Below are 44,730 nucleotides of genomic sequence, written 5' to 3'. Positions count from 1 at the left end.
TCCAGCTTCTGCCGAGGCGGTGGGTGGTTGAACGCACATTCGCTTGGTTCGGCAGATGCCGCCGCCTCGCCAAGGACTTCGAGGCGACGGTGGCAACCGAAGCTGCCTGGCTGCTGATTGCACACATGAGGCTCCTGACCCGCAGACTCGCGGCTGCAGCTAAGGTTGGGTGATTTATGAGTCAGACTCTGAGGTGCGAGCTCTTGCGAGCCTCGAAGGATGCACGGCCACCAGCCGGGCCGTCGCCCTTCGAGGCTCGCTCTGCTCGCACCTCAGGGTGACGGGAATGGCAGCTTTGGGTCTAGCTCACATAGACAAGCTAGTAGACAAGCGACCTGCCCCCCGCCGCGGCTCAAATCTCCCCGGTTTTGCGGGTCCGCCATGAGTTCCTCCTTTGTAGACTCGCGTTATGTTATAATATAACAGTCGTTCCATGGCGCATACGCACACCCACGAGGACCACCATCACGGCCACGCCCCCCACGGGCACAGCCACGCCCCGCACGCGCATCCGGCGCAGGCCGCGTACTGGTCGATCCTGCGCATGCCCGTGCCGGGCCGACTGCTCGCGGCGCTCGCGGTCAGTGCCTGCCTGTGGGCTGTCGTCTGGCTGGCGATGAGGTGAGACCGGTGGCTGCTCTTGTTACCTTCCGTGACGTCACGCTCGGTTATGACCGCCACCCGGCGGTGCATCATCTCAATGGCGCCGTCGAGGCGGGTGCGCTGCTCGCCGTGATCGGCCCGAACGGCGCCGGCAAGTCGACCCTGCTGCGCGGCATCGCCGGCGTGCTCAAGCCGCTGTCGGGCGTGATCGATCTCGACGGGCTGGATCATCGCGACATCGCCTATCTGCCGCAATCTGCCGACATCGACCGCAGCTTCCCGATCTCGGTGTTCGATTTCGTCGGCACCGGGTTGTGGCGCTCCACCGGCTTCTTCGGCGGCATCGGCAAGGCCGCGCGCGAGAAGATCTTGGCGGCGCTCGCCGCGGTCGGCCTCAACGGCTTCGAGAACCGCCCGATCGGCACGCTGTCCGGCGGCCAGACCCAGCGCATGCTGTTCGCGCGCGTGCTGTTGCAGGACGCCCGGCTGATCGTGCTCGACGAGCCGTTCAACGCCATCGACGCCAAGACCACCGCCGACCTGCTGGCGCTGGTGAAGCGCTGGAACGGCGAGGGGCGCACCGTGCTGGCGGCGCTGCACGACCTCGACATGGTGCGCAACAATTTCCCGGAGACGCTGCTGCTGGCGCGCGGCCCGGTCGAATGGGGACCGACCGCCGAGGCGCTGACGGCCGACAATCTGATGGTCGCGATGCGGATGTGCGAGGCGTTCGACGACAGCGCCGCGGCCTGCGCCGCCGATCCACGCTCGCGGGCCGCCTGACGCCGATGCTATCCGACGCGCTGGTCACGCCCTTCACCGAATTCGAGTTCATGCGCCGCGCGCTGGCGGCGGTGATCGCGCTGTCGCTCGGCGGTGCGCCGATCGGCGTGTTCCTGATGCTGCGGCGGATGAGCCTGGTCGGCGACGCCATGGCGCATGCGATCCTGCCGGGGGCGGCGATCGGCTTCCTGCTGTCCGGGCTCAACCTGTTCGCGATGACGACCGGCGGCCTGATCGCGGGCTTTGCCGTGGCGCTGCTCGCCGGCCTCGTCGCCCGCACCACCGAATTGAAGGAGGACGCCTCGCTTGCGACCTTCTATCTGGTCTCGCTCGCGCTCGGCGTCACGATTGTTTCGATCAAGGGCACCAATATCGACCTGCTGCACGTGCTGTTCGGCAACATCCTGGCGATGGACGACCAGACCCTGCTGGTGATCGCGTTCAACGCCACCCTCACGCTCCTGGTGCTCGCGGTGATCTATCGCCCGCTGGTGATCGAATGCGTCGATCCGGTATTCCTGCGCACCGTGAGCCGGGCCGGCGCGCCGGCGCATCTCGCCTTCCTCGCGCTGGTCGTGGTCAACCTCGTCAACGGCTTCCACGCGCTCGGCACGCTGCTCGGCGTCGGACTGATGATCCTGCCCGCGGGCATTGCGCGGTTCTGGTCGCGCGACATCACCACCATGATCTGCATCGCGGTGGCGAGCGCGATGCTGTCGGGCTATGCCGGACTGGTGCTGTCGTACCAGACCCGGATTCCCTCCGGCCCGGCGATCATCCTGGTCGCGGCGGGGCTCTATATTGTGTCGCTGCTGTTCGGCAATGTCAGCGGCTTGGTGCGGCAGCTGTTTCCCGGCCGCCATCTCGAGGCGTGAGTACGATGCGGCGATTGTTCGGTTTGATTGGTCTGGCGCTGCTGCTGGCGAGTGGACCGGCGCGCGCCGCCGAGCGCATCAATGTCGTCGCGAGCTTCTCGATCCTCGCCGACATGGTGCGCAATGTCGGCGGCAATAATGTCGACGTGACGGCGCTGGTCGGGCCCGACGGCGACGCGCATGTCTACGCGCCGACGCCGGCGGATGCCAAGAAGGTCGCCGACGCCAAGCTCGTGGTGATCAACGGTCTCGGCTTCGAGGGCTGGATGCCGCGGCTGCTGCAGGCCTCGGGCAGCAAGGCGCCGGTCGCGGTGGCGACCAAGGGGATCATGCCACGGAAGATGGGCGGCCATGACGATCCGCATGCCTGGCAATCCGTGGCCAATGCGAAGATCTACGTCGTCAATATTCGCGACGGGCTGATCGCCGCGGCCCCCGACCACACAGCCATCTTCAAGGCCAATGCCGACGCCTATCTGGCCAAGCTCGAGGCGCTCGACCGCGAGGTGCATGAGGCGGTGGCGAAAGTGCCGGAGGCGCGGCGCAAGGTGATCTCGACCCATGGCGCCTTCGGCTATTTCGCCGACGCCTACGGCGTCACGTTCTTCTCGCCGCTCAGCGTGTCCACGGATTCCGAGCCCAGCGCGCGCGATATCGCCGCCATCATCGCCCAGATCAAGGTTGCGAAAATTCCGGCAGTTTTTCTCGAAAATATCAGCGATCCCCGCCTGATCGAGCGGATCGCGGCCGAGACCGGCGCCCGGGTCGGCGGCACCCTGTATTCGGACGGTTTGACGGCCGAAAAGGGCGATGCACCCACTTACATTGATATGGTCAGGCACAATATAAAGGCCCTGACCAGCGCGCTCGCCGAGTAGGGCAGGGGCCTCCCTGTCTGGATTGAGCGCGGCCCCAAGTTCCTTCGGAGTTGTTATGGCTGAAGCTTCGCAAAAAATTCCTGTGACCGTGCTGACGGGCTATCTCGGCGCCGGCAAGACCACGCTGTTGAACCGCATCCTGTCGGAAAACCACGGCAAGAAATACGCCGTCATCGTCAACGAATTCGGCGAGATCGGCATCGACAACGACCTCATCATCGGCGCCGATGAGGAAGTGTTCGAGATGAACAATGGCTGCGTCTGCTGCACGGTGCGCGGCGACCTCGTCCGCATCATGGACGGCCTGATGAAGCGCAAGGGCAAGTTCGACGCCATCATCGTCGAGACCACCGGCCTTGCCGATCCCGCGCCGGTCGCGCAGACCTTCTTCGTCGACGAGGACGTGCAGAAGAACGCCCGGCTCGACGCGGTCGTGACCGTCGCCGATGCCAAATGGCTGAGTGACCGCCTCAAGGACGCGCCGGAAGCCAAGAACCAGATCGCGTTCGCCGACGTCATCGTGCTGAACAAGACCGACCTGGTCTCCAAGCCCGAGCTCGCCGAGGTCGAAGCCCGCATCCGTGGCATCAATCCCTATGCCAAGCTGCACCGCACCGAGCGTTGCCAGGTCGGGCTGACCGACGTGCTGGAGCGCGGCGCGTTCGATCTCGACCGCATCCTGGAGATCGAGCCGGATTTCCTCGAGGCCGGCGACGATCACGACCATGATCACGATCATCATCACCATGATCATAATCACCACCACCATGATCACGAGCACGGCCATGCCGGGTTGAAGCATTATCACGACGAGGACATGCAATCGCTGTCGCTGCGTTCGGAGAAGCCGCTCGACCCGACCAAGTTCATGCCCTGGCTGCAGCAGCTCGTCGCCACCGAGGGCCAGAAGATCCTGCGCTCGAAGGGCATCCTCGCCTTCACCGGCGATGACGACCGCTACGTGTTCCAGGGCGTCCACATGATGCTGGAGGGCGACCATCAGCGGAAATGGAAGGACGGCGAGAAGCGCGAGAGCCGCGTCGTGTTCATCGGTCGCGAACTGCCCGAGCAGGCGATCCGCGACGGCTTCGAGCAGTGCATCACCACGTGATGAAAGAGTTCGATCCGGGCGGGGCCCCTTCTTCCATCGTTTCGATCACCGACCGCGTCAAGCCGCTGCCGCTCGGCGCGGCGGTGAGCTCGGTGCATTTCCTCGGCGACCGCGCGTTCTTCGTCGGCTCCGAGGAGGGCGTTGCGATCGCGACCGCCGACGGCGAGATCACGCGGACGCAGACGCATTTCGGCGCCATCCTGTGCGCCGCCTCCGACGGTAAGCGGCTCGTCACCGGCGGTGACGACGGCAAGCTGATCGCGATCGACGCCAAGGGCGAGACCTCTGTCATTGCGACCGACGCCAAGCGGCGCTGGATCGACAACGTCGCCCTGCACAGCGACGGCACGCTGGCGTGGTCGGCGGGCAAGACCGCGTTCGTGCGCAATCCCAAGGGCGAGGAGAAAACCTTCGAGGTACCGTCGACCGTCGGCGGGCTTGCTTTTGCGCCGAAGGGCCTGCGGCTTGCGATCGCGCATTACAACGGCGTGACCTTGTGGTTTCCCAACATGGCGGCCAATCCGGAGTTTCTGGAATGGGCCGGCTCGCATCTCGCCGTCATGTTCAGCCCGGACAACAAATTCCTCGTCACTGCGATGCACGAGCCCGCGATGCATGGCTGGCGGCTCGCCGACAACCGGCATATGCGGATGAGCGGCTATCCCGGCCGCGTCCGCTCGATGTCTTGGAGCGTCGGCGGCAAGGGGCTCGCGACCTCGGGCGCCGATACCGTGATCGTCTGGCCGTTCACCAGCAAGGACGGCCCGATGGGCAAGGAGCCGGCGATGCTGGCGCCGATGCCGGCGCGGGTCGCCGTGGTCGCCTGCCATCCGAAGAACGACATCATGGCGGTCGGCTATGCCGACGGCACCGTGCTGATGGTCCGGCTCGAGGACGGCGCCGAGATCCTGGTGCGCCGGAACGCCGGCACGGCGGTGTCGGCGCTCGGATGGAATGCCAAGGGCACGCTGCTCGCCTTCGGCACGGAAGATGGTGACGCGGGCATCGTGGAAATGTAAGAGATCGCGGCAGACGAAGCGTTTTCGAGCGAAGTGGGTACCGGTTCGCGTGAAGAAAACGCGTCAAAAGACGAAGCTCGCGCCGGAGCCGCAGCGTCATGCGATTTCTCACCACGTTCCAGCTCGCCGACTTCATCGACACGCTGGTCAGCCTGACCACGGCCTTTGTATTCGGCACCCTGATCGGCGCTGAGCGGCAGTACCGACAGCGCACCGCGGGTCTGCGCACCAATGTGCTGGTCGCGGTCGGCGCTGCCGCCTTCGTCGACCTCGCGATGCATCTGGCCGGCGCCGACGGAGCGGTGCGGGTGATCGCCTATGTGGTGTCGGGGATCGGCTTCCTCGGCGCCGGCGTCATCATGAAGCAGGGCATGGATGTGCGCGGCCTCAACACCGCGGCCACGCTGTGGGCCTCGGCCGCGGTCGGCTCCTGCGCCGGTGCCGACCTCGTGGCGCAGGCGGCGGCGCTGACCGTGTTCGTGATCGCCGGCAACACGCTGCTGCGTCCGCCATCAACCGCATCCCGCTGAACGAGAAGGCCTCGGAGGCGACCTACTACTTCAAGCTCGCGGTTACCCCGGAAGCGCTGCCGGACATGCGCGATCGCCTGGTCGAGAAGCTGGAGGCAGCGAACTACCCTGTTGCCGATGTCGACGTGGTCGAGGCCGGCGACGACTTCCTCGAGATCGTGGCGACGCTGGTCTCGACCGCGGTCGAACCCAACGAGTTGAATTCCGTGGTGGTGGACCTGCAGCATCAGCCCGGCGTGCGGCACGCGACCTGGGAGGTCAGCACCACGGATTGAGCCGAGGTTCCCGCAAGCACCGCTTCGGAACCATGCCGTGGCGGGATCGTTGACCCCGCGGACAAGGCGCAGGTGAACGAGATGGCTGTGGATCGGACCAGGTTGCGAATCGACATGCTGATCGCCTCGACGCTGGTGGCAGCGGGCGTTGCGATCGCGGTGCTTTCGCTGCACGCGATCAATGCCGCTCCGCCGCAGGAGATCGCGCAGGCGACCCAGCCGCTGCAACCGACGCCGACGCCCGAGCCGCAGCAGACGGCGCCGCCGGCCGAGTCGAAGCCGGGCGGTGAGCGGCCGACCACGCCGGCGCCGCAGCCCGCGCGTCCCGACGATGAGGCACGGAAGGCCGGCGCCAAGCCGGTGCTGCCGCCCGCGCCCGCGGAGAAGACCGCGCCGCCGATCGAGAAAAAGTAAGCGCGCCGCGGCCCGCATTGTGACGCGGATTTGACGGACGCTGCCGATTATACGGTCTCGCCTCCGCCGCGGGCGCCCTCCATAATCTGTCCTCTCGCCAACGACAGATGGGGCCTGCCATGAAGATCGAGGACGTCCGGCGCACCGCCTATTCGATGCCGCTTACCAACCCGTCGTTTCCGCCGGGGCCCTACCGGTTCTTCGACCGCGAATATTTCATCATCACCTACAAGACCGACCCGGAAGCGCTCGCCGCCGTGGTGCCGGAGCCGCTCGAGGTCGCCGAGCCGGTGGTGAAGTACGAGTTCATCCGCATGCCGGACTCGACCGGTTTCGGCGACTACACCGAGACCGGGCAGGTGATCCCGGTTCGCTTCAGGGGCGAGGAGGGCGCCTACACCCACGCGATGTACTTAGACGACGAAGGCCCGATCGCCGGCGGCCGCGAGCTGTGGGGATTTCCGAAGAAGCTGGCAAAGCCCAGGATCGAGGTCGAGAGCGATGTGCTGGTCGGCTCGCTGCATTACGGCTCGGTGCTCTGCGCCTCCGCCACCATGGGCTACAAGCACCGCAAGGTCGACCTCGACACCGTGCTGAAATCGATGACGGCGCCGAACTTCATTCTGAAGATCATCCCGCATGTCGACGGCAGCCCGCGGATCTGCGAGTTGGTGCGGTTTCATCTGGAAGACATCACGCTGAAGGAGGCCTGGACCGGCCCCGCCGCGCTCGGCCTGTTTCCGCACGCGCTGTGCGACGTCGCCCGCCTGCCGGTGCGCGAGGTGGTCTCGGCGCTGCATTTCAAGGCAGACCTGACCCTCGGCCTCGGCTCGGTCGCGTTCGACTACATGGCGAGATGACGAAGTCATTCCGGGGCAGCGATGAACCATGGTGCGCACTCGCGCACCCGAGAATCTCGCGCAACGATTTCGAGGCCCCGGGTCTGCGCGCCTAAGCGCGCATCCCGGGATGACCCTTCGGGTCAGCGCACCAGAATATTCTTGAACTGCCAGGGATCGCTGGTGTCGATATCTTCCGGGAACAGTCCCGGACGATCCGTCAGCGGGGTCCAGTCGGTGTAGAAACCCTTCACCGGGCCGAGATAGGGTAGCTGGATTTCCAGGAGACGATCGAAGTCCATCTCGTCGGCCTCGACGATGCCTTCGTTCGGGTTTTCCAGCGCCCACACCATGCCGCCGAGCACGGCGGACGTCACTTGCAGGCCGGTGGCGTTCTGATAGGGCGCGAGCTTGCGAGTCTCCTCGATGGAGAGCTGCGAGCCGTACCAGTAGGCATTGTTGTCATGGCCGAACAGCAGCACGCCGAGCTCGTCGATGCCGTCGACGATTTCGTTCTCATCGAGGATGTGGTGCTTTTCCTGCATCTTCGCTGCGCGGCCGAACATTTCATGCAGCGACAGCACGGCGTCGTCGGCCGGGTGATAGGCATAGTGGCAGGTCGGCCGATAGATCGCCGTGCCAGATGCGTCACGCACCGTGAAGTAATCGGCGATCGAGATCGACTCGTTGTGGGTGACGAGGAAGCCGTACTGCGCGCCGCGGGTCGGGCACCAGGTGCGTACGCGCGTGTTGGCGCCGGGCTGCATCAGATAGATGGCTGCGCCGCAGCCGGCTTCGTGGGTATGCGCATTCTCGGGCATCCATTTCTCATGGGTGCCCCAGCCGAGTTCGGACGGCTGCACGCCTTCCGACAGGAAACCTTCTACCGACCAGGTGTTGACGAAGACGTCAGGCTCTTTCGGCGACTTGGAGCGCTGGGTGTCGCGTTCGGCGATGTGGATGCCCTTCACGCCGGCCTGCCGCATCAAGTCCGCCCATTCGGCCTTAGTCTTCGGCTTCGGGGCATTGAGCTTCAGATCGGCGGCGACATTGAGCAGCGCCTGCTTGACGAAGAACGAGACCATGCCGGGATTGGCGCCACAGCAGGAGACGGCCGTCGTCGAGCCCGCGGGACGCGCCTTCTTGGCGGCCAGCGTCACTTCGCGAAGCGCGTAGTTGGAGCGCGCTTCCGGGCCCTTCGAGGAATCGAAATAGAAGCCGAGCCAGGGCTCGTTGACGGTGTCGATGTAGAGAGCGCCGAGTTCGTTGCACAGCTCCATGATGTCGGTCGAGCCGGTATCGACCGACAGATTGACGCAAAAGCCCTGGCCGCCGCCTTCAGTGAGCAGCGGGCTCAGCAGGTCGCGATAATTGTCCTTGGTCACGGCCTTCTGGATGAATTTGACGTTGTGCTTCTCGCAATGCGCCTTGCGGCCCTCGTCCTTGGGGTCGATCACGGTGACGCGCGACTTGTCGTAGTCGAGATGCCGCTCGATCAAAGGCAGCGTGCCTTTGCCGATCGAGCCGAAGCCGATCATGACAATGGGACCTGTGATCTTCGCGTAGATCTGCGAGGCGGGGCTCATCATTTTCTCCAGGAGAGTGCCTAGCGGCGGACAGAGTGGATCAGGGGTTGCGACGCTTCGCGGTGACTTCGATCTCGACCTTCATCTCGGGCTTGTAGAGCCCCGCGACGATCAGCATCGTTGCGGCCGGGCGGATGTCGCCGAGGACCTCGCCGCAGACCGCGAAATGGGCATCCACGTCACGGGCGTCGGTGAGGTAGTAGGTCGCGCGGACGATGTCGGCCATCGCAAAGCCTCCCTCCTTGAGGGCGGCCTCGATGGTCTTGAAGCAGTTCCGTGACTGGCTCGTGACATCTGATGGCATGGTCATCGTGGCGTAGTCATAGCCGGTGGTTCCCGCGACGAAGGCGAAGTCGCCGTCAATCACGGCACGGCTGTAGCCGGCGGTCTTCTCAAAGGGCGAGCCGGTGGAAATCAGGCGGCGGGACATGTTGGACCTCGACTGAAAATGGCTTTGCGCGGGGTTTACGGGCATTTTTGGCGCCTGCGCAACCCCTTGGTTCAGGCTGGGTGCGGCCGGCACTAATGGGACTGCAGCGTGGTGTCCGGCGGCGATGGCGGCGTGCCGGTCCAGCGCCGGCCCAGGATATCCCTGACGATCATCATCGAGATCAGGATCAACATGACCGTGGTGACGAGGCCGCGCCAACGCGGGCGCGCGCCATCGGTGATGGGAAGGTGCTCCGACATGGCGGCCCGCCTTACGCCGCGTGCGGCACGGCGAGCGGTGCCTTCCGGGTCCGGGATCGCGTCCGCGGTGCCTTGGCCTCGGGCAGCGGCGCGCCGGTCGGCGTGATCATGCCCCAGGCGCCATCCAGCGCGCCCGCGACAAGCTCGACGCCGAGCAGCCGCTCGCGCTCGAATGTGCCCGGCAGCGACAGCTCGCCGGTCTTGGCCGCGGTGAAGCCGAAGCGGGCGTAGTAAGGCGCATCGCCAAGCAGGATCACGGCGCCGTGGCCGCGCGCCTTGGCCACCGCCAGCGCACGCTGCATCAGCGCGGCGCCGACGCCGAGGCCGCGGCAGTCGTCGTCGACTGCCAGCGGCCCCAGCATCAGCGCGCTGCGGCCCCCCGCGCTGACGTGCCACAACCGCACGGTTCCAACCAGCCGGCCGTCCTGGCGCACGGCCGCAAGGCTCAGGCCTTCGGCGGGCACGCGTCCGTCGCGCAGGCGCTGGCAGGTGCGCGTATGGCGATTACAGCCAAAGCAGGCATCCAGCAGCGCTTCGCGTGCGACGACGTCCGAGCCACGCTCCGCACGGATCGCGAACGGGGCGGCATCTCGGATGAGGGCAACGGGGGTGTTCCGTTTTGCAGTCATGGCACGTCAGTCCCCGCTTGCAACGGCATGTCGTACGCCGCGGCAAGCGTCGTTCAGGAAAATCAAAAATGATCGGGGAGGAGCCGGCGGGGCCGGCTCCCGGTTTATCGGGCCTCGAAAAGGAGGCGGGTCAGATGTGGTAGGTCTTCAGCGGCGGAATGCCGTTGAACGCCACCGACGAGTAGGTCGACGTATAGGCGCCGGTGCCTTCGATCAGCAGCTTGTCGCCGATCTCGAGTGTCACCGGGAGCGGATACGGCAGCTTCTCGTACAGTACGTCGGCGCTGTCGCAGGTCGGGCCCGCGAGCACGCACGGCGTCATGTCCGCCCCGTCATGCGGGGTGCGGATGGCGTAGCGGATCGACTCGTCCATCGTCTCGGCGAGACCACCGAACTTGCCGATGTCGAGATAGACCCAGCGCACCTCGTCCTCGTCGCTCTTCTTCGAGATCAGAACGACTTCGGTCTCGATGATTCCAGCATTGCCGACCATGCCGCGGCCCGGCTCGATGATCGTCTCCGGGATCTGGTTGCCGAAATGCTTGCGCAGCGCGCGGAAGATCGACCGGCCATATTGCAGGACCGGCGGAACGTCCTTGAGGTACTTGGTCGGGAAGCCGCCGCCCATGTTGACCATGGTGAGGTTGATCCCGCGCTCGGCGCAGTCACGGAACACGGTCGACGCCATCGCGAGCGCGCGGTCCCACGCCTTCACCTTGCGCTGCTGCGAGCCGACATGGAACGAGATGCCGCACGGCTCCAGGCCCAGGCGCTTGGCGAGGTCGAGCACGTCGACCGCCATCTCCGGGTCGCAGCCGAACTTGCGCGACAGCGGCCACTCGGCGCCGGCGCAGTCATAGAGGATGCGGCAGAACACCTTGGCGCCGGGGGCGGCGCGGGCGATCTTCTCGACCTCGGCGGCGCAATCGACCGCGAACAGGCGAATGCCGAGCGCGAAGGCACGCGCGATGTCGCGCTCCTTCTTGATCGTGTTGCCATAGGAGATGCGGTCCGGCGTCGCACCGGCGGCCAGCGCCATCTCGATTTCCGCAACCGTCGCGGTGTCGAAGCAGGAGCCGAGCGAGGCCAGCAGCGACAGCACTTCGGGCGCCGGGTTGGCCTTCACCGCATAGAACACGCGGCTGTCCGGCAGCACCTTCGCGAAGGTCTGGTAATTGTCGCGCACGACTTCGAGGTCGACGACGAGGCACGGCTCGGTGTCGAGTCCATCCTGGCGGCGGTGGCGCAGGAATTCCTGGATACGTTCAGTCATGGCACTCTCCAACGGTCCCAGCGACGGGATCCGCATCAACGTGACGTCGGGTAAGAGCGCTTCGGCCACATCGCGCGATGGAGGCGCGTTGAGGCCAAGAGACTCAAACCAGACTGTGCTGCCGTGGATTGGTTGGGAGAGTTTCCCGCCCGATCACCTGGCAATGAAGGACAAGCCTTTTCAGTAGCCCGGGCCGGCGTTGGACCGCCGGTAGAGACCAAAAAAGCCCGATCCGTCGTTGCTTTAAGTCGCGTCCCCCGTTGAGAGCGGGGTGCGCCGGTTCGCCTCCGGCTGCCAGTCACGGTTGCAAAGAGTGGTGAGACCTTCAACGGCATCCCTGGAGAGAGATGCTGGCCGCCTCGTGTCCTGATGGACGTAAGCGACCCTCGGTTCTTCCACCCCTTGGCGGCTGTCCGGCCTCTTGTCCGGATACCTACCGACTGACACACGACCACAGGCACGTGCGAAATTGGGCAAGGCAGGAAATAAGTCTTTTGACTTCGTGGCGCAAGAATTTTTTTGCGATAGCGGCAAATTTCCCTAACGCGTGCTTGCGATGTCGCGCGCAGCACGCGTCGGACGCGCTGAAGATGAACGGCTGTTAAGAATGACTAACGAAGCGTGTGTGCGTTTTAGCCTTGTGCCGCAGTGCTTTCTTGAATCGCTCAAACTCACGCGCGACGCGTGAACGGCTCGACGCGCTGAGCTGCGCGGATGAAGGCGATCATGATCAGCACGCCGATGCCGAACAGCACCGCCTGCAGGATGTGCGCGGCGACGTCGTCGAGCCCGAGCAGAATCGCGAGCGCCCAGCCGCCGGCGAACGCCGCGCCGAACACTTCCGCGCCGATCAGGATCGCCGCCGAGATCACGGTGATGACGCTTGGCCAGGCGATGGTGCGGTTGCCTGAGGTGGAGGGCTGCATGGTCATGAAATAGGTCCTGTTCAGGGGGCGCAATCTCTCCGAAAAGTGCCCATCTATCAAGCGCAAAAGGCCCAAAAATGCCGTATCGCGTGATATAGATTGGGCAGCATTTTCAAGGCGAAAAACGGGACATTCGATGTCAGAAACCAGCGCAGACGCCAAGGCTCAGGCTCTTGCCAACCCCCTCCTGAAGGCATGGCAGACGCCGCTCGAGACGCCGCCGTTCGCCGAGATCAAGCCGGAGCATTTCCTGCCCGCCTTCGAGCAGGCCTTCGCCGATCATTCCGCGGAAGTGACTGCGATCACCCACGATCCGGCGCTGCCCGACTTCGACAACACCATCACCGCGCTGGAGCGCTCCGGCAAACTGCTGTCGAAGGTCGCGGCGGTGTTCTACGACCTGGTCTCGGCGCATTCGAGCCCGGCGATCCTGGAGATCGACAAGGAGGTGTCGCCCCGGATGGCGCGGCACTGGAATCCGATCATGATGAACGCTGTGCTGTTTGGCCGCATCGCCATGCTGCACGAGAAGCGCGCCTCCCTCGGCCTGACTGGCGAGCAGATGCGGCTGCTGGAACGCACCTACACCCGCTTCCGCCGCTCCGGCGCCGGCCTCGACGATGCGGCAAAGGCCCGCATGGCCGAGATCAACGAGCGCCTCGCCCATCTCGGCACCTCGTTCAGCCACCATCTGCTCGGCGACGAGCAGGAGTGGTCCATGGAGCTCGGCGAGGACGACCGCGCCGGCCTCTCCGACACATTTGTGGCGGCCGCCAAGGCTGCGGCGGAAGAGCGCGGCATGCCCGGCAAGGCGATTGTGACGCTGTCGCGCTCCTCGGTCGAGCCGTTCCTGCAGAGCTCGTCGCGGCGCGACCTGCGCGAGAAGGTCTACAAGGCCTTCACGGCGCGCGGCGACAATGGCAACGCCAACGACAACAACGCGACCATCGTGGAGATCCTCAGGCTGCGCGAGGAGACCGCCAAGATCCTGGGCTTCCCGACCTACGCCGCCTATCGCCTCGAGGATTCCATGGCCAAGACGCCGGAGGCCGTGCGTGGCCTCCTGGAGCGGGTCTGGAAACCGGCGCGGGCCCGGGCGCTCGCCGACCGTGACGCGCTGCAGGCGCTGATCGCGGAGGAGGGCGGCAATTTCACCCTCGCGTCCTGGGACTGGCGCTACTACGCCGAGAAGCTGCGCCAGCGCCGCGCCAATTTCGACGATTCCGCGATCAAGCCCTATCTGGTGCTCGACCACATGATCGAGGCCGCGTTCGACTGCGCCACCCGCCTGTTCGGCGTCACCTTCGAGGAGCGCAAGGATATCCCGGTGTGGCATCCGGACGTCCGGGTCTGGGAGGTCAAGGGCCGCGACGGCCAGCACAAGGCGCTGTTCTACGGCGATTACTTCGCGCGGCCGTCAAAGCGGTCCGGCGCCTGGATGACCTCGCTGCGCGACCAGCAGAAGCTCGACGGCGACGTCGCGCCGCTGGTCATCAATGTCTGCAACTTCGCCAAGGGCGCCGATGGCGCGCCGTCGCTGCTGTCGCCCGACGACGCGCGGACCCTGTTCCACGAGTTCGGCCATGGCCTGCACGGCATGCTGTCCAACGTGACCTATCCGTCACTGTCCGGAACCAGCGTGTTCACCGACTTCGTCGAGCTGCCCTCGCAGCTCTATGAGCACTGGCAGGAGCGGCCCGAGGTGCTGCAGCGCTTCGCCCGCCACTACCAGACCGGGGAGGCGCTGCCGGACGATTTGCTCAAGCGCTTCCTCGCCGCACGCAAGTTCAATCAGGGCTTTGCCACCGTGGAGTTCGTCTCCTCGGCGCTGGTCGACCTCGAATTCCACACCCAGCCGGCGGCAGCGAGCTGGGATGTCCGCGCCTTCGAACAGAAGGAGCTGGAGAAGATCGGCATGCCCGCCGAAATCTCGCTGCGGCACCGGCCGACGCAGTTCGGCCACATCTTCTCCGGCGACCACTATGCCTCCGGCTACTACAGCTACATGTGGTCGGAGGTGATGGACGCCGACGCCTTCGGCGCCTTCGAGGAGGCCGGCGACATTTTCGATCCCGCGACCGCCAAGCGGCTGCATGACGACATCTATTCGTCGGGCGGCTCGCGCGATCCGGAGGAGGCCTATGTCGCCTTCCGCGGCCGCGAGCCCGAGCCGGACGCGCTGCTGCGCCGCCGTGGCCTGCTCGAAACGCCTGAGGCGGCCTGAGGTGCGGCCGTTGTTGAACCGGCTGATCGGCTGGCTCGTGCTTGCGGTGTCCGTCGTGCTCGGCACGGCGGCCGCCGAGGCCCATCCGCATGTCTGGATCGTCGCCAGGAGCGAGCTGATCTACGCGCCCGACGGCACCATCACCGGAGTCCGCCACGCCTGGACGTTTGACGACATGTTCTCGACCTACGCGCTGCAGGGCATCGAGACCAAGGTGAAGGGCGCCTACAGCCGCGAGGAGCTGGCGCCGTTGGCGCAGACCAATGTCGAATCGCTGAAGGAATACGCCTACTTCACCTTCGCCAAGGGCGACGGCAAGAAGCAGAAGTTCACCGAGCCGGTCGACTATTTCCTCGAATACAAGGATTCGGCGCTGACGCTGCACTTCACCTTGCCGGTGAAGACGCCGTTCAAGGCCAGGCAGCTCTCGCTCGAAGTGTTCGACCCGACCTATTTCATCGACTTCCAGTATGCCGAGAAGGAGCCGGTCAAGCTGGTCGGCGCCGCGGCGAACTGCAAGATGCAGTTCGAGCGGCCGAATAGCGACGGCACCGCCGCCGCGCAGAAGCTCGGCGAGCAGACCTTTCTCGACGGCGGCAACGGCAATTTCGGCATGATGTTCGCCAACAAGGTCTCGGTGGAGTGCCCATGACGCCGACCGTCTCGCGCATGACCCGCGGCCTCGTCGTCACAGCCGCCGTGGTCGCTGCAATAGCATTGCTTGATGGCGCCGTTCATGCGCTGCTGGCGCAAGATCCGTTCGGCGCGCCGCGCGCGGCGGAGCCGCAGGGCGGGTTGGTCGGTTGGCTATTGGCGAAACAGTCGGAGTTTTACCGCGAGATCTCCCAGACCATCCGCGCCGCGAAATCCGACGGTTCGGCGGTCTGGACGCTGCTTGCGATCTCCTTTGCCTACGGAATCTTCCATGCCGCCGGCCCCGGCCACGGCAAGGCGGTGATCTCATCCTACATGGTCGCCAATCGCGAGACCGCGCGGCGCGGCATCGTGCTGTCGTTCGCCTCGGCGCTGATGCAGTCGGTGGTCGCCGTTCTGATCGTGGGCATCTGTGCCTGGCTGCTCAACGCGACCGCGAAGACCATGTGCGGGGCGGAGAAGGCGATCGAGATCGCAAGCTACGCGCTGATCGCGGCATTCGGCGCCCGGCTGGTGTGGGTCAAGGGCGGCGGCTTCTTCCGTGCGCTGCAGATGCCGCGCCCGACGCTGGCGATGGCCGGCGCGCATCAGCACGACCACCCTGATCACGATCACCACGACCATGGTCATGATCACCATCATCGTCACGCGCATGACGATCATGGCCATCATCATGATCACGGCCACGATCACGGGCATGACGCGCAGCACGTCCATGACGAGCATTGCGGCCATTCGCACGGGCCGACGCCGGCCGAGCTTGCTGGTCCCGGTGGCTGGCGGCGCGGCTTAGGTGCGATCCTTACGGTCGGGATCCGGCCGTGCTCGGGCGCGATCCTGGTACTGGTGTTCGCGCTGGCGCAGGGCCTGTTCTGGGCCGGCATTGCCGCGACTTTCGTGATGGGGCTCGGCACCGCCATCACGGTGGCGGCGATCGCGCTGGTCGCGGTGTCGGCGCGCGGCGTGGCCGAGCGGCTGAGCGCGGCGCGCGACGGCGGCGGCATGGTCATCATGCGCGGCCTGGAATTCGCCGCCGCGGGCCTCGTGCTGTTGTTCGGGCTCGGGCTGCTGTTCGGCTATGTCGCGGCCGAGCGCGCGACGTGCCTTTGAAGTCACCTCGCCCCGCTTGCGGGGAGAGGGCGAAATTCGCGTGTGCGAATTTCGGGTGAGGGGGAGTCTCCGCGTGCTTTCTTCCATCGAATTTGCGGAGACGGCCCCTCACCCCAGCCCTCTCCCCGTGAGAACGGGGAGAGGGAGAAGAAGCAGCTCAACTCGTCAGATAGCCCCTGATCGCCGGCAGCAGGAAGATCGCGATGTTGATCGCGAATCCGATGCTCCAGAGGATCGAGCGCAGCGTCGGGCGGTTGCCGATATAGGTGAAGACGTAAGCGATCCGCACGATCAGGAACAGCACCGCGAGCTCGTCGATCAGCCGCAGCGGGCCGATGCGGAATTCGGCGAGCAGCACGGCGAAGGCGAAGAACGGGAAGGCCTCGATGCCGTTCTGGTGCGCGCCGAGCGCCCGCGAGCGGATCGGGTCGTCGTAGAATTCGGGATCGCGCGGCCTGGCATTGTCGAAGCTGCGGAAGCCGGTCCACTTCACCGATACGATCGTCAGCAGCGAGAGCATCAGCGTCCCGAAGACGCACCATTCGGCGATCGTCATGGTTCCCCCTTATTCCGCACGGGAACGTAGCCAACCCGCACTCGGCTTGACAAGGTTGGAGCAACGCGCGAAGCCCAAAGCTCCCAGGCGAAGGATATCAAGCGCAAGGCCATCATGAGCACGGTGATCCCCTTCGAGAGCGCGAAGCCTGCCGCGGGGCCGAAGCCGGAACGCGTCGGCGTGCTGCTGGTCAATCTCGGCACGCCCGATACGGCGGATGCCGCCGGCGTGCGGGTCTATCTCAAGGAATTCCTGTCCGATCCGCGGGTGATCGAGGATCAGGGCCTGCTCTGGAAGCTGATCCTCAACGGCATCATCCTGCGGGTCCGTCCGGCCCGCAAGGCGCGCGACTATCTGAAGATCTGGAACACCGAGAAGAACGAGTCGCCGCTGAAGACCATCACGCGCTCGCAGGCCGACAAGCTGGCGGAGGCGATCGCCGATCACGACCACGTCGTGGTCGACTGGGCGATGCGCTACGGCAACCCTTCGATCAAGCAGCGCATCGAGGCGCTGGCGGCGCAGGGCTGCGGCCGGCTCCTGGTGGTGCCGCTCTATCCGCAATATTCCGCCGCGACGTCGGCGACCGTCTGCGACGAGGCGTTTCGCGTGCTGGCCGGCATGCGCGCGCAGCCGATCCTGCGGGTGACGCCGCCTTACTACGACGATCCCGACTACATCGAGGCGCTCGCGGTCTCGATCAATGCGCATCTCGCGACATTGCCGTTCCAGCCCGAGATCATCGTCGCGTCGTTCCACGGCATGCCGAAGGAATATGTCGACAAGGGCGATCCGTATCAGGCGCAATGCATCGCCACGACCAATGCGCTGCGCAAGCGGCTCGGGCTCGATGCCGACAAGCTGATCCTCACCTTCCAGTCGCGCTTCGGCAAGGCCGAGTGGCTGCAGCCTTATACCGACAAGACGGTCGAGAAGCTGGCCAAGGACGGCGTGCGGCGCATTGCCGTGGTCACGCCCGGCTTCTCCGCCGATTGCCTGGAGACGCTAGAGGAGATCGCGCAGGAGAATGCCGAGATCTTCCGGCACAATGGCGGCGAGCAGTTTGCGGCAATCCCGTGCCTCAACGACAGTGACGGCGGCATGGACGTGATCCGCCAGCTCGTGCTGCGCGAGCTGCAAGGTTGGATTTGAGAAAGGCTGGATCTAGCAAGGCTGGATTTGATTGTTAACGATCCGTGACACCGGGCACGGGCATTCGTTGGCATCTGGTCATCCGACAGCAGCTTCCTATGTGCTAGGGAGAACAACAGCCGGCTGAACCGGCGGAGCGGTCCTGCCGACCAATGCACGACCGTGACTGGCGACGGTCTCGCCGGCCCTGGAGGACTTTATGACTGGCTTCGACGTTTTCGCGATCGCGTTTGTTCTTCTCGTCATCGTTACGCTGTTCGCCGGGGTCAAGACCGTTCCGCAGGGTTTTGACTGGACCATCGAGCGGTTCGGCAAATACACCCGCACGCTGTCCCCCGGCCTCAATTTGATCGTGCCCTATTTCGATCGCATCGGGCGCAAGATCAACATGATGGAGCAGGTGATCGACATCCCCGAGCAGGAGGTGATCACCAAGGACAACGCCACCGTGACGGTGGACGGCGTCGCGTTCTACCAGGTGTTCGATGCCGCCAAGGCGAGCTACGAGGTCGCCAATCTCAACCAGGCGATCACCGTCCTGACCATGACCAACATCCGCTCGGTGATGGGCTCGATGGATCTCGACCAGGTGCTGTCGCATCGTGACGAGATCAACGAGCGGCTGCTGCGCGTGGTCGACGCCGCGGTGTCGCCCTGGGGCGTCAAGGTCAACCGCATCGAGATCAAGGACATCGTGCCGCCGGCCGACCTCGTCGAGGCGATGGGCCGGCAGATGAAGGCCGAGCGCGTCAAGCGCGCCGACATCTTGCAGGCCGAGGGCCAGCGGCAATCCGAAATCCTGCGCGCCGAGGGCGCCAAGCAGGGTCAGATCCTGCAGGCCGAAGGCCGCCGCGAAGCCGCCTTCCGCGACGCCGAGGCGCGCGAACGGCTTGCCGAGGCCGAAGCCAAGGCGACCCAGATGGTGTCGGAATCGATCGCCAAGGGCGACGTCGCCGCGCTGAACTATTTCATCGCCGACAAGTACATCAAGGCGTTCGGCCAGCTTGCGGAGTCGCCGAACCAGAAGGTCCTGATGCTGCCGATCGAGACCTCGAGCGTGCTGGGCTCGCTGGCCGGCATCGGCGAGATCGCCCGCGCCACCTTCGGCGAGAGTGCGGCGTCCGCTACGGCCGCAGCACGGCGTGGCGGCTCGGTGCCGCCGGCCGGCCCGACGGCGCCGCCGCCGGTGCCGCCGCAGCGGTGAGGGCGTGACGGCGTCGCGCCCGCAATGGTAGAGATCACGTCATGGCCGAGATGTTTTCGACATTGGGTACCTGGAACTGGCTGATCTTCGGCTTCATCCTGATGGCGCTGGAGCTCGCGGCGCCCGGGGTGTTCCTGTTCTGGCTCGGGCTCGCGGCACTGCTGGTCGGCCTGCTGTCGTTCGCCTTCACGCCGTCCTGGCAGATACAGCTCTTGATGTTCGCAGTGTTCGCCGCCCTGGCGGTGCCGGCATGGCGGCATTTCGCGAAGGGCGCGACGGCGGCAAGCAAGACCAATCCCTTCCTCAACCGCCGCAACGAAGCCCTGGTCGGCCGCGAATTCACGCTGGAGAAGCCGATCGTTGACGGATCAGGCACGGTGCGGATCGACGATACGGTGTGGCGCGTCGCCGGCCCCGATGCGCCGGCCGGCAGCCGGGTGAAGGTGGTCCGCGCCGACGGCGCCAGCCTGACGGTGGCGATCGCTTAGTCTGGCCTGAGCCATTGACGACGACTCGGCCCCGAGCGTCGGATGCTGCTTCGGGCGAGTAATCCGTAGCCCGGGTGAGCCAACGGGTCGCGCGCATGCGCGCCCGATGACAGGCTCCGCGATACCCGGGGAAACCGGTCCCGCATGTCGCTCCGCTCATGCGGGCTACAAACTGACGGCCGCCGAGGTCTAGCTGCCGCCCTGCTTGCTCCAGCGCTCGGCGAAGCGGTTGAGCGGCGTGAATGTCGCAAATAACTCGCGGCCGAGCGCGGTGAGGCCGTAGCCCTCCTCCGATAGTTCGACGAAGCCGGCCTCGCGCAGCTCGGTCAATCGCGTCTGCAGGATCGTCGGCGAGGCCTCGTCGCAGGCCGTGCGCAGCGCGCGCGAGGTCAGCGCGCCCTCGCGCAGCTCCCAGACGATCCGCAAGGTCCAACGCCGTCCCAATAGATCGAGCAGCGCCATGATCGGGCGGCCGGTCCGCGAGCCGCGGACGCCGGGTCTTGTGACTGGACCCTGCTTCGGCATGTCGCAAATTCCTTTTGAATTCCTCTTGCGGGTCGCTACAGATATTGTAGCGTATCGCTACATTAAATGTAGCAACGGGATCAGCCCATGTCACGCCTCGCGCCGCTCGATCCGCCCTATCCGGCGGACGTTCAACAGCATTTCGACCGCATCATGCGCGGCAAGCCACCGCTGGTGCTGTTCCGCGTGATGGCGGGCCATCCGCGCGCCTGGGAGAGGTTTCGCGGCGGCAGCCTATTGGACCGCGGGCCGCTTCCCTTGCGGGCGCGGGAGATCGTGATCGACCGCACCTGCGCACTCAATGCCTGCGAATATGAATGGGGCGTCCACGTCACGGCGTTCGGCGCAGCCGCCGAACTGACGGAGCAGCAGGTCCACGCCACCGTGCGCGGTCCGGCCGATGCCGGCTGCTGGTCGCAGGCCGAACAGGCAATGATCGCGGCAGTCGACGCGCTGCATGTCCGCGCGACGCTGGATGACGCGGAATTCGCGGCGTTGTCGGCGCATTACGATGAGGACCAGATCCTGGAGATCATCCTCTTGTGCGGCTTCTACCGCACGGTCTCCTACCTCGCCAACGCGCTGGCCCTGCCGCTGGAGGAAACCGCGGCGCGGTTTCCGAGGTAATCATCGTCATTGCGAGGAGCGAAGCGACGAAGCAATCCATTTCCCGCAAGAGGAGAGATGGATTGCTTCGCGGAGCCTGTCATCGGGCGCGCATTCGCGCGACCCGTTGGCTCGCAATGACGGGGGAAGCTTGCGCTACGCCACGCCCGCGCGCAGCAGATCGTGCAGATGGATGATGCCGACCGGCTTCTTGGCGTCGGTCACGATCAGCGTGGTGATCTTCGAGGCGTTGAGCAATTCCAGCACTTCGCCGGCGAGCGTATCGCGGCTGATCGTCTTCGGCGTCCTGGTCATGACCTCGTCGACCGACAGCGTCAAAAGGTCGGGGCGCATCTGCCGGCGCAGATCGCCGTCGGTGACGATGCCGACGAGATGGCCATGGCGGTCGACGATGCCGACGCAGCCAAAACCCTTGGAGGTCATCTCGACCAGCGCATCCGACATCTTGGTGCCGAGCGGCTTCAGCGGCAGCGTGTCGCCGCCATGCATCAGGTCGCGGGCATATTTCAGGAGCGCGCCGAGCTTGCCGCCCGGATGCAGCACGCTGAAATCGGTCGAGGTGAAGCCGCGGCCCTCGAGCAGCGCGATCGCCAGCGCATCGCCGAGCGCCAGCATCATCAGCGAGGAGGTGGTTGGCGCCAGATTGTGCGGGCAGGCCTCCCGGGCCTTCGGCAGTGTCAGCTGCACGTCGGCGGCCTTGCTCAGCGTCGAGTCCTTGTCGGCCGTCATCGCGATCAGCGGAATGCCGAAGCGGGCGGCATAGGCGATCAGGTTGCGCATCTCCGGCTGCTCGCCGGACCATGACAGCGCCAGGATCACGTCATCGATCGTGATCATGCCGAGGTCGCCATGGCTCGCTTCGGCGGCGTGCACGAAGAACGCCGGCGTGCCGGTCGAGGCAAAGGTCGCGGCGATCTTGCGCCCGATATGGCCGGACTTGCCGAGCCCGGTGACGATCAGCCGTCCCTTGGCATTGCCGATCAACTCGGACGCGGCCGCGAACGGCGCGCCGAGGTCGGACTTCAGTGCCGCGGAGATGGCTGCGACGCCGCTTGCTTCGGCATCGAGGGTGCGGAGCGCCGATTGAACGGCGCCGTCATCGGGGCCGGATGATTTGGTCATCAGCGGTTTCGGTTTGGCCATTTAGGATTCCAGGGGAGGGGTTTTGCACCCGGGCATCTCCCTTAGCACGTTCGATTCCGCGATGCGACGCGCGGCGGCCGATCCTCAACGGCTCATTAACCATAATTGTTTTAACTCCATTAACGACGTTTTCCGCCGCCCGGTGGAGTGCGTCCGGCAAGTATGTGAATTCGTTGGAGTTTTTCCATCGTGTTGCGGCGGCCAGCAAGCGGCCAAGACCGGCGTGGACGCCTTGTCCGCGCGGTTTTGCCATGCCCTGCCGTGACCGTCCTGGCGCTGACCGTGGCCACCGGGCTCGCCGAAGCCCAGACCGTGACGCCCGATCTGTTCAGCCCCAATCGCCAGAGCCAAGTGATCACGCAGGATTCGCCGCTGCGCCGGACCACGGCCGACGCCATGGATCCCCTCAATGGCCTGAAGCTGCCCGATGCCGATCGCGATCGCCGTTCGTCCTCGTCTTCATCGACATCAACGACGACGCGGATCGGACAGGTCCCGACCTACGGGCTCCCCGCGGCGAACGGCGCCTCGACGTCGGGTTACGACTCGCTCAACCGCAAGCGCCAGAAGCCGAAATACTATCCGGGTCAGGCCAAACCGAAGCCGCCGGCAGGACCCGGCTCGCCGTCGCCGACGCCGGCGCCATTGAACGCCACGGGGCAGCTGCGGCTATCGATCCCGCCCTCGGAGACCGCCAACAAGACGCCGCTGCCGCCGGCGATGGCCGGCACCATCGTCGGCCAGCCGCCGCGCAAGCGGCTCAAGATCGACGACGATCCGTTCGGCGCGGTCGGCGACTACGCCGGCTCGTTCATGGTCAAGACCGCGGTCGAGGTGATGGCCGGCTACGACACCAATCCGGGCCGGCTCTACTCGCCGCAGGGCAGGGCGTTCTACATGGTCGCGCCGGAATTCCTCGCGGTCTCCGACTGGGAGCGTCACGCCGTCGTCGCGGATCTGCGCGGCTCCTTCACCGGCTATGGCTCCGAGCTGACGCCGAACGCCAACGGCACCCCGCTGTCGGCGCCGCTCGACATCGACCGTCCGAATTTCACCGGTCATATCGACGGCCGGCTCGACGTCTCAAGAGACACGCATCTCCTGGGGCAGGCCCGCCTGCTGGTCTCGACCGACAATCCCGGCAGCCCGAACGTGCAGGCCGGCCTCGCCAGATATCCGATCTACACCACCGTCGGCGGCACCTTCGGCATCGACCAGAATTTCAACCGCATGCAGGTCTCGCTCGGCGGCACCGTCGACCGCACCGACTATCAGTGGTCGAAGCTGACCGACGGCACCTCGTCGTCCAACGACGATCGCAACTTCACGCAGTATGGCGGTGTCGGCCGCGTCAGCTATGAGCTCAATCCGGCCGTGAAGCCGTTCGTGGAAGTGGAGGGCGACAGCCGCTTCCATGATCTCTATCTCGACCGCAACGGTTACGCGCGCAATTCGTCGGGCGGTTACGCCAAGGTCGGCACATCGTTCGAGTTCACCCGGATTCTGTTCGGCGAGGTCTCGATCGGCTATGCTAGGCGCGACTATGTCGATCCGCGGCTTAGCCCGCTCAAGGGCCTGCTGACCACCGCCTCGCTGACCTGGAATGCGACGCCGCTGACCACGGCCAAATTCTATTCCGACACCCAGCTCGGCGAGACCACGCTGCCCGGCACCTCGGGCGTGCTGTCGCGCACCTACACCGTCGAGGTCGACCACGACTTCCGCCGCTGGCTGACCGGCATCGGCAAGTTCACCTACGGCACGCTCGACTACCAGGGCGACAACCGCAACGACACGATCTACTCGGTGTCAGGCGACCTGATCTACAAGATGACCCGCAGCCTCTGGATCAAGGGCACGCTGCGCCGCGACTGGCTGGATTCCAACCAGCCGGGACAGAGCTCGGCATCGACGGTGGTGATGCTGGGTGTGCGGGTGCAGAACTGAGCTAATGCATGATCGAACTCATAAGACTTTATGCCAGCGGGACGCAAAGCGCTAGATTTGCAACTATCGGGTATGGGTTCTAAATATTGTTTCGTAAAGGTTGCGGCCTCTTCACTTAATCGGGTGACCTGTGCTCCACTCGCTTCGTCTTCGAAATTTTCGTGCCTATCGGAATCAGAGCTTTGATTTTGCCAAGATCAACATCTTTGTCGGGAAGAATAGTTCGGGTAAGTCTAGCGCTATCAGCGCGATAAATTTTCTGGCGCAGTCCTTAAGTCAAGCTGAGACCTCTGTGCCCATAGTGTTCAATGGGCCATTTGAGCAATTGGGCACGTTCGTTGATATCGTGCATGGCAATCATGTTCTGACGCCGATTGAATTTGATTTGACGTACGGTGACCGTGACGTTCGCCACCGAGTAAACTTCTCTATCAAATACCGACCTCAGCGTCGCGAGGCGTCGAGTTGAACGCGTTAACTCAACGCCACTTCGAAATCTGTCTTATTGATCTTGACGGCAAGCGCCACAATATTTGCGACGTTGGCTTCGGCTGTAGCCAAGTTCTGCCTGTTCTGATTGGGGCTCTTAATGCCTTCCGATCTTCGCATCGACACGGTCCCCAACCCATCTTCATTGTTCAGGAACCAGAAATTCATTTGAATCCAAGCGCCCAAGCCGCTCTGGGCTCCTTCTTCGTGGGTCTCTCAAAGTCGAATGGAATATGCGTTCACCTTCCGGCTCAGGGAGATGACTTCTTCGCAAAGCATCCTTGAAAGGCTTCGGCGACGGGGCGTGCCTGTGGTCGAGGTCAAGCCAAGGCAACCTAATTTCAACACGCGCAATGTCGACTTTGATTGCTTGTAATGACGACCGCGCGAAGCGCTACCACGCCAAAGTTCTTTCGGAAGCCGAGAAGCTTGCCGCCATTAGCGGTGAGTAGCGATATGCGAAGCCGCCGGGGCGCTTACCCCGGCAGATCGGTCTTCCCCATCAGGAAGGTGTCGATCGAGCGCGCGCACAGGCGGCCTTCTCGGATCGCCCAGACCACGAGCGACTGGCCGCGGCGCATGTCGCCGGCTGAGAAGATCTTCGCGCGCGAGGTCTGGTAGTCGTGCAGAGAGGCTCGGACGTTGCCGCGCTGATCGAGCTCGACGCCCAGCGTCTTGAGCAGACCCTCGTGCACCGGATGGACGAAGCCCATCGCCAGCAGCACGAGCTCGGCGTCGAGCGTGAACTCGGTGCCGGGCAGCGGCTTGAACTTATCGTCGACCTTGACGCAATGCAGCTTCGTCACCTTGCCGTCGACGCCTTCGAACTTGGTCGTCAGCACGGCGAATTCGCGCACCGCGCCTTCGGCCTGGCTCGACGACGTGCGCATCTTCAGCGGCCAGTTCGGCCAGGTCACGCCCTTGTTCTCGTGCTCGGGCGGCGCCGGCATGATCTCGAGCTGGGTCACCGACTTTGCGCCTTGCCGGAACGAGGTGCCGATGCAGTCCGAGCCGGTATCGCCGCCGCCGATCACGACGACATGCTTGCCGCCGGCGAGGATGTCGGCGGCACCGTTCAGCGGCTCGCCGGAGACGCGGCGGTTCTGCTGCGGCAGGAAGTCCATCGCGAAGTGGATGCCGGAAAGCTCGCGGCCGGGAATCGGCAGGTCGCGCGGGGCTTCCGCGCCGCCGGTCAGCGCCACGGCGTCATACTGCTTGGCGAGCTCCTGCGGATCGATCGCGCCCGGCGTCGAGCCGCCGACGGCCTTGCCGTAATGGAAGGTGACGCCCTCGGCCTCCATCTGCGCCACGCGGCGGTCGATGATGCCCTTCTCCATCTTGAAGTCGGGAATGCCGTAGCGCAGCAGGCCGCCGGCCTTGGCGAACTTCTCGTAGACATGCACCTCGTGTCCGGCGCGCGCGAGCTGCTGCGCGGCGGCCATGCCGGCGGGACCCGAGCCGATCACGGCGACCTTCTTGCCGGTCTTCTGGGCGGCGATTTCCGGCTTCAGCCAGCCATTGTCCCAGGCGCGGTCGACGATCGCGCATTCGATGGTCTTGATGGTGACCGGGTTGTCGTCGATGTTGAGCGTGCAGGACGCCTCGCACGGCGCCGGGCAGATGCGGCCGGTGAATTCGGGGAAATTGTTGGTCGAGTGCAGGTTGCGCGAGGCTTCTTCCCAGTTGCCCTGATAGACGAGGTCGTTGAAATCGGGGATCTGGTTGTTGACCGGGCAGCCCGGCGTGCCCGGCGCGGTCGAGCCCGTGCCGTGGCAATAGGGGATGCCGCAATTCATGCAGCGCGCAGCCTGGTCGCGCGTGTCTTTCTCGCTCAGCGGAATGACGAATTCCCTGAAGTTCTTGAGTCGATCGGCGACCGGCTCGTACTTGCGGTCATGCCGCTCGATCTCGAGAAAACCTGTGATCTTACCCATTGAAACCCGATGCCCCTGCATCTCAGTTGTTCCGTCATTCCGGGCTGCGCCGAAGGCGCGGACCCGGAATCTTGAAGTTGCCTTGCGAGATCCCGGGTTCGCGCCTTGCGCGCCCCGGAATGACGCGTGATGAACCCTACGCGCCGATCGCGATCTTCGGCTCGGCGTCGGCGTTCGCCTTCATTTCCTTCAGCGCGCGGCGGTACTCCACCGGCATCACCTTGCGGAATTTCGGCAGCCAGCTCTTCCAGTCGGCGAGGATCTCCGCCGCCTTCTTCGAGCCGGTCAGCTTGGCGTGACGCGTGATCAGGACATGCAGCCGCTCCACGTCGGAGTCGAGCAGGTTCTGGAACACGTCGACCCGGCCATGCGCCTCGAGATCGCCGGAGTGGTGGTAGGTGTCGGCGTTGATCATCTCCTCCGACAGCACCGGCTCGAGCTCGACCATCGAAAGATTGCAGAGCTTGTCGAAGTCGCCGGCCTCGTCCAGCACATAGGCGATGCCGCCGGACATGCCGGCCGCGAAGTTGCGTCCGGTCTTGCCGAGCACCACCACGATGCCGCCGGTCATGTATTCGCAGCAATGATCGCCGGCGCCCTCGACGACCGCGACCGCGCCGGAGTTGCGCACCGCGAAGCGCTCGCCGGCGATGCCGCGGAAGTAGCACTCGCCCGCGATCGCGCCGTACATCACGGTGTTGCCGACGATGATCGACTCCTCCGGCACGATGCCGGAGTTCTTCGGCGGCTTGACGATGATGCAGCCGCCCGAGAGCCCCTTGCCGACATAATCGTTGCCTTCACCCTCGAGCTCGAAGGTGACGCCCTTGGCGAGCCAGGCGCCGAACGCCTGTCCCGCCGTGCCCTTCAGGCCGACATGGATGGTGTCGAGCGGCAGGCCGGCATGGCCGTAGATCTTGGCCACCGCGCCCGACAGCATCGCGCCGGCGGAACGGTCGGTGTTGTTGATCTCTTCCTCGATCTTGACCGGGGCGCCGCGATCGAGCGCGGCCTGCGCCTTCCCGATCAGCCGGCGGTCGAGCACGGCTTCCAGATGGTGGTTCTGGCTTTCCGAGTGATAGATCGTCTGGCCCTTCTCCTCCTTCTGCCGCACGAACAGCTTGGAGAAATCGAGGCCCTTGGCCTTCCAGTGCGAGACCAGCGCGGTCTGGTCCAGCATCTGGACCTGGCCGACCATCTCGTCGAACGTCTTGTAGCCGAGCTGCGCCATGATCTCGCGGACTTCCTCGGCGACGAAGAAGAAGTAGTTGATGACGTGCTCGGGCTGGCCGGTGAAGCGCTTGCGCAGCACCGGATCCTGGGTCGCGACGCCGACCGGGCAAGTGTTGAGGTGGCACTTGCGCATCATGATGCAGCCCGCCGCGATCAGGGGCGCGGTGGCGAAGCCGAACTCGTCGGCCCCGAGCAGCGCGCCGATCACGACGTCACGGCCGGTGCGGAAGCCGCCGTCGACCTGAACCGCGATGCGGCTGCGCAGCTGCTGGCGCACCAGCGTCTGATGGGTCTCGGCAAGACCGATCTCCCACGGCGAGCCGGCATGCTTGATCGAGGTCAGCGGCGAGGCACCGGTGCCGCCCTCGAAGCCCGCGATGGTCACATGGTCGGCGCGCGCCTTGGCGACGCCTGCGGCAACCGTGCCGACGCCGACCTCCGACACCAGCTTCACCGAGACCTGGCCGTCCGGATTGACGTTCTTGAGGTCGTAGATCAGCTGAGCGAGGTCTTCGATCGAGTAGATGTCGTGATGCGGCGGCGGCGAGATCAGGCCGACGCCGGGCGTCGAATGCCGGACGCGGGCGATCGTCGCGTCGACCTTGTGGCCGGGCAGCTGGCCGCCTTCGCCAGGCTTGGCGCCCTGGGCCATCTTGATCTGCATCATGTCGGAGTTGACGAGGTATTCCGTCGTCACGCCGAACCGGCCCGAGGCGACCTGCTTGATCGCCGAGCGCATCGAGTCGCCGTTGGGCATCGGCTTGAAGCGATCGGACTCCTCGCCGCCTTCGCCGGTGTTCGACTTGCCGCCGATCCGGTTCATCGCGATCGCGAGCGTGGTGTGCGCCTCGCGCGAGATCGAGCCGAACGACATCGCGCCGGTCGAGAACCGCTTGACGATGTCCTTGGCCGGCTCGACATCCTCGAGCTTGACCGGCTTGCGCTTGTCGTCCTCGGCGCTCTTGATCCGGAACAGGCCGCGCAGCGTCAAGAGACGCTCGGACTGCTCGTTGAGGATCTTGGCGAACGCCCGGTAGCGCTCCTGCGAATTGCCGCGCACGGCATGCTGCAGTGTCGAGACCGATTCCGCGGTCCAGGCATGGTCCTCGCCGCGGGTGCGGTAGGCATATTCGCCGCCGACATCGAGCGCGCTCTTGTAGATCTGGCCGTCGCCGAACGCGTCGGTGTGGCGCCGCACGGTCTCCTCGGCGATCTCGCCGAGGCCGACGCCCTCGATCCTTGTGTGGGTGCCGGCGAAATACTTGGCGACGAAATCCGCCTTCAGGCCGACCGCGTCGAAGATCTGCGCGCCGCAATAGGACTGGTAGGTCGAGATGCCCATCTTGGACATCACCTTGAGCAGGCCCTTGCCGATCGACTTGATGTAGCGCTTGACGATCTCGTAATCGTCGAGCGCGCCGGGCAGCCGGTCCTTCATCGCGAGGATGGTTTCGAACGCGAGATAGGGGTTGATCGCTTCGGCGCCGTAGCCGGCGAGGCAGGCGAAGTGATGCACCTCGCGCGGCTCGCCGGATTCCACGACGAGGCCGACCGAGGTGCGCAGGCCGGTGCGGATCAGGTGATGATGCACGGCGGCGCAGGCCAGCAGCGACGGGATCGGAATCCGGTCGGTGCCGGTCATGCGGTCCGACAGGATGATGATGTTGATGCCCTCGCGCACCGCGCCCTCGGCGCGCGCGCAGAGCTCGTCGAGCACCTGCTCCATGCCCGCCGCGCCGAACCCGGCGTGGAAGGTGGTGTCGAGCGTGCGCGACTTGAAGTGGGTCTCGGCGACGTCGGAGATCGAGCGGATCTTTTCCAGATCCGCGTCGGTCAGGATCGGCTGCCGCACCTCGAGGCGCTTGGTCGAGGCGACGCCCTGCAGGTCGAACAGGTTCGGCCGCGGCCCGATGATCGAGACGAGGCTCATGACGATTTCCTCGCGGATCGGGTCGATCGGCGGGTTCGTCACCTGCGCGAAGTTCTGCTTGAAGTAGGTGAACAGCTGCTTCGGCCTGTCCGACAGCGCCGAGATCGGCGTGTCGTTGCCCATCGAGCCGGCGGCTTCCTCGCCGGTGGCCGCCATCGGCGTCATCAGGATCGCGATGTCTTCCTGGCTGTAGCCGAACGCCTGCTGCCGATCGAGCAGCGGCAGGTTGGAGCGCACGCCCTTGGCCGGCGCATCCGGCAGCTCCTCGAGCTGGATCTGGGTGCGGTGCAGCCAGTCGCTGTAGGGATGGCTCTTGGCGAGGTCGGCCTTGATCTCGTCGTCGGGAATCAGGCGGCCCTGCTCGAGGTCGACGAGCAGCATCTTGCCGGGCTGCAGCCGCCACTTGGTGACGATCTGGTCCTCCGAAATCTTCAGCACGCCCATTTCGGACGCCATCACGATGCGGTCGTCCTTGGTGACGAGGTAGCGCGCCGGGCGCAGGCCGTTGCGATCGAGCGTGGCGCCGATCTTGCGGCCGTCGGTGAAGGCAATCGCGGCCGGGCCGTCCCACGGCTCCATCAGTGCGGCATGATATTCGTAGAACGCGCGGCGCTGCTCATCCATCAGGGGATTGCCGGCCCACGCTTCCGGAATCATCATCATCACGGCGTGCGGCAGCGAGTAGCCGCCCTGCACCAGGAATTCGAGCGCGTTGTCGAAGCAGGCGGTGTCGCTCTGGCCTTCATAGGAGATCGGCCACAGGCGGCTGATGTCCTTGCCGTAGAGCTCCGAATGCACGGAAGCCTGCCGCGCCGCCATCCAGTTGACGTTGCCGCGCAGCGTGTTGATTTCGCCGTTATGGGCGATCATCCGGTACGGATGCGCCAGCGACCAGGTCGGGAAGGTGTTGGTCGAGAAGCGTTGATGCACCAGCGCCAGCGCGCTGTCGAAGTCGGCCTCATGCAGGTCGGGATAGTACTTGCCGAGCTGATCGGCGAGGAACATGCCCTTGTAGATCACGGTGCGGCACGACAGCGAGCACGGATAGTAGCCCGCCATGCCGCGGTCGCGGCGCTGATAGATCGCCTGCGAGATCGACTTGCGCAGGATGTAGAGGTGGCGCTCGAAATCGTCCTCGGTCTTGGCCGCACCATTGCGGCCGATGAAGACCTGCATGTGGTAGGGCTCGGTCGGCTTCACGGTGACGCCGAGCGATGAATTGTCACTGGGCACATCGCGCCAGCCGAGCAGCTTGAAGCCCTCGTTCTTGATCTCGTCGGCGATGATGCTCTTGATCACGTTCCGCCACGCGGCATCGCGCGGCATGAACAGCGCGCCGATGGCGTATTCGCCGGGCTGCGGCAGCTTGAAGCCGAGCTCCGCGGTCTTGCGTGCGAAGAAGGCGTGCGGGATCTGCACCAGGATGCCGGCGCCGTCACCGGCGCGCGGGTCGGCGCCGACGGCGCCGCGATGCTCGAGGTTGCACAGGATGTTTAGCGCGTCGGAGACGATCTGGTGCGACTTCTGGCCCTTGATGTTGGCGATGAAGCCGACGCCGCAGGAGTCCTTTTCCAGGCTGGGATCGTACAGGCCCTCGGCTTCGGGGCGCCAAGTATGCAACTCACGCGCGGGCTCGGCGGCTTTCGAGTCCGCGGTCGCCGACAGCGTTCCTGCCACGATGTTTTCGCGCTCGAATTCCGACCCGCTCATGTGTCCTCTCCCTTTCGTAAGGGCCCCACCGTATTTGGCGCACCTTGGACGTTGCGGCACCCACCGGGCCACCGCTCGTCCGCCGCGAGCCGCATGTTCCTAAATTCAGACGACGGGCGTTTCAACGTCCCCTGAGGGACGGCCCTGCCTGCAGCATTCTCGGAGCTCGGGGCGCCGAGGTCTCGTTGCAATCCCTATGCCGGGATGGCCTCGAAATTGAGACAGCTTTACTGTCCTAACTTAGACCTTGCCAAATTTTTGTCTATCACACAAGCGCGAGGAAGTCCTCGCCCGCATGCTCGGATCGAACGGCTCGGCGGGAATGAGGCGCCCCCGATTCGAAGCAAACACGCCGTGATCTGGCCCAAGGAGGGACCAAGGACCGCCGAATTTGAAACTGAAGTTTTGCCCCGGGCAAGCCGGCAAGAGAGCGGAAACGCTCCAGGGCGGGGCAGACAGGAGTTACGGCGATGAAGTTGTTCACAGGTTCGGTTGCTGCCGCCGCCCTCGCGCTCAGCGCAGCCTCGGCCGAGGCCCAGCTGGCGACGTCCGCCCGGATCGGCAGCCCGCTTCTGGTCAGGGTATCCGACATGGACGGGCCCTATGCCGCCATGCCCGAGGTTCCGCCGCCGCCGCGCTTTGGCCGGGTCCCGAGCCTGTTGCCGCCGGTCGAGGTCTATACCGTGCTCCGCGAGAACGGCTATCTGCCGCTTGGCGCGCCCCGGCAGCGCGGGTTCGTCTACACGATCTCGGTGATCGACCAGGGCGGCGACGACGGCCGGCTGGTGATCGATGCCCGCGACGGCCACATCATCCGCTTCACGCCGGCCTCCCGGCTCGGCGACAATTACGAGGAGGAAATGAGCGCGACCGACGGTCCCGTCGGGCCGATGCCGCGGCCGATCCAGGCCCGGGTGCCGCGCCCGCCACTCCCGATCCCGCATGTCGCCAGCCGCGTGCCGGTGCCGAAGCGGAACCCGCTGGGGGCCAAGGCCCAGGTTCCGGCGGCTCAGGTTCCGGCGACCCAGACTCCGGCGGCTGCCCAAGCGCCGGCGGCAGCCCAGGCTCCGGCCCCGGCGGCTCAGGCCGCCGTCCCGCAGGTGGCCACGCCGCAGCAGCCTGCCCAGGCAGTCACACCCGCGACGGCCGAGCAGGCCGCAGCCCCGAAGCCGGCCGAGGCCCAGGCTGCGCAGCAAGCCGTCCAGCAAGCTGAGGCTCCGACCGTTGGTCAGGGTGCCCCGTCGCCGTCGCCGGCGCCCGCGATCCTGCCGACCCAGGCAATGCCCAAGGTGCAGGGATTGGAGTAGCGGTTACCGGCAACAAAAAACGCCCCGGTTTCCCGGGGCGTTTTCGCAATCAGCCAATATCTGCTGACGCGGGGTTTGTTGCTTAGGCGGCGACCTTGCCGGCCGAGCCGTCAACGACCTGCGGAGCCTTCTCGCCGCCGCCGATCGGAATGCTGCGGGGCTTCTTGGCCTCGGGAATCTCGCGGACGAGATCGACGTGGAGCAGACCGTTCTCGAGCGAAGCGTTTTTCACCTGCACGAAGTCGGCAAGCTGGAAGACGCGCTCGAAGGCGCGGGAGGCGATGCCGCGATAGAGCACTTCGGAGCCGTTGCCGGAGTTCTCGTTGGCGGTTTTCTCGCCCTTGATCGTCAGCGTGTTCTCCTTCGCGACGATCGAAAGCTCGGCCTGCGAGAAGCCGGAGACCGCAACGCTGATCCGGTAAGCATTCTCGCCGGTGCGCTCGATGTTGTAGGGGGGATAGCCGGGGCTGCCGTCCGAGGTCACCTGATCGAGCAGGTTGAAGAGGCGGTCGAAGCCGACGGTGGAACGATAAAACGGAGTGAGGTCGTAGCTACGCATAGGAATAGTCCTCCATTGAGCGACTGTTTTAGTTACCCGCCCGCCATCGGGCCGGGCTTAGATGTGTGCAGCCTGATGTTTCGGTTCCGAAGCACTGGTAGCGGCCTGCACGGAGGTGATATGGGAGGGGTCACGTCGCGTTCAAGAGGCGGAAACCGCGTCGCATTTTTCGGCGCCGGCGTCCTTGATCTCCACCCTGTCCCACCACTCCGGTCCCCTTCATGACGCTCGTCTCGATTCCCGCCAACCCGGTTCCGGACGACGTTGTCAGTGGCACCATCAAGACACCAGACGGGGCCGAGCTGCGCTTTGCGCGCTGGGCGCCGCCGCCCGGCCGCAAGGGCACGGTCTGCGTGTTCGGCGGGCGCGGCGAGATGATCGAAAAATATTTCGAGACCGTGCGCGATCTGCGCGACCGCGGCTTTGCGGTGGCGATGATCGACTGGCGCGGGCAGGGCCACTCGTCGCGGCGGCTGCGCGATCCCCGCAAGGGCTATGTGCGCGACTTCGCCGACTACGAGGTCGACGTCGAGACCTTCGTGCAGCAGGTGGTGCTGCCGGATTGCCCGCCGCCCTATTTCGCGCTGGCGCATTCGATGGGCGGCGCGGTGATGCTGCGCCTCGCGCATGCCGGCAAGCGCTGGTTCGACCGCATGGTGCTGTCGGCGCCGATGATCGACCTGCCGCGCCGCCGCGTGTCGTTCTTCCCAAGCGCGCTGCTTCGGATCATGCGGCTGGCCGGGCAGGGCGGCCGCTATGTTCCCGGCGGCAGCGACGAACTGGTCGGCCTCGCGCCCTTCATCGGCAATCCCGTCACCAGCGATCCGGTGCGCCATGCCCGCAACGCGGCGATCCTGGAGGAAGATCCGACGCTCGGCATCGCGGCGCCGACGATCGCCTGGGCCGACACCGCGTTCACCGCGATGCGCACCTTCCGCGGCATGTCGTATCCGTCCGAAATCCGCCAGCCGATCCTGATGCTGGCGGCGAGCAATGACGAGGTGGTGTCGACGGCCGCGATCGAGGAGTTCGCCTATCATTTGCGCGCCGGCTCGCATCTCGTGATCGCCGGCTCCAAGCACGAGATCCTGCAGGAGCAGGACCGCTACCGCGGCCAATTCTGGGCGGCGTTCGATGCGTTCGTGCCGGGCACGCCGCTGTTCAAGTGAAACATGGCGTTTTCGAGCGAAGGGGAAACCGGTTCGCGTGAAGAAAACGCGTCCAACAAAAATCTAGCGCTGTAGCAGCGCGACGATCCGGTCAGGAAAGCGCTTGTCCACGAACAGCGTCCTGACCTCGGCGACGCTGAGATAGCGGTCCTTGCCTTCGCCTTTGCCCATGATGTCGAGCAGCACCGGCCACTCGCCGAGCATCAGGAGCGGATAGTAGCAGTGCAGGATGCCGTAGGACGGCGGATGCTCGTCCTTGGCGCGCTGGAAGTTCGCCGCCATGAAGGTCTTGATCTCGGCGGCCGACAGCCCGCGTTCGACGCTGCCGTCGGGTGCCTTGTAGTCGCTGCCGAAGGTCGCGAGCCGCGCGATCTCGTCCTCATGGATCACCGCGTGCTGGTCGAGGATGCGCGAGCCGGCGCCGTGCTTGTCGAGCGGGCCGTTGCGTAACGCGTCGAGAATGGCGCCCTGGAACAGGCTGCGCAGCTGGCTGAAAGGACCGAGGCCGTTGGCGATCTGCGCCACCATGAAGATCTTCGCCCGCGCGGTGAATCCCTCGAACCCGGTCTTGCCGGTTGCGCGCCCGATGGTCTCGGTCAGTTCAGGCAGCGGCACGATATGGCCGCCGACATAGTTGCCGGCGACGAGCGCCCGCAGGAACGGGCAGGGATTGTCAGGAGAAATCTGCGGGGCGGGCGCCGCGCTTGCAGCCGTATCGGACATCAAACCACATCCTGAAAAGCTTCAGCTTAAAAAGCATCCATTACCGGTGGATGAATTCGCTCAGGAGTCGACGGCGAATTTCGAGGTAGATGCAACCAGAGCGAGTTTGCCGAACGGCAGGCCGGCTTTCAAGAGGCCGTCGCGATAATGCGCGATGTCGGCCGGGTTCTTCCAGTGGAAATTGCGCAAGTGACGCTCGACCGTCAGCTCGGGATGGTTGGCGAGCAGGGCCTCGGCTGCCTGCGCGGCCTCGTCGGCGCGGCCGAGCTGGGCGAGCGCTGCGGTGCGCACCGCAAGGCACTGCAGATGGTTCGGGTTCAGATACAGCCCCTCGCGCGACCACGACAGCGACGCGTCATATTGCCCGAGCAGGTAATGGCTGAATGCGTTCAGCGCCGCCCATTGGTAGCGCGGGTCGCTGTTGCCGCGCTGGACCGCCGTCGAGAACAGATCGACCGCCTTGCGATGATCGCCGATCACCATGTGGCAGATTCCCAGCACGCCGCGCGCGCCCATGTCGTAGGGGTTGAGCTCGATCGCCCGCTTGATGGCATCCATCGCGGCTTCGTAATGGCCCTGCATCGCGTGCAGATAGGCCAGCAGCGAAAACGCGAACGAGGAGCGCGGGTCGAGCCGCACGCTGCTCTCGGCCAGGCTGACCGACGAGGCCCACAATTCGCGCGTGCTCGGAATCCAGCCGAACTGGATGCTCTGGATCTGGATCAGCGCCAGATAGGCGCGCGCGATCGACAGCGCGGGGTCGAGCTCGATCGCTTCCTTGAACAGCGCAATCGCGGTTTCGCAATCGTCCTTGGTCTGCTGGTAGTAGTGCGACAGCCCCTTCAGGAAGCGATCCCACGCCGTCAGTTCGGCGTTCGGCGAGCGCGCCGGTGCCGATGCTTCGGCGCGATAGATCTCCTGCGCGACGGCGGCGGAGAGATTCGCGGTGATCTCGTCCTGCATCGCGAACAGGTCGCCCATGTCGCGGTCGTAGCGGCCGGTCCACAGCTGCTCGCCTTTCTCGGGCGCGATCAGCTCGGCGGAGACGCGGATCTTGTTGCCGGCGCGCCGTACCGAACCCTGGATCAGATAGGTCGCGTCGATCTCGCGCGCGATCAGCCGCGTCGAGACGTTCTTGCCCTTGTAGGCGAAGGTCGAGTTGCGGCTCAGCACGCGATAGAAGGATTGCAGCGACAGCGCGTGGATCAGGTCCTCGGTCAGGCCGTCCGAGAAATATTCGTCGGCGCCGCCGCTCAGATTGTCGAACGGCAGCACGCCGACGATTGCGGTCCGGTATTGCCCCGGCAGATGCGGGCCGTCGTCCGGAACCTGCTCCTGGGCATCGGATCCGGCCGGCGCCCAGGTCCAGACATTGACCGGCTCGGCGATGTTCTTGAAGCGGTGCGGGCCGGCGTCGACGAGGGTGACGGCAAGCCGCCGTCCCGCTTCGGTGCGGGCCTTGTCCGACACCGCGATGCCGCCGGGCGTTGCGACCGTCTCGAGACGGACGGCGATGTTGACGTCGTCGCCGAACACCTCGTCCTCGTCGGCCATGACGTCGCCCATGTGGACGCCCATCCGGAAGTGCATGGCGCGGTCGGCCGGCAGATGTTCGTTGCGCTCGGCCATCAGGGTCTGCATCGCGACGGCGGCCTCGATCGCGCCGATGATGCTCGGAAATTCCAAGAGGAAGCCATCGCCGGTGTTTTTGACGATTCGGCCGCCATGGTTGAGGATGATCGGGTAAATCGCGCTGCGGTGCGCCTTGAACGAGGCATGCGTCCCCGCCTCGTCGGCACCCATCATGCGGGAATAGCCGGCGATGTCAGCGCAAAGAATGGCAGCGAGCCGTCTTTCCATGTCTCCTGTGCCCTGGAATGGCCACTTAGCCGAGGTGACCGAATCCGATACTTACAAGACAGGCCGGGTCCGGCGGAAGCCCGGTTTGCAGGCACCTATAATGCATAGTAGCAGGAATTGGCATGCGACCAACGGATCGACAGTCGTTTCTCTACTGAATTCGTATGTCGCTGGGATGGCGCCGGCTGGCGGATCATCCTTTCCGGGCGGTTACTTGCATAGGTTAATCTCACTGTCATGCTGGGAATTCACGAACTTTGGCTGTTTGTCCTGTCCGGCCTGCTGCTCAACGTCACACCGGGGCCGGATACCGCTTATATCATCGGACGCACGATTCAGCTCGGATGGCGCGGCGGAGCCGCTGCGGCGATCGGTATCAGCTGCGGTTGCCTGGTTCATGTGCTGGGTGCGGCGATCGGGCTGTCGGCGCTGCTGATGGCCTCGTCGACCGCGTTCTTGGCCGTCAAGCTGGTCGGCGCGGCCTATCTGGTGCTGACCGGTCTGCAGATGCTGCTGGCGCGCGCCAAGCCAGTCGCTGACATCACGGGGCAGGGCGGCGAGACCTCGATCTCGCGTGTGTTCTGGCAGGGGGCGCTGACCAATATCCTCAACCCCAAGGTGGCGCTGTTCTTCCTGGCTTTCCTGCCGCAATTCGTGGCGGCCGATTCGCCGCACAAGACGCTCGCCTTCCTGGTGCTCGGGCTGATCTTCATCACCGGCGGCACGCTGTGGTGCCTTGGTCTTGCGGCCTTCGCGGCGCGGGCTGCTCGCCGTATCAGGCAATCGGCCGGCGTGATCGCGTGGATCAACCGCTCGCTCGGCGCGCTCTTCATCTATCTCGGCGTCCGCGTCGCGACGCTGGAGGCGCGCTAGCTCGCGTCTTGGCGCTCTGGCTTTGCCGCTCTAGCCGTGGATCTTGAGCAGTGCGCTGCCGGCGAGATAGATGCCGAGCAGGATCATCGAGATCAGGAACCAGCGGCGGAACACCTCGGGGTGCATCCGTGTGCGAACCGCCTGGCCGATGAACATGCCGGTGAACGACGCCGCCATCGCGACCGCGCCCGGCAGTGCGGTGGCTGCCGTCAGCAGGCCCGATGCCGTGAGGTTGAACGCGAGCGCCACGGTCGCAGTGGTGAAGAACACGCCGAGCGCCTGCACGAGTTCGTCCTTCTCCATGCCGATCGCCTGCATGAACGGCATCGAGGGGATGACCTGAACGCCGGTCGCCGCCGAGATCAGCCCGGTGATGACGCCGACGATGCCGCCGATCCATTTCTCGTCGCGCTGCGCGACCTTGAAGCTGAACCGGCTGAGCCCGACGATCGCGTAGATCATCAGCAGCACGCCCAGCACGACGGTGCCGTAGGCCGCGTATGGCCCGGTCAGCAGCCCGGCATTGATCCAGATCCCGGCCACGGTGCCGAGCATCAGCGGCCACAGCCGCTTGATGATGTCGCGCAGATAGGGCCCGACGAAGGTCTGCCAGATATTGGTGACGATCGCCGGCACGATCACGATCGCGATCGCCTGGCCAGGCGCCATCGTGGTTGCGAGCAGCCCCATCGCGACCGTCGGCAGACCGAGGCCGAGCGTACCCTTGACGAAGCCGGCGAGCAGGAAGGCGAAAGCGATGAAGATCAGGAGATGGTCGACCATGGCGGCACATTGACCGATCGATGCGAACGGCACAATCTGGAGGTTACGGAGTTAGCCTTCGGGTGATCCGAAGGTATGGGGTGGGAAACGTCATGCGGTTCGACCTGATCGACTTGCAATTGTTCATCGCGGTTGCCGATGCGCGCAGTATCACGCAGGGCGCGGCGCGCGCGAATCTTGCGCTGGCTTCCGCCAGCGAGCGGATCAAGGGCCTCGAGGAGGCGCTCGGCGTCGCACTGCTCAAGCGCGGCCGCCGCGGCGTCGAACTGACGGCGGCGGGCGAGAGCCTTCTCGGTCATGCCCGCATCGTGATTCACAATGTCGAGGCGCTGCAAAGCGATCTCGCCGCCTATGCCAGCGGCGTGCGCGCCAATGTGCTGCTGCTCGCCAACACCTCGGGCCTGTCGGAGCATCTGCCGCGGGCGCTCGCGGCCTTCCTGCACGAGCATCCCGATATCAGCGTCGATGTCGAGGAGCGCGAGAGCACCGATATCGCGACCGCGATCGCCAGCGGCGCCGCCGATCTCGGCTTCGCCGCGGAACACGCGCTGCCCGACAGCGTCGAGCGCTTCCTGTTCAGCGAGGACCGCCTGATGCTGGTGGCGTCGCGTCGCGGCGATCTCGGCGGCCGCCGCCAGATCGATTTCCAGGAAGTGGTCGGCCGCGATTTCGTCGGACTCACGGCAACGTCCGCGCTGCAGGTTCATATCTCGCGGCACGCCGCAAAGCTCGGCGCGCGGCTGCGCTTCCGCGCCCGCCTGCGCGGCTTCGACGCGATCTGCCAGATGGTCGCCGCCGATGTCGGCATCGCGGTGATCCCGGAGACCGCGGCGCGGCGCTGCGCGGCATCGATGCCGATCACGACGATAAGGATCCGCGACGCCTGGGCCAACCGCCGGCTGACGATCTGCGCGCGCAGCTTCAAGGCGCTGCCGCGGGCGGCCAAGCAGCTCGTGGAGTATCTGCGCGCCGAAGCGCAGCGCTGACGGCTGGCTCATTTCGTCGTCACCACGCCGGCGTCCTGGATCACCTTCGCCCATTTCCTGATGTCGGCGGCGATGAAGTCGCGGAAATGCTCCGGCGTGTCGCCGGCCAGCGTCAGGCCTTGCTCGGCGAGCTTCTGCTTGACGATCGGATCGGCCATTGCCGCGGTGGCGAGCTGGTTCAGCCGGGCGAGGATCGCGGGCGGCGTGCGTGCGGGCGCGACCATGCCGTACCAGTTCTCGATGATCAGGTCCGGCATGCCGGCCTCGGCGGTGGTCGGCACGTCGGGTGCGGTCGGCGCGCGTTCGCGCCCACCGAGCGCGATTGGCCGCAGCGCGCCCGCCTTGATCTGCGGCAGGATCACCGGCAGGTCGAGGAAGGTCATCTGCACCTGCTGACCCAACAGGTCGTTCACCGCGGGCGCGGCGCCGCGATAGGGCACGTGCACGATGTCGATCTTGGCCGTCAGCTTGAACAATTCGCAGGCGAGATGCGGCAGGCTGCCGGGGCCGGAGGAGGCGAAGTTGAGCTTGCCCGGCTGCGCCCTGGCGAGCGCGACCAGTTCGTTCATGTTCTTCGCCGGCACGTTGGCGGCGACCACCAGCATCTCCGGCACCGTCGCGACCAGCGTCACCGGTGCGAGATCCTTCAGCGTGTCGTAGGCGACCCTCTCCATGCTCGGGCTGATCGCCAGCGCGCCGGCGCTCGCGATCGCCACCGTGTAGCCGTCGGGCGCCGCCTTCGCGACCGCGTCGGTGCCGAGCACGCCGCCCTGGCCCGCGCGGTTGTCGACGATGACGGGTTGCCTTGCGAGCTCCGAGACCTTCTGCCCGATCACCCGTGCGATGATGTCGTTCGGCCCGCCGGGCGGGAACGGCACGATCAGCCGGATCGGCTTGGTCGGGAAATCCTGGGCGAAAGCCGTGGCGGGCGCGAGAAGCAGGAGAAGGGCTGCCAGCAGCCTGCCGCGCATCGTCATGTCGCCCATCCCTGACTTTTCTGGTTGCGGTCAGGATGGGCGCAGATCAGACGCCCGGCAACTCAAGAATCAGGCAGGGAACTCAGGCGTTCAAAAGCTTCATCGCCGCTTCGTGCACGCGCGGGTCGCCGGCCGCGATGATCCGGCCGCCGCTTTGTGCCGGCTTGCCGTCCCAGGTGGTGACGACGCCGCCGGCGCCGGTGATGATCGGGATCAGGCCGGCAATGTCGTAAGGCTTCAGCTCGGTCTCGACCACGAGGTCGAGATGGCCGGCGGCGAGCATGCAATAGGAGTAGCAGTCGCCGCCATAGCGCGACAGGCGCGCCGCGTTCTCGATGCGGCCGAAGCGGGCGCGGTCATCCGGATTCATCAGCAGCGGGCTCGTGGTGAAGACGGTCGCTTCCTTCAGCGAGGCGCAACGCCGCACCGAGAGCCGCCGTTCGCCCGACGGGCCGGAGTAGTGCGCCGAGCCGTTGTCGCCGGAGAAGCGCTCGCCGATATAGGGCTGGTGCATCATGCCGAATACCGGCGTACCTTTGTGCAGCAGCGCGATCAGCGTGCCCCAGATCGGAAAGCCGGCGATGAAGGATTTCGTGCCGTCGATCGGATCGAGCACCCAGACATAGTCGGCGTCCTCGCGCTCATTGCCGAACTCCTCGCCGACGATGCCGTGCTGGGGAAAGTTCGACTTGATCAGCCGCCGCATCACGGCTTCCGCCGCCCGGTCGGCCTCGGTGACCGGATCGAAATCGTTCGAGCTCTTGTTGTCGACCGAGAGCGAGGTGCGGAAGAAGGGCAGGATGGTTTCGCCGGATGCGGTCGCGAGGCGGCCGATGAAGGCGGTAAAGTCGATGACCGTCACGGCATGTCCCTGAACTGCGCAAACGACGCGGTAGAAATCGGATGCGGTCTTGCCTAGCTCAATCCGGCGCGGCGCGCACGATTAACGGAGTGTTATCCAGCCCGATGACGCGGTTCCGCACTTTCGATTTGGCTTCGGATTCGAAAGCGCCCCGGGTCCCGGCCTCGATCACGAAGTTGCGAATTCTGGTATACAAGCTATGCGCAAAGCGCCGACCGCTCGGGGCTTTCCTTGTAAGATATTGATCCTACATACGGAAAGCCGCTCCTTCCGGCCTGTTGCAGTTTCGCCAGACTTTCCAACATTACCCAAGAAATGTTTCGAAAGTTCTTGCGTTTTGTGCAGCGCGGTCGCATATTGTTGCGGTGCGGTAGCGCCTCGCGCTATCGCTGCCCTCCTTGGGCGTTTCCTCCCTAGACTTGGGCCGCTTGTTCATTCAAGCGGCCCTTTTTTCTTGGGCCGTCGTTTTCGCAAGTGAACTGAGAATCCAGTTCGGCGCTTAATCGCGCCGCCAACTTGAATTCCTGGTTCATGACTTCGTCGGGATCGCAGTGCCCGACGAAGGATTGATTACTCCGCGGCCGCCTGGAACGGGCCGAGATCGCCGAACGGGATTTTCGCCAGCGCATCGGCCAGGGTCGCAAAGTCGGCGGCCACCTGCGCGAAGCGAGGGCCGCGCTCGCGGCGGCGCTCATCCATATAGACCGCGCGGTTGAGCTCGATCTGCACGGTGTGCAGGCCGCTCGCCGGATTGCCGTAATGCTCGGTGATGAAGCCGCCGGCATAGGGCTTGTTGCGGCCGATCGAATAGCCGAGTGAGCTCATGATCTCCTCGACGAGGTCGGGCAATAGCGCCGCGCAGCTCGTGCCGTAGCGGTCGCCGATCACGACGTCGGGCCGGCGCGGCTCGTCGCGCGACACGCCGACCGACGGCATCGAATGGCAGTCGACCACGATCACGGCGCCGAACGCCTGGTGCGCCTTGTTGATCAGCCGGCGCAGCGCGCGGTGATAGGGCTTGTAGAGCACCTCGATCCGGCGCAGCGCCTCGTCGACGTCGAGCCGCTCGCGATAGATCTCCTGGCCGTCGCCGACCACGCGCGGGATGGTGCCGAGCCCGCCGGCCACCCGCATCGAACGCGTATTGGCAAAGCTCGGCAGCCGCCCGGTGAACATGCGCGGGTCGAGCTCGTAGGGCTCGCGGTTCACGTCGACATAGGAGCGCGGGAAGTTGACCCGCACGATCGGAAAGCCGCGATCGCTGAGGCCCGCGATCAGCTCGTCCATGAAAGAGTCTTCGGAGCGCCGCAGCGACACCACATCGATTCGCGACGCGTCGAGGAATTCGGCCGGATAGACCGAGCCCGAATGCGGGGAATTGAAGATGATCGGCGCGCGCCAGGCCTGCGGCTCAACGATCTCGAACGGGGGCGACAACTCGCCAGCAAATTCGGTCATTCCCTTGGCGCCGTCCCTTGCGTCCGCCTCGCCCCGCAGCAACTGAGTCTGCCGGAAAAGCGGAGATTTATGGGCACGCATTGTCGGTAATCGCGATCATTCTGCCAAGTGAAAAGAGTGTGGTTTCAGCTGGAACGCGTCTTAAAAGCAGCAAATGCGGCACCCGGTTGATTCGATGTCCGGTTCGGTCCACAAGTGGGTGGCGCGCATTTGCCGCTGGCTTGACGCAAATTTCACCCGAAATTTACCGTCTGTCGGGCTTACTGTTCGGACTGCTCCTCAAGCCGGATTCGACGATTCCTGCCATGCCGAAAATACTTCTCGCCGAAGACGACACCGATATGCGCCGCTTTCTGGTCAAGGCGCTCGAAAACGCGGGTTTCAAGGTCTCGCCGCACGACAACGGCATGTCGGCCTACCAGCGGCTGCGCGAGGAGCCGTTCGAAATGCTGCTCACCGACATCGTGATGCCCGAGATGGACGGCATCGAGCTGGCGCGCCGCGCCTCGGAACTCGATCCCGATATCAAGATCATGTTCATCACCGGCTTTGCCGCGGTGGCCCTCAATTCCGATTCGGAGGCGCCGAAAAACGCCAAGGTGCTGGCCAAGCCCGTGCACCTCAGGGAATTGGTCAGCGAAGTGAACAAGTTGCTGGCGGCCTGATTCGGCAAAAAACCTTCACTTTGTATCCTTGCCTGCCCCGCCGCCGTCCGTTATAGGGACCCGATCCAAATACGCTTTGGGTGCGTAGCTCAGCGGGAGAGCACTACCTTGACATGGTAGGGGTCACAGGTTCGATCCCTGTCGCACCCACCATCCTTCGCTCGCGCAGCGAGAGAAGGATGCCACGCCGAAGCCCAACGGGCGGAGGCGGGCTTGTGGCCGCGAGCTTCGGCTCGGCAAGCCACGCTTCACACAAATCTCGCTACGGACTTCGCGTGGCGCAGCCACGCGGAGACCCTCAGGTCGAAGCGTGTCCGGCGTAGCTTGAACGTAGTGAAAGCGAAGACGGACGCCGGCGCCGAAGCCCAACGGGCGGAGGCGGGCCCTTGGCCGCGAGCTTCGGCTCGGCAAGCCGTTTCTTGATACCTCCATCAATCTCTCGACCCGTCATTGCGAGAAGCGAAGCGACGAAGCAATCCATCGCTCGGGATATGCGATGGGATGGATTGCTTCGCTTCGCTCGCAATGACGTGGTTGGTTTCCGATTCAACCTGTCAAACAGCTTGTCGGTGTCATCACCCGTCGCATGCGGGTGACCCAGTATTCCAGAGACAGCAGTGTTTGAACCGAGGGACCGCGGCTCCCTCCACACGTCGTCCCTGCGAAAGCACTAGGGCATTTACACATCTCTTCGAGGCTAGAAAACCGACTCATCATCAAGGGGTTAGCTACAAGGCGAGAGCCGAAATCGGTGGGCGCAACCCTAGTGCAGACGAGCAAGTTCTCCGCAGTTTTCGGCCAACTCTTTGAGAAGACTCCGGAAAGACTGCGGAGGATATGTATATACGCTAGTGCGAAAGCAGGGACCCATACTCCGCAGCGGATGCCGTTGAAGGCATTCGTCGTTCAGTCATCGCGCAACAATAACCATTCGTGGTTGTGGGTCCCTGCTTTCGTGTTTGGTCCCTGCTGATTGGTTTGATGGAATCGGTGTAGAACGAGGCGTGGCCTTTGTCAGGGAGCACCTCGGGTCATGGAACTGAGCCTGCACGCGAACGCCACGACGACGCCGAAGACGCGCGCCTATATCCAGCGCAGCAGGAAGTCGGTTGCCGAATTGGCGACGGAACTGGGGGTCAGCGAGACCACGA

41 protein-coding genes, 1 tRNA gene and 2 pseudogenes are annotated in these 44,730 nt (G+C 65.0%); 25 read left to right on the top strand and 19 right to left on the bottom strand.

Annotated elements, in window-relative coordinates; genetic code table 11:
* From I6F38_RS36875 to I6F38_RS36830, 10 genes and pseudogenes are all read left to right on the top strand, one after another.
* Positions 1 to 173, top strand: a 173-nt coding sequence (locus tag I6F38_RS36875; RefSeq protein ID WP_225162452.1) for a transposase, incomplete at its 5' end; no start/stop codon positions are given.
* Between the two features lie 260 nt (positions 174 to 433).
* Entirely contained in the window at positions 434 to 625 is a 192-nt protein-coding gene (locus tag I6F38_RS36870; protein ID WP_225163851.1) for a hypothetical protein, read from the top strand.
* Positions 626 to 630: 5 nt separating this feature from the next.
* Complete coding sequence (locus I6F38_RS36865) at positions 631 to 1,386, top strand: ABC transporter ATP-binding protein (protein ID WP_028332852.1); 756 nt, start codon at positions 631 to 633, stop codon at positions 1,384 to 1,386.
* A 5-nt stretch (positions 1,387 to 1,391) separates the two neighbouring features.
* Positions 1,392 to 2,261 carry a metal ABC transporter permease gene (locus I6F38_RS36860; protein ID WP_016842589.1) on the top strand — a complete coding sequence of 290 codons (870 nt, stop codon included), beginning with the start codon at positions 1,392 to 1,394 and terminating at the stop codon, positions 2,259 to 2,261.
* A gap of 5 nt (positions 2,262 to 2,266) precedes the next feature.
* Positions 2,267 to 3,139, top strand: a complete 873-nt coding sequence (locus I6F38_RS36855) for a metal ABC transporter substrate-binding protein (protein WP_225163850.1) — start codon at positions 2,267 to 2,269, stop codon at positions 3,137 to 3,139.
* Between the two features lie 55 nt (positions 3,140 to 3,194).
* Entirely contained in the window at positions 3,195 to 4,250 is a 1,056-nt protein-coding gene (locus I6F38_RS36850) for a GTP-binding protein (protein ID WP_225163849.1), read from the top strand.
* A complete protein-coding gene (locus tag I6F38_RS36845; protein ID WP_225163848.1) occupies positions 4,250 to 5,269 on the top strand; it encodes a WD40 repeat domain-containing protein in 1,020 nt (339 codons plus the stop codon). Before I6F38_RS36850 ends, I6F38_RS36845 begins: the two co-directional genes overlap by 1 nt.
* A 98-nt stretch (positions 5,270 to 5,367) precedes the next feature.
* Positions 5,368 to 6,074 (top strand): annotated as a pseudogene (locus tag I6F38_RS36840) (MgtC/SapB family protein).
* A gap of 81 nt (positions 6,075 to 6,155) precedes the next feature.
* Positions 6,156 to 6,488, top strand: a complete 333-nt coding sequence (locus I6F38_RS36835) for a hypothetical protein (protein ID WP_092087548.1) — start codon at positions 6,156 to 6,158, stop codon at positions 6,486 to 6,488.
* Positions 6,489 to 6,607: 119 nt separating this feature from the next.
* On the top strand, positions 6,608 to 7,348 hold the full coding sequence (locus I6F38_RS36830; protein ID WP_212055965.1) for an acetoacetate decarboxylase: 741 nt from the start codon (positions 6,608 to 6,610) through the stop codon (positions 7,346 to 7,348).
* 122 nt (positions 7,349 to 7,470) lie between these two features.
* Here I6F38_RS36830 and I6F38_RS36825 read toward each other — a convergent pair whose 3' ends face one another.
* The 6 genes from I6F38_RS36825 to I6F38_RS36800 all read right to left on the bottom strand — a co-directional run bounded on the left by I6F38_RS36825 (position 7,471) and on the right by I6F38_RS36800 (position 12,431).
* Complete coding sequence (locus I6F38_RS36825; protein WP_028341360.1) at positions 7,471 to 8,913, bottom strand: homospermidine synthase; 1,443 nt, start codon at positions 8,911 to 8,913, stop codon at positions 7,471 to 7,473.
* A 40-nt stretch (positions 8,914 to 8,953) separates the two neighbouring features.
* Positions 8,954 to 9,343 carry a RidA family protein gene (locus tag I6F38_RS36820; RefSeq protein ID WP_028332860.1) on the bottom strand — a complete coding sequence of 130 codons (390 nt, stop codon included), beginning with the start codon at positions 9,341 to 9,343 and terminating at the stop codon, positions 8,954 to 8,956.
* A gap of 92 nt (positions 9,344 to 9,435) precedes the next feature.
* Entirely contained in the window at positions 9,436 to 9,603 is a 168-nt protein-coding gene (locus tag I6F38_RS36815) for a hypothetical protein (protein WP_225163847.1), read from the bottom strand.
* 11 nt (positions 9,604 to 9,614) lie between these two features.
* Positions 9,615 to 10,232 carry an N-acetyltransferase gene (locus I6F38_RS36810; RefSeq protein WP_225163846.1) on the bottom strand — a complete coding sequence of 206 codons (618 nt, stop codon included), beginning with the start codon at positions 10,230 to 10,232 and terminating at the stop codon, positions 9,615 to 9,617.
* 130 nt (positions 10,233 to 10,362) lie between these two features.
* Positions 10,363 to 11,505: a type III PLP-dependent enzyme gene (locus I6F38_RS36805; protein ID WP_057016239.1), complete on the bottom strand. Its 1,143-nt coding sequence runs from the start codon at positions 11,503 to 11,505 to the stop codon at positions 10,363 to 10,365.
* 671 nt (positions 11,506 to 12,176) lie between these two features.
* Entirely contained in the window at positions 12,177 to 12,431 is a 255-nt protein-coding gene (locus tag I6F38_RS36800; RefSeq protein WP_170991409.1) for a hypothetical protein, read from the bottom strand.
* A gap of 136 nt (positions 12,432 to 12,567) precedes the next feature.
* Here I6F38_RS36800 and I6F38_RS36795 point away from each other — a divergent pair, with 136 nt between their 5' ends.
* Genes I6F38_RS36795 through I6F38_RS36785 form a run of 3 tightly spaced genes read left to right on the top strand, consistent with a single transcriptional unit; the run spans position 12,568 to position 16,419 of the window.
* The gene (locus I6F38_RS36795; protein ID WP_225163845.1) at positions 12,568 to 14,655 is read left to right on the top strand and encodes a M3 family metallopeptidase; all 2,088 of its coding nucleotides are present in this window, start codon (positions 12,568 to 12,570) and stop codon (positions 14,653 to 14,655) included.
* A gap of 10 nt (positions 14,656 to 14,665) precedes the next feature.
* Positions 14,666 to 15,307, top strand: coding sequence for a DUF1007 family protein (locus tag I6F38_RS36790; RefSeq protein WP_225163852.1), 642 nt, complete (start codon positions 14,666 to 14,668; stop codon positions 15,305 to 15,307).
* A complete protein-coding gene (locus I6F38_RS36785) occupies positions 15,304 to 16,419 on the top strand; it encodes a nickel/cobalt transporter (RefSeq protein ID WP_225163844.1) in 1,116 nt (371 codons plus the stop codon). The genes I6F38_RS36790 and I6F38_RS36785 overlap by 4 nt, the downstream gene beginning before the upstream one ends.
* Before the next feature lie 157 nt (positions 16,420 to 16,576).
* Here the strand turns inward: I6F38_RS36785 and I6F38_RS36780 are convergent, their stop codons facing one another.
* Positions 16,577 to 16,975 (bottom strand): MAPEG family protein, encoded by a 399-nt coding sequence (locus tag I6F38_RS36780; protein ID WP_225163843.1) that lies wholly within the window; start codon positions 16,973 to 16,975, stop codon positions 16,577 to 16,579.
* Between the two features lie 114 nt (positions 16,976 to 17,089).
* Here I6F38_RS36780 and hemH point away from each other — a divergent pair, with 114 nt between their 5' ends.
* From hemH to I6F38_RS36765, 3 genes are all read left to right on the top strand, one after another.
* Positions 17,090 to 18,127, top strand: a complete 1,038-nt coding sequence (gene hemH, locus I6F38_RS36775; RefSeq protein ID WP_225163842.1) for a ferrochelatase — start codon at positions 17,090 to 17,092, stop codon at positions 18,125 to 18,127.
* 199 nt (positions 18,128 to 18,326) lie between these two features.
* Positions 18,327 to 19,331, top strand: a complete 1,005-nt coding sequence (locus I6F38_RS36770; RefSeq protein ID WP_225163841.1) for an SPFH domain-containing protein — start codon at positions 18,327 to 18,329, stop codon at positions 19,329 to 19,331.
* A gap of 41 nt (positions 19,332 to 19,372) precedes the next feature.
* Positions 19,373 to 19,819: an NfeD family protein gene (locus I6F38_RS36765; protein ID WP_028332871.1), complete on the top strand. Its 447-nt coding sequence runs from the start codon at positions 19,373 to 19,375 to the stop codon at positions 19,817 to 19,819.
* Positions 19,820 to 20,008: 189 nt separating this feature from the next.
* Here I6F38_RS36765 and I6F38_RS36760 read toward each other — a convergent pair whose 3' ends face one another.
* Positions 20,009 to 20,344, bottom strand: a complete 336-nt coding sequence (locus I6F38_RS36760) for a helix-turn-helix domain-containing protein (protein WP_225163840.1) — start codon at positions 20,342 to 20,344, stop codon at positions 20,009 to 20,011.
* 87 nt (positions 20,345 to 20,431) lie between these two features.
* Here I6F38_RS36760 and I6F38_RS36755 point away from each other — a divergent pair, with 87 nt between their 5' ends.
* Positions 20,432 to 20,971 carry a carboxymuconolactone decarboxylase family protein gene (locus tag I6F38_RS36755; protein ID WP_225163839.1) on the top strand — a complete coding sequence of 180 codons (540 nt, stop codon included), beginning with the start codon at positions 20,432 to 20,434 and terminating at the stop codon, positions 20,969 to 20,971.
* Between the two features lie 135 nt (positions 20,972 to 21,106).
* Here I6F38_RS36755 and I6F38_RS36750 read toward each other — a convergent pair whose 3' ends face one another.
* Positions 21,107 to 22,114 (bottom strand): KpsF/GutQ family sugar-phosphate isomerase, encoded by a 1,008-nt coding sequence (locus I6F38_RS36750; protein WP_225163838.1) that lies wholly within the window; start codon positions 22,112 to 22,114, stop codon positions 21,107 to 21,109.
* A 261-nt stretch (positions 22,115 to 22,375) separates the two neighbouring features.
* Between I6F38_RS36750 and I6F38_RS36745 the strand changes: the two genes are divergently transcribed.
* Positions 22,376 to 24,061 (top strand): outer membrane beta-barrel protein, encoded by a 1,686-nt coding sequence (locus I6F38_RS36745; protein ID WP_225163837.1) that lies wholly within the window; start codon positions 22,376 to 22,378, stop codon positions 24,059 to 24,061.
* Positions 24,062 to 24,535: 474 nt separating this feature from the next.
* Here the strand turns inward: I6F38_RS36745 and I6F38_RS36735 are convergent, their stop codons facing one another.
* The 3 genes from I6F38_RS36735 to gltB form a co-directional block, all read right to left on the bottom strand.
* Positions 24,536 to 24,718, bottom strand: a complete 183-nt coding sequence (locus tag I6F38_RS36735; RefSeq protein WP_225163835.1) for a hypothetical protein — start codon at positions 24,716 to 24,718, stop codon at positions 24,536 to 24,538.
* 308 nt (positions 24,719 to 25,026) lie between these two features.
* The gene (locus I6F38_RS36730) at positions 25,027 to 26,484 is read right to left on the bottom strand and encodes a glutamate synthase subunit beta (RefSeq protein WP_225163834.1); all 1,458 of its coding nucleotides are present in this window, start codon (positions 26,482 to 26,484) and stop codon (positions 25,027 to 25,029) included.
* A 136-nt stretch (positions 26,485 to 26,620) separates the two neighbouring features.
* Complete coding sequence (gltB, locus tag I6F38_RS36725) at positions 26,621 to 31,357, bottom strand: glutamate synthase large subunit (RefSeq protein ID WP_225163833.1); 4,737 nt, start codon at positions 31,355 to 31,357, stop codon at positions 26,621 to 26,623.
* Between the two features lie 470 nt (positions 31,358 to 31,827).
* Here gltB and I6F38_RS36720 point away from each other — a divergent pair, with 470 nt between their 5' ends.
* Complete coding sequence (locus tag I6F38_RS36720) at positions 31,828 to 32,664, top strand: hypothetical protein (protein ID WP_225163832.1); 837 nt, start codon at positions 31,828 to 31,830, stop codon at positions 32,662 to 32,664.
* Positions 32,665 to 32,746: 82 nt separating this feature from the next.
* On the opposite strand, the gene I6F38_RS36715 is transcribed toward I6F38_RS36720, so the two are convergent.
* The gene (locus I6F38_RS36715; protein WP_028341344.1) at positions 32,747 to 33,223 is read right to left on the bottom strand and encodes an Hsp20 family protein; all 477 of its coding nucleotides are present in this window, start codon (positions 33,221 to 33,223) and stop codon (positions 32,747 to 32,749) included.
* A 221-nt stretch (positions 33,224 to 33,444) separates the two neighbouring features.
* Here I6F38_RS36715 and I6F38_RS36710 point away from each other — a divergent pair, with 221 nt between their 5' ends.
* Entirely contained in the window at positions 33,445 to 34,392 is a 948-nt protein-coding gene (locus tag I6F38_RS36710) for an alpha/beta hydrolase (RefSeq protein WP_016844028.1), read from the top strand.
* A 63-nt stretch (positions 34,393 to 34,455) separates the two neighbouring features.
* Here I6F38_RS36710 and I6F38_RS36705 read toward each other — a convergent pair whose 3' ends face one another.
* Positions 34,456 to 35,115: a hypothetical protein gene (locus I6F38_RS36705; protein ID WP_225163831.1), complete on the bottom strand. Its 660-nt coding sequence runs from the start codon at positions 35,113 to 35,115 to the stop codon at positions 34,456 to 34,458.
* Positions 35,116 to 35,175: 60 nt separating this feature from the next.
* Positions 35,176 to 36,975: a tetratricopeptide repeat protein gene (locus I6F38_RS36700; protein WP_057016253.1), complete on the bottom strand. Its 1,800-nt coding sequence runs from the start codon at positions 36,973 to 36,975 to the stop codon at positions 35,176 to 35,178.
* A gap of 237 nt (positions 36,976 to 37,212) precedes the next feature.
* On the opposite strand from I6F38_RS36700, the gene I6F38_RS36695 reads away from it, so the two are divergent.
* Entirely contained in the window at positions 37,213 to 37,848 is a 636-nt protein-coding gene (locus I6F38_RS36695) for a LysE family translocator (RefSeq protein ID WP_225163830.1), read from the top strand.
* A gap of 30 nt (positions 37,849 to 37,878) precedes the next feature.
* Here I6F38_RS36695 and I6F38_RS36690 read toward each other — a convergent pair whose 3' ends face one another.
* The gene (locus I6F38_RS36690; RefSeq protein ID WP_225163829.1) at positions 37,879 to 38,631 is read right to left on the bottom strand and encodes a sulfite exporter TauE/SafE family protein; all 753 of its coding nucleotides are present in this window, start codon (positions 38,629 to 38,631) and stop codon (positions 37,879 to 37,881) included.
* A 92-nt stretch (positions 38,632 to 38,723) separates the two neighbouring features.
* On the opposite strand from I6F38_RS36690, the gene I6F38_RS36685 reads away from it, so the two are divergent.
* Positions 38,724 to 39,617, top strand: a complete 894-nt coding sequence (locus I6F38_RS36685) for a LysR family transcriptional regulator (RefSeq protein ID WP_092087515.1) — start codon at positions 38,724 to 38,726, stop codon at positions 39,615 to 39,617.
* A gap of 8 nt (positions 39,618 to 39,625) precedes the next feature.
* Here the strand turns inward: I6F38_RS36685 and I6F38_RS36680 are convergent, their stop codons facing one another.
* The 3 genes from I6F38_RS36680 to I6F38_RS36670 all read right to left on the bottom strand — a co-directional run bounded on the left by I6F38_RS36680 (position 39,626) and on the right by I6F38_RS36670 (position 42,914).
* On the bottom strand, positions 39,626 to 40,594 hold the full coding sequence (locus tag I6F38_RS36680; RefSeq protein WP_225163828.1) for a tripartite tricarboxylate transporter substrate binding protein: 969 nt from the start codon (positions 40,592 to 40,594) through the stop codon (positions 39,626 to 39,628).
* An 82-nt stretch (positions 40,595 to 40,676) separates the two neighbouring features.
* Complete coding sequence (hisN, locus tag I6F38_RS36675; protein WP_076827670.1) at positions 40,677 to 41,456, bottom strand: histidinol-phosphatase; 780 nt, start codon at positions 41,454 to 41,456, stop codon at positions 40,677 to 40,679.
* 570 nt (positions 41,457 to 42,026) lie between these two features.
* Entirely contained in the window at positions 42,027 to 42,914 is an 888-nt protein-coding gene (locus tag I6F38_RS36670) for an N-formylglutamate amidohydrolase (protein WP_057016267.1), read from the bottom strand.
* Between the two features lie 305 nt (positions 42,915 to 43,219).
* On the opposite strand from I6F38_RS36670, the gene I6F38_RS36665 reads away from it, so the two are divergent.
* The 3 genes and pseudogenes from I6F38_RS36665 to I6F38_RS36655 form a co-directional block, all read left to right on the top strand.
* The gene (locus I6F38_RS36665; protein ID WP_016843340.1) at positions 43,220 to 43,579 is read left to right on the top strand and encodes a response regulator; all 360 of its coding nucleotides are present in this window, start codon (positions 43,220 to 43,222) and stop codon (positions 43,577 to 43,579) included.
* Positions 43,580 to 43,657: 78 nt separating this feature from the next.
* A tRNA-Val gene (locus I6F38_RS36660) sits at positions 43,658 to 43,732 on the top strand.
* An 880-nt stretch (positions 43,733 to 44,612) separates the two neighbouring features.
* A pseudogene (locus tag I6F38_RS36655) lies at positions 44,613 to 44,730 on the top strand (IS481 family transposase); the annotation flags it as partial.

Source organism: Bradyrhizobium sp. BRP56 (genome assembly GCF_020194035.1).
In the GTDB taxonomy this organism is placed as follows: domain Bacteria; phylum Pseudomonadota; class Alphaproteobacteria; order Rhizobiales; family Xanthobacteraceae; genus Bradyrhizobium; species Bradyrhizobium australafricanum.
Note: the sequence above shows the minus strand (reverse complement) of the source record. Positions and strands in the feature narration are given on the sequence as shown.

What these genes read in the sequence shown, in the direction of transcription:
- I6F38_RS36870 (WP_225163851.1), top strand. Translation starts at nt 434, where the DNA reads ATGGCGCATACGCACACCCACGAGGACCACCATCACGGCCACGCCCCC.
- I6F38_RS36860 (WP_016842589.1), top strand. Translation starts at nt 1,392, where the DNA reads ATGCTATCCGACGCGCTGGTCACGCCCTTCACCGAATTCGAGTTCATG.
- I6F38_RS36855 (WP_225163850.1), top strand. Translation starts at nt 2,267, where the DNA reads ATGCGGCGATTGTTCGGTTTGATTGGTCTGGCGCTGCTGCTGGCGAGT.
- I6F38_RS36850 (WP_225163849.1), top strand. Translation starts at nt 3,195, where the DNA reads ATGGCTGAAGCTTCGCAAAAAATTCCTGTGACCGTGCTGACGGGCTAT.
- I6F38_RS36845 (WP_225163848.1), top strand. Translation starts at nt 4,250, where the DNA reads ATGAAAGAGTTCGATCCGGGCGGGGCCCCTTCTTCCATCGTTTCGATC.
- I6F38_RS36835 (WP_092087548.1), top strand. Translation starts at nt 6,156, where the DNA reads ATGGCTGTGGATCGGACCAGGTTGCGAATCGACATGCTGATCGCCTCG.
- I6F38_RS36830 (WP_212055965.1), top strand. Translation starts at nt 6,608, where the DNA reads ATGAAGATCGAGGACGTCCGGCGCACCGCCTATTCGATGCCGCTTACC.
- I6F38_RS36825 (WP_028341360.1), bottom strand. Translation starts at nt 8,913, where the DNA reads ATGAGCCCCGCCTCGCAGATCTACGCGAAGATCACAGGTCCCATTGTC.
- I6F38_RS36820 (WP_028332860.1), bottom strand. Translation starts at nt 9,343, where the DNA reads ATGTCCCGCCGCCTGATTTCCACCGGCTCGCCCTTTGAGAAGACCGCC.
- I6F38_RS36815 (WP_225163847.1), bottom strand. Translation starts at nt 9,603, where the DNA reads ATGTCGGAGCACCTTCCCATCACCGATGGCGCGCGCCCGCGTTGGCGC.
- I6F38_RS36810 (WP_225163846.1), bottom strand. Translation starts at nt 10,232, where the DNA reads ATGACTGCAAAACGGAACACCCCCGTTGCCCTCATCCGAGATGCCGCC.
- I6F38_RS36805 (WP_057016239.1), bottom strand. Translation starts at nt 11,505, where the DNA reads ATGACTGAACGTATCCAGGAATTCCTGCGCCACCGCCGCCAGGATGGA.
- I6F38_RS36800 (WP_170991409.1), bottom strand. Translation starts at nt 12,431, where the DNA reads ATGCAGCCCTCCACCTCAGGCAACCGCACCATCGCCTGGCCAAGCGTC.
- I6F38_RS36795 (WP_225163845.1), top strand. Translation starts at nt 12,568, where the DNA reads ATGTCAGAAACCAGCGCAGACGCCAAGGCTCAGGCTCTTGCCAACCCC.
- I6F38_RS36785 (WP_225163844.1), top strand. Translation starts at nt 15,304, where the DNA reads ATGACGCCGACCGTCTCGCGCATGACCCGCGGCCTCGTCGTCACAGCC.
- I6F38_RS36780 (WP_225163843.1), bottom strand. Translation starts at nt 16,975, where the DNA reads ATGACGATCGCCGAATGGTGCGTCTTCGGGACGCTGATGCTCTCGCTG.
- hemH (WP_225163842.1), top strand. Translation starts at nt 17,090, where the DNA reads ATGAGCACGGTGATCCCCTTCGAGAGCGCGAAGCCTGCCGCGGGGCCG.
- I6F38_RS36770 (WP_225163841.1), top strand. Translation starts at nt 18,327, where the DNA reads ATGACTGGCTTCGACGTTTTCGCGATCGCGTTTGTTCTTCTCGTCATC.
- I6F38_RS36765 (WP_028332871.1), top strand. Translation starts at nt 19,373, where the DNA reads ATGGCCGAGATGTTTTCGACATTGGGTACCTGGAACTGGCTGATCTTC.
- I6F38_RS36760 (WP_225163840.1), bottom strand. Translation starts at nt 20,344, where the DNA reads ATGCCGAAGCAGGGTCCAGTCACAAGACCCGGCGTCCGCGGCTCGCGG.
- I6F38_RS36755 (WP_225163839.1), top strand. Translation starts at nt 20,432, where the DNA reads ATGTCACGCCTCGCGCCGCTCGATCCGCCCTATCCGGCGGACGTTCAA.
- I6F38_RS36750 (WP_225163838.1), bottom strand. Translation starts at nt 22,114, where the DNA reads ATGGCCAAACCGAAACCGCTGATGACCAAATCATCCGGCCCCGATGAC.
- I6F38_RS36735 (WP_225163835.1), bottom strand. Translation starts at nt 24,718, where the DNA reads ATGAATTTCTGGTTCCTGAACAATGAAGATGGGTTGGGGACCGTGTCG.
- I6F38_RS36730 (WP_225163834.1), bottom strand. Translation starts at nt 26,484, where the DNA reads ATGGGTAAGATCACAGGTTTTCTCGAGATCGAGCGGCATGACCGCAAG.
- gltB (WP_225163833.1), bottom strand. Translation starts at nt 31,357, where the DNA reads ATGAGCGGGTCGGAATTCGAGCGCGAAAACATCGTGGCAGGAACGCTG.
- I6F38_RS36720 (WP_225163832.1), top strand. Translation starts at nt 31,828, where the DNA reads ATGAAGTTGTTCACAGGTTCGGTTGCTGCCGCCGCCCTCGCGCTCAGC.
- I6F38_RS36715 (WP_028341344.1), bottom strand. Translation starts at nt 33,223, where the DNA reads ATGCGTAGCTACGACCTCACTCCGTTTTATCGTTCCACCGTCGGCTTC.
- I6F38_RS36710 (WP_016844028.1), top strand. Translation starts at nt 33,445, where the DNA reads ATGACGCTCGTCTCGATTCCCGCCAACCCGGTTCCGGACGACGTTGTC.
- I6F38_RS36705 (WP_225163831.1), bottom strand. Translation starts at nt 35,115, where the DNA reads ATGTCCGATACGGCTGCAAGCGCGGCGCCCGCCCCGCAGATTTCTCCT.
- I6F38_RS36700 (WP_057016253.1), bottom strand. Translation starts at nt 36,975, where the DNA reads ATGGAAAGACGGCTCGCTGCCATTCTTTGCGCTGACATCGCCGGCTAT.
- I6F38_RS36695 (WP_225163830.1), top strand. Translation starts at nt 37,213, where the DNA reads ATGCTGGGAATTCACGAACTTTGGCTGTTTGTCCTGTCCGGCCTGCTG.
- I6F38_RS36690 (WP_225163829.1), bottom strand. Translation starts at nt 38,631, where the DNA reads ATGGTCGACCATCTCCTGATCTTCATCGCTTTCGCCTTCCTGCTCGCC.
- I6F38_RS36685 (WP_092087515.1), top strand. Translation starts at nt 38,724, where the DNA reads ATGCGGTTCGACCTGATCGACTTGCAATTGTTCATCGCGGTTGCCGAT.
- I6F38_RS36680 (WP_225163828.1), bottom strand. Translation starts at nt 40,594, where the DNA reads ATGACGATGCGCGGCAGGCTGCTGGCAGCCCTTCTCCTGCTTCTCGCG.
- I6F38_RS36670 (WP_057016267.1), bottom strand. Translation starts at nt 42,914, where the DNA reads ATGACCGAATTTGCTGGCGAGTTGTCGCCCCCGTTCGAGATCGTTGAG.
- I6F38_RS36665 (WP_016843340.1), top strand. Translation starts at nt 43,220, where the DNA reads ATGCCGAAAATACTTCTCGCCGAAGACGACACCGATATGCGCCGCTTT.